Annotated in this window: 51 protein-coding genes (2 of these 51 cut by a window edge); 24 read left to right on the top strand and 27 right to left on the bottom strand. The window is 65.8% G+C overall.

All coding sequences use genetic code 11. The features are described 5' to 3' along the window. The 3 genes from guaA to folD all read right to left on the bottom strand — a co-directional run. Positions 1–1,305 carry the 5' portion of a glutamine-hydrolyzing GMP synthase gene (gene guaA / locus A7D17_RS20210; protein ID WP_064510737.1) on the bottom strand. 261 nt of this gene lie to the left of the window's left edge, so 1,305 of the gene's 1,566 nt are visible here — the first part of the coding sequence; its start codon is at positions 1,303–1,305; its stop codon lies off the left edge, out of view. 103 nt (positions 1,306–1,408) lie between these two features. Further along, entirely contained in the window at positions 1,409–2,866 is a 1,458-nt protein-coding gene (guaB, locus tag A7D17_RS20205; protein ID WP_064510736.1) for an IMP dehydrogenase, read from the bottom strand. 103 nt (positions 2,867–2,969) lie between these two features. Then, positions 2,970–3,854, bottom strand: a complete 885-nt coding sequence (gene folD / locus A7D17_RS20200) for a bifunctional methylenetetrahydrofolate dehydrogenase/methenyltetrahydrofolate cyclohydrolase FolD (protein ID WP_064510735.1) — start codon at positions 3,852–3,854, stop codon at positions 2,970–2,972. A gap of 49 nt (positions 3,855–3,903) precedes the next feature. On the opposite strand from folD, the gene A7D17_RS20195 reads away from it, so the two are divergent. Then, positions 3,904–4,236 carry a DUF1244 domain-containing protein gene (locus A7D17_RS20195; protein ID WP_064510734.1) on the top strand — a complete coding sequence of 111 codons (333 nt, stop codon included), beginning with the start codon at positions 3,904–3,906 and terminating at the stop codon, positions 4,234–4,236. Positions 4,237–4,333: 97 nt separating this feature from the next. On the opposite strand, the gene A7D17_RS20190 is transcribed toward A7D17_RS20195, so the two are convergent. From A7D17_RS20190 to cmk, 9 genes are all read right to left on the bottom strand, one after another. Then, positions 4,334–6,184 (bottom strand): monovalent cation:proton antiporter-2 (CPA2) family protein, encoded by a 1,851-nt coding sequence (locus A7D17_RS20190; protein WP_064510733.1) that lies wholly within the window; start codon positions 6,182–6,184, stop codon positions 4,334–4,336. A 152-nt stretch (positions 6,185–6,336) separates the two neighbouring features. Then, positions 6,337–7,230, bottom strand: coding sequence for a UTP--glucose-1-phosphate uridylyltransferase GalU (gene galU / locus A7D17_RS20185; protein ID WP_029220055.1), 894 nt, complete (start codon positions 7,228–7,230; stop codon positions 6,337–6,339). Beyond that, positions 7,230–9,137, bottom strand: coding sequence for a polysaccharide biosynthesis protein (locus tag A7D17_RS20180; protein ID WP_064510732.1), 1,908 nt, complete (start codon positions 9,135–9,137; stop codon positions 7,230–7,232). Before A7D17_RS20180 ends, galU begins: the two co-directional genes overlap by 1 nt. Before the next feature lie 13 nt (positions 9,138–9,150). Next, entirely contained in the window at positions 9,151–10,125 is a 975-nt protein-coding gene (locus tag A7D17_RS20175; protein WP_064510767.1) for an MraY family glycosyltransferase, read from the bottom strand. A 257-nt stretch (positions 10,126–10,382) separates the two neighbouring features. Next, a complete protein-coding gene (lapB, locus tag A7D17_RS20170) occupies positions 10,383–11,561 on the bottom strand; it encodes a lipopolysaccharide assembly protein LapB (RefSeq protein WP_064510731.1) in 1,179 nt (392 codons plus the stop codon). Between the two features lie 6 nt (positions 11,562–11,567). Continuing rightward, positions 11,568–11,873, bottom strand: a complete 306-nt coding sequence (locus A7D17_RS20165; protein ID WP_064510730.1) for a lipopolysaccharide assembly protein LapA domain-containing protein — start codon at positions 11,871–11,873, stop codon at positions 11,568–11,570. 67 nt (positions 11,874–11,940) lie between these two features. After that, positions 11,941–12,252, bottom strand: coding sequence for an integration host factor subunit beta (locus A7D17_RS20160; RefSeq protein ID WP_002805779.1), 312 nt, complete (start codon positions 12,250–12,252; stop codon positions 11,941–11,943). Positions 12,253–12,340: 88 nt separating this feature from the next. Continuing rightward, positions 12,341–14,026, bottom strand: a complete 1,686-nt coding sequence (gene rpsA, locus A7D17_RS20155; protein ID WP_029220061.1) for a 30S ribosomal protein S1 — start codon at positions 14,024–14,026, stop codon at positions 12,341–12,343. A gap of 182 nt (positions 14,027–14,208) precedes the next feature. Beyond that, on the bottom strand, positions 14,209–14,892 hold the full coding sequence (cmk, locus tag A7D17_RS20150) for a (d)CMP kinase (RefSeq protein ID WP_064510729.1): 684 nt from the start codon (positions 14,890–14,892) through the stop codon (positions 14,209–14,211). A 174-nt stretch (positions 14,893–15,066) separates the two neighbouring features. On the opposite strand from cmk, the gene ykgO reads away from it, so the two are divergent. The 6 genes from ykgO to A7D17_RS20120 all read left to right on the top strand — a co-directional run bounded on the left by ykgO (position 15,067) and on the right by A7D17_RS20120 (position 19,776). Beyond that, on the top strand, positions 15,067–15,192 hold the full coding sequence (gene ykgO / locus A7D17_RS20145; protein WP_005913193.1) for a type B 50S ribosomal protein L36: 126 nt from the start codon (positions 15,067–15,069) through the stop codon (positions 15,190–15,192). A gap of 219 nt (positions 15,193–15,411) precedes the next feature. Then, positions 15,412–15,753: a hypothetical protein gene (locus tag A7D17_RS20140; RefSeq protein ID WP_064510728.1), complete on the top strand. Its 342-nt coding sequence runs from the start codon at positions 15,412–15,414 to the stop codon at positions 15,751–15,753. A 235-nt stretch (positions 15,754–15,988) separates the two neighbouring features. Beyond that, entirely contained in the window at positions 15,989–17,023 is a 1,035-nt protein-coding gene (locus A7D17_RS20135; RefSeq protein WP_064510727.1) for an agmatine deiminase family protein, read from the top strand. A 111-nt stretch (positions 17,024–17,134) separates the two neighbouring features. Beyond that, positions 17,135–18,019 carry a carbon-nitrogen hydrolase gene (locus A7D17_RS20130; RefSeq protein WP_064510726.1) on the top strand — a complete coding sequence of 295 codons (885 nt, stop codon included), beginning with the start codon at positions 17,135–17,137 and terminating at the stop codon, positions 18,017–18,019. Positions 18,020–18,023: 4 nt separating this feature from the next. Further along, positions 18,024–18,551: a GNAT family N-acetyltransferase gene (locus A7D17_RS20125; protein ID WP_064510725.1), complete on the top strand. Its 528-nt coding sequence runs from the start codon at positions 18,024–18,026 to the stop codon at positions 18,549–18,551. Then, positions 18,544–19,776 (top strand): TraB/GumN family protein, encoded by a 1,233-nt coding sequence (locus A7D17_RS20120; RefSeq protein WP_064510724.1) that lies wholly within the window; start codon positions 18,544–18,546, stop codon positions 19,774–19,776. The genes A7D17_RS20125 and A7D17_RS20120 overlap by 8 nt, the downstream gene beginning before the upstream one ends. 139 nt (positions 19,777–19,915) lie before the next feature. Here the strand turns inward: A7D17_RS20120 and A7D17_RS20115 are convergent, their stop codons facing one another. The 10 genes from A7D17_RS20115 to A7D17_RS20070 form a co-directional block, all read right to left on the bottom strand. Next, positions 19,916–20,824, bottom strand: coding sequence for an endonuclease/exonuclease/phosphatase family protein (locus A7D17_RS20115; RefSeq protein WP_425479649.1), 909 nt, complete (start codon positions 20,822–20,824; stop codon positions 19,916–19,918). A gap of 62 nt (positions 20,825–20,886) precedes the next feature. Next, on the bottom strand, positions 20,887–24,024 hold the full coding sequence (locus A7D17_RS20110; protein ID WP_064510722.1) for a discoidin domain-containing protein: 3,138 nt from the start codon (positions 24,022–24,024) through the stop codon (positions 20,887–20,889). Positions 24,025–24,050: 26 nt separating this feature from the next. Continuing rightward, on the bottom strand, positions 24,051–24,887 hold the full coding sequence (locus tag A7D17_RS20105) for a carbohydrate ABC transporter permease (protein ID WP_064510721.1): 837 nt from the start codon (positions 24,885–24,887) through the stop codon (positions 24,051–24,053). Further along, on the bottom strand, positions 24,884–25,768 hold the full coding sequence (locus A7D17_RS20100) for an ABC transporter permease subunit (RefSeq protein WP_082862185.1): 885 nt from the start codon (positions 25,766–25,768) through the stop codon (positions 24,884–24,886). Before A7D17_RS20100 ends, A7D17_RS20105 begins: the two co-directional genes overlap by 4 nt. Next, positions 25,765–27,129, bottom strand: a complete 1,365-nt coding sequence (locus tag A7D17_RS20095) for a sugar ABC transporter substrate-binding protein (RefSeq protein ID WP_064510719.1) — start codon at positions 27,127–27,129, stop codon at positions 25,765–25,767. Before A7D17_RS20095 ends, A7D17_RS20100 begins: the two co-directional genes overlap by 4 nt. A gap of 3 nt (positions 27,130–27,132) precedes the next feature. Continuing rightward, positions 27,133–28,770, bottom strand: coding sequence for a glucoamylase family protein (locus A7D17_RS20090; RefSeq protein ID WP_064510718.1), 1,638 nt, complete (start codon positions 28,768–28,770; stop codon positions 27,133–27,135). 103 nt (positions 28,771–28,873) lie between these two features. After that, complete coding sequence (locus tag A7D17_RS20085) at positions 28,874–31,852, bottom strand: TonB-dependent receptor (protein ID WP_064510717.1); 2,979 nt, start codon at positions 31,850–31,852, stop codon at positions 28,874–28,876. A 104-nt stretch (positions 31,853–31,956) separates the two neighbouring features. Then, positions 31,957–32,979, bottom strand: coding sequence for a LacI family DNA-binding transcriptional regulator (locus A7D17_RS20080; protein WP_064510716.1), 1,023 nt, complete (start codon positions 32,977–32,979; stop codon positions 31,957–31,959). Positions 32,980–33,542: 563 nt separating this feature from the next. Further along, positions 33,543–33,812, bottom strand: coding sequence for a BolA family protein (locus tag A7D17_RS20075; RefSeq protein WP_064510715.1), 270 nt, complete (start codon positions 33,810–33,812; stop codon positions 33,543–33,545). Continuing rightward, positions 33,809–34,108 (bottom strand): YciI family protein, encoded by a 300-nt coding sequence (locus tag A7D17_RS20070; RefSeq protein ID WP_064510766.1) that lies wholly within the window; start codon positions 34,106–34,108, stop codon positions 33,809–33,811. Before A7D17_RS20070 ends, A7D17_RS20075 begins: the two co-directional genes overlap by 4 nt. A 369-nt stretch (positions 34,109–34,477) precedes the next feature. Between A7D17_RS20070 and A7D17_RS20065 the strand changes: the two genes are divergently transcribed. The 3 genes from A7D17_RS20065 to A7D17_RS20055 are packed head-to-tail and all read left to right on the top strand — an operon-like array spanning position 34,478 to position 38,172. Beyond that, a complete protein-coding gene (locus A7D17_RS20065) occupies positions 34,478–35,383 on the top strand; it encodes a segregation and condensation protein A (RefSeq protein ID WP_064510714.1) in 906 nt (301 codons plus the stop codon). After that, entirely contained in the window at positions 35,361–36,533 is a 1,173-nt protein-coding gene (gene scpB, locus A7D17_RS20060; protein WP_239692259.1) for an SMC-Scp complex subunit ScpB, read from the top strand. Before A7D17_RS20065 ends, scpB begins: the two co-directional genes overlap by 23 nt. Continuing rightward, positions 36,526–38,172, top strand: coding sequence for a pseudouridine synthase (locus A7D17_RS20055; protein ID WP_064510712.1), 1,647 nt, complete (start codon positions 36,526–36,528; stop codon positions 38,170–38,172). The genes scpB and A7D17_RS20055 overlap by 8 nt, the downstream gene beginning before the upstream one ends. Positions 38,173–38,389: 217 nt before the next feature. Here the strand turns inward: A7D17_RS20055 and A7D17_RS20050 are convergent, their stop codons facing one another. Further along, positions 38,390–38,827: a hypothetical protein gene (locus A7D17_RS20050; RefSeq protein ID WP_064510711.1), complete on the bottom strand. Its 438-nt coding sequence runs from the start codon at positions 38,825–38,827 to the stop codon at positions 38,390–38,392. A gap of 165 nt (positions 38,828–38,992) precedes the next feature. On the opposite strand from A7D17_RS20050, the gene A7D17_RS20045 reads away from it, so the two are divergent. Further along, the gene (locus tag A7D17_RS20045; RefSeq protein WP_095522635.1) at positions 38,993–39,760 is read left to right on the top strand and encodes a glutaminyl-peptide cyclotransferase; all 768 of its coding nucleotides are present in this window, start codon (positions 38,993–38,995) and stop codon (positions 39,758–39,760) included. 189 nt (positions 39,761–39,949) lie between these two features. Here the strand turns inward: A7D17_RS20045 and A7D17_RS20040 are convergent, their stop codons facing one another. Both A7D17_RS20040 and A7D17_RS20035 read right to left on the bottom strand, forming a co-directional pair. Continuing rightward, on the bottom strand, positions 39,950–40,750 hold the full coding sequence (locus A7D17_RS20040) for an amidohydrolase (protein ID WP_064510710.1): 801 nt from the start codon (positions 40,748–40,750) through the stop codon (positions 39,950–39,952). 206 nt (positions 40,751–40,956) lie between these two features. Then, on the bottom strand, positions 40,957–42,105 hold the full coding sequence (locus tag A7D17_RS20035; RefSeq protein ID WP_064510709.1) for a pyridoxal phosphate-dependent aminotransferase: 1,149 nt from the start codon (positions 42,103–42,105) through the stop codon (positions 40,957–40,959). 245 nt (positions 42,106–42,350) lie between these two features. Here A7D17_RS20035 and ccmA point away from each other — a divergent pair, with 245 nt between their 5' ends. From ccmA to A7D17_RS19980, 11 genes are all read left to right on the top strand, one after another. Next, the gene (ccmA, locus tag A7D17_RS20030) at positions 42,351–42,995 is read left to right on the top strand and encodes a heme ABC exporter ATP-binding protein CcmA (RefSeq protein ID WP_064510708.1); all 645 of its coding nucleotides are present in this window, start codon (positions 42,351–42,353) and stop codon (positions 42,993–42,995) included. Then, a complete protein-coding gene (gene ccmB / locus A7D17_RS20025; protein ID WP_029220084.1) occupies positions 42,992–43,684 on the top strand; it encodes a heme exporter protein CcmB in 693 nt (230 codons plus the stop codon). Before ccmA ends, ccmB begins: the two co-directional genes overlap by 4 nt. 112 nt (positions 43,685–43,796) lie before the next feature. Continuing rightward, entirely contained in the window at positions 43,797–44,549 is a 753-nt protein-coding gene (locus tag A7D17_RS20020) for a heme ABC transporter permease (protein WP_064510707.1), read from the top strand. After that, positions 44,546–44,716 (top strand): heme exporter protein CcmD, encoded by a 171-nt coding sequence (locus A7D17_RS20015; RefSeq protein WP_064510706.1) that lies wholly within the window; start codon positions 44,546–44,548, stop codon positions 44,714–44,716. The genes A7D17_RS20020 and A7D17_RS20015 overlap by 4 nt, the downstream gene beginning before the upstream one ends. Further along, a complete protein-coding gene (ccmE, locus tag A7D17_RS20010) occupies positions 44,713–45,171 on the top strand; it encodes a cytochrome c maturation protein CcmE (RefSeq protein WP_064510705.1) in 459 nt (152 codons plus the stop codon). The genes A7D17_RS20015 and ccmE overlap by 4 nt, the downstream gene beginning before the upstream one ends. A 318-nt stretch (positions 45,172–45,489) precedes the next feature. After that, positions 45,490–47,427 carry a heme lyase CcmF/NrfE family subunit gene (locus A7D17_RS20005; protein WP_064510704.1) on the top strand — a complete coding sequence of 646 codons (1,938 nt, stop codon included), beginning with the start codon at positions 45,490–45,492 and terminating at the stop codon, positions 47,425–47,427. Continuing rightward, positions 47,420–48,022, top strand: a complete 603-nt coding sequence (locus A7D17_RS20000; protein ID WP_064510703.1) for a DsbE family thiol:disulfide interchange protein — start codon at positions 47,420–47,422, stop codon at positions 48,020–48,022. The genes A7D17_RS20005 and A7D17_RS20000 overlap by 8 nt, the downstream gene beginning before the upstream one ends. Then, positions 48,019–48,453, top strand: a complete 435-nt coding sequence (locus tag A7D17_RS19995) for a cytochrome c-type biogenesis protein (RefSeq protein WP_064510702.1) — start codon at positions 48,019–48,021, stop codon at positions 48,451–48,453. The genes A7D17_RS20000 and A7D17_RS19995 overlap by 4 nt, the downstream gene beginning before the upstream one ends. After that, positions 48,453–49,463, top strand: a complete 1,011-nt coding sequence (locus tag A7D17_RS19990; protein WP_064510701.1) for a tetratricopeptide repeat protein — start codon at positions 48,453–48,455, stop codon at positions 49,461–49,463. The genes A7D17_RS19995 and A7D17_RS19990 overlap by 1 nt, the downstream gene beginning before the upstream one ends. A 121-nt stretch (positions 49,464–49,584) precedes the next feature. After that, complete coding sequence (metX, locus tag A7D17_RS19985; protein WP_064510700.1) at positions 49,585–50,787, top strand: homoserine O-acetyltransferase MetX; 1,203 nt, start codon at positions 49,585–49,587, stop codon at positions 50,785–50,787. 101 nt (positions 50,788–50,888) lie between these two features. Continuing rightward, entirely contained in the window at positions 50,889–51,188 is a 300-nt protein-coding gene (locus A7D17_RS19980; protein ID WP_064510699.1) for a DUF1294 domain-containing protein, read from the top strand. A 187-nt stretch (positions 51,189–51,375) separates the two neighbouring features. On the opposite strand, the gene cydC is transcribed toward A7D17_RS19980, so the two are convergent. Next, complete coding sequence (cydC, locus tag A7D17_RS19975) at positions 51,376–53,052, bottom strand: thiol reductant ABC exporter subunit CydC (protein ID WP_064510698.1); 1,677 nt, start codon at positions 53,050–53,052, stop codon at positions 51,376–51,378. Next, a complete protein-coding gene (gene cydD / locus A7D17_RS19970) occupies positions 53,049–54,773 on the bottom strand; it encodes a thiol reductant ABC exporter subunit CydD (protein ID WP_239692258.1) in 1,725 nt (574 codons plus the stop codon). The genes cydC and cydD overlap by 4 nt, the downstream gene beginning before the upstream one ends. A gap of 177 nt (positions 54,774–54,950) precedes the next feature. Here cydD and A7D17_RS19965 point away from each other — a divergent pair, with 177 nt between their 5' ends. Next, positions 54,951–56,549 carry a cytochrome ubiquinol oxidase subunit I gene (locus tag A7D17_RS19965; RefSeq protein WP_064510697.1) on the top strand — a complete coding sequence of 533 codons (1,599 nt, stop codon included), beginning with the start codon at positions 54,951–54,953 and terminating at the stop codon, positions 56,547–56,549. A gap of 16 nt (positions 56,550–56,565) precedes the next feature. Continuing rightward, on the top strand, positions 56,566–57,373 hold the 5' portion of the coding sequence (cydB, locus tag A7D17_RS19960; RefSeq protein WP_064510696.1) for a cytochrome d ubiquinol oxidase subunit II. It continues 344 nt past the right edge of the window; the window shows 808 of its 1,152 coding nt (coding positions 1–808); the start codon lies at positions 56,566–56,568; its stop codon lies beyond the right edge, outside the window.

Raw genomic sequence — 57,373 nt, 5'->3', positions numbered from 1 at the left:
ATCGGCCTTGCGCAGTTCGTCGATGAAGATCGCATCGGCCTTGGCCAGCAGTTCGGCGTACTCACGCTTCACTTCGCCCAGGATGCGCACGCCCAGGCCCGGGCCCGGGAATGGATGGCGATAGACCATGGTGCGCGGCAGGCCCAGCTCCACACCGAGGCGGCGCACTTCGTCCTTGAACAGTTCGCGCAGCGGTTCGACCAGGCCCAGCTTCATGTGTTCCGGCAGGCCGCCCACGTTGTGGTGGCTCTTGATCACGTGTGCCTTGCCGGTCTTGCTGCCCGCCGACTCGATCACGTCCGGATAGATCGTGCCCTGCGCCAGCCACTTGGCATTGGCCAGTTTGTTGGACTCTTCGTCGAAGATATCCACGAACAGGTTACCGATGATCTTGCGCTTGGCTTCCGGGTCGCTCACGCCTTCGAGCTTGGCGAAATAGCGGTCGGCCGCGTTGACGCGAATCACCTTGACGCCCATGTGCTCGGCAAACATCGCCATCACCTGGTCGCCTTCCTGCCAGCGCAGCAGGCCGGTATCGACGAACACGCAGGTCAGCTTGTCGCCGATCGCCTTGTGCAGCAACGCGGCAACCACCGACGAATCCACACCGCCGGACAAACCAAGGATCACTTCGTCATCGCCCACCTGCGCGCGCACGCGCGCGATCTGGTCGTCGATGATGTTGGCCGCCGTCCACAGCGTCTGGCAGCCGCAGACATCGACCACGAAGCGACGCAGCAAGGTCTGGCCCTGCAGCGTGTGGGTGACCTCGGGGTGGAACTGCACGCCGTACCAGCGCTTGTCCTCGTTGGACATCGCCGCCACCGGAATGCGGTCGGTCACGGCAGTAATCGTGAAGCCGGGCGGCACCTGCGACACGTGATCGCCGTGGCTCATCCACACGTTCAAGCGCGATGCGCCGGCATGGTCGGTCAGGCCGGAGAACAGCGCATCGGCCGCGACGACATCCACCTCCGCATGGCCGAATTCGCGTTGATCGGCCGCTTCGGTGGCGCCGCCCAGCTGCGCAGCCAGGGTCTGCATGCCATAGCAGATACCGAACACCGGCAAACCGCTGTCGAACACTTCCTGCGGCGCCACCGGCGCGCCCGGCACCGTGGTCGATTCCGGCCCACCAGACAGAATGATGCCCTTGGCACCGAAGCCGGCAATCTCGGACGGATCGTGATCCCAGGCCCAGATCTCGCAGTACACGCCGATTTCGCGAATGCGCCGCGCGATCAACTGCGTGTACTGCGCGCCGAAATCGAGGATGAGGATCTTGTCGTTATGGATGCTGGTCATTGAGAGCCGGGAATCGAGAATCGGGAGTGGGGAATGGCAACAGCTATCGGACGAGGAAGCGGCGGGCTCTTACGATTCCCGATTCACGACTCCCCATTCCCGATCATCCAGCGCGATAGTTCGGCGGCTCTTTGGTGATCTGCACGTCGTGCACGTGGCTCTCGCGCTGGCCGGCGCCGGTGATGGTGACGAACTTCGGCTTGGTACGCATCTCTTCGATCGTGGCGCAGCCCACATAGCCCATGGTTGCGCGCAGGCCGCCGATGAGCTGATGGATGATGCCGCCGACCGAGCCGCGATACGGCACACGGCCTTCGATGCCTTCCGGCACCAGCTTGTCGGCGTCGCTGGAATCCTGGAAATAGCGATCCTTCGACCCCTTCTCCATCGCGCCCAGACTACCCATGCCGCGGTAGCTCTTGTAGCTGCGGCCCTGGAACAGTTCGACTTCGCCGGGCGCCTCTTCGGTGCCGGCCAACAGGCCGCCGACCATCACCGTCGACGCGCCAGCCACCAGCGCCTTGCCGATATCGCCGGAGTAGCGGATGCCGCCGTCGGCGATCAACGGAATGCGGTCCTGCAATGCTTCGGCCACCATGTCCACCGCGGTGATCTGCGGCACGCCCACACCTGCAACCACGCGCGTGGTGCAGATCGACCCCGGGCCCACGCCGACCTTGACCGCATCGGCGCCGGCATCCATCAACGCCAATGCGGCATCGCCGGTGACGATGTTGCCGCCGATCACCTGCAGCTGCGGATAGGTCTTCTTGACCCAGGCCACACGGTCGATCACACCCTGCGAATGGCCGTGCGCCGTATCGACGATGACCACGTCCACGCCGGCAGCCGCGAGCAGCTCGATGCGCTGTTCGGTATCGCCACCGACACCGACCGCCGCACCAACCAGCAAACGCGTGGACGCATCCTTGGCAGCATTCGGGTTGTCGGTCTTCTTCTGGATGTCCTTGACCGTGATCAGGCCGCGCAGCTCGAAGCTGTCGTTGACCACCAGGATCTTTTCAATGCGGTTGCGATGCAGCAGCTCGAGCACTTCCTCATCGCTGGCGCCTTCGCGCACGGTGATCAGGCGATCCTTCTTGGTCATGATGTGGCGGACCGGATCGTCGAGCTTCTTTTCGAAGCGCATGTCGCGGCTGGTGACGATGCCGACCAGTTCGCTGCCGTCCACTACCGGCACGCCGGAAATGTTGCGCGCGCGCGTCAGTGCGATCACTTCGCCGATGGTGGTGTCCGGGCTCACCGTAAACGGCTCGGTGATCACGCCCGACTCGAACTTCTTGACCTTGGCCACTTCGGCCGCCTGCTGCGCCGGGGTCAGGTTCTTGTGGATGATGCCGATGCCGCCCAGCTGTGCCATGGCCACGGCCAGGCGGTGTTCGGTCACCGTGTCCATCGCGGCCGACAGGATCGGCAACTTCAGACGCAGATCGCGGGTCAGCCGGGTTTCCAGGCTGACATCCTTGGGCAGGACGATCGAATGAGCGGGGACGAGCGAAACGTCGTCGTAGGTGAGAGCTTCAGCCTGGATGCGGAGCATCGGCGGACCCGAGTTTGGGGAAGCGCGACATTTTACCCTCAAACCGGGCGCGAGGACACAGCCTTCACGCCTCACCGCCGCAATGCTGCGTTACACCGACCGCTCAACCGGCGGCGTCAGCCGCTTCCAGGGTGTTCTGCATCAGCGTGGCCACCGTCATCGGCCCCACCCCGCCCGGCACCGGGGTGATCCAGGCCGCGCGCCTCGCTGCCGCATCGAAGCCGACATCGCCAACCAGGCGTCCGTCTTCCAGGCGGTTGATGCCGACATCGATCACCACCGCACCCGGCTTGACCCACTCGCCGGGAATCAGTCCGGGGCGGCCCACGGCCACCACCAGAATGTCGGCATTGCGCACGCTGGCCTCCAGCACATCGGCCGGGGTGAACTTGTGGCAGCTGGTGACCGTGCAACCGGCGATCAGCAGTTCCAGGCCCATTGGCCGACCCACGTGGTTGCTCACGCCAACGATGGTGGCATTGCGCCCGCGCACCGGCTGGTCGGTGTGACCCAGCAGGGTCACGATGCCGCGCGGCGTGCACGGGCGCAGGCCGAATTCGCGCAATGCCAGATGCCCCACATTTTGCGGATGGAAGCCATCCACATCCTTGCGCGGATCGATCCGCTGGATCAGCCGATTGGCATCGGGAATGCCCGGTAGCGGCAGCTGGATCAGGATGCCGTGGATCTTGGGATCAGCGTTGAGCTCGTCGATCAATGCCGCCAGCTCTGCTTCGCTGGTGCCCTGCGGCAGGTCGTAATCGAACGCTTCGATACCGACCTTTTCGGCCGCGCGGCGCTTGTTGCGCACATACACCGACGACGCGGGGTCGCCACCCACCAGCACCACCGCCAGCCCGGGCCGGCTCTTGCCTGCCGCAATCCGCGCATCTACCCGCAACTTCAATCCGTCGAGCAACTCCTCGGCAATACGCCGTCCATCGAGAAGGCGGGCCGAAGCGGAGGCAGCTGGCGCGGAAGCGGTCATGGGGCGTCAGGTGTAGAGTCGAAGGCCGTCTATTGTCCCCGATTCCGCCATGACCGACACCACTTCCATCACGACGTCCGACAGCGATGCGGCCACCACCGCCATCGAAGCGGCCGCATTCCGCCGGCTGCTGCAGCATCTCAATCAGGAGCGCACCGATGTGCAGAACATCGATCTGATGATCCTCGCCGGCTTCTGCCGCAACTGCCTGGGCGACTGGTACCGCGAAGCGGCCGAAGCGCAGGGGCAGCCGATGAGCAAGGAACAGGCGCGCGAGGCGGTCTATGGCATGCCGTTCGCACAGTGGAAGCAGCAGCATCAGAAAGACGCCACTCCCGAACAACTCGAAGCATTCGCTGCGGCTCAGCGCAAACACGGCTGATCGCTGGCTCTGTCCGCTGGCATCGCGCCATGGCCGGGATGCCAGCGATGACGATCCTGATTGGGGGCGGTCGAGAGGACCCGAGCCTTCGCGTCGTTCAGTCCCGCACGCTCGGCTCTTGACCAGCCACGGCCGCCGCTTCGCGGTTGAGCGAGCGGCTCTCCCGGCGCGGCGGCGTAAACGGCGTGGGCCTGGGCACCGTCGGCGTGATATTGCCGTACATCAGTCCTGCCCCGGCACGCACGTTGCCTGCCGCGATCTCCAGGTCCAGGCGCTCGGCGTCGCGACGACGGATCTCGCGCGCGATCCTGTCGGCCTCATCCTCATCCACACCCAGTTCGACCAGCGCGGCCTGACCGAAGAGCACCGCGGACTCGAAAGTCTCGCGAATCTGGTAATCCACGCCGGCGGCAATCAGCTGCAGCGAATGCTCGCGGTCGAACGAACGCACCAGCAGGCGCGCATGCGGAAACTCGCGCGTGGCCAGTTCGACGATGCGGTTGGCTGCCTCGCGATTATCGATGCAGACCGCAATCGCCCGCGCGCCATGCGCGCCGGAGGCATGCAGCACATCCAGCCGGGTGCCATCGCCGTAGTAGATCTTGAAGCCGAATTCCTCCGCGCTCTGGATCATCTCGATGTCGTTGTCGATGATGGTCACATCCACGTCGCGCGCGAGCAGCGATTGGCTGGCCACCTGTCCGAAGCGGCCGAAGCCGATGATCAATACGCTGCCGGTCTGGCCGCTGGCCGCGTCCACCCCATCCAGCGACACCTCGGCCGGTGGTGTCAGGCGCCGCTGCAGCAGCACGAACAGCGGCGTCAGCGCCATCGACAGCACCACGATCGCGGTAAGGCTGGCATTGACCTGCGCGTCGATCACGCCGGAGGCGGCGGCCGCGGCGAACAGCACAAAGGCGAACTCGCCGCCCTGCGCCATCAACACGCCGCGGTCCAGCGCCTGGCGGTGATCGCTGCGCATCAATCGCGCCACCGCATAGATGCACACGGCCTTGCCGAGCATCAGCGCCAGCACGCCGGTGACGATCAGCCGCCAATCGGCAACGACCACACGCAGGTCCAGGCTCATGCCCACGCCAAGGAAGAACAGCCCCAGCAGGATGCCGCGGAACGGCTCGATATCCGCCTCGATCTGGTGGCGGAAGGTGGATTCGGACAGCAGTACGCCAGCCAGGAACGCCCCCATCGCCATCGACAACCCGCCCACCTGCATCAGCAGTGCCGCGCCCAGCACCACCAGCAATGCGGCCGCGGTCATCACCTCGCGCGCCTTGGATGCGGCCAGGATCCGGAACAAGGGATTGAGCAGCCAGCGGCCGGCCACCAGCAGGCCCACAATGCAGGCCAACCCGATGCCGATGTCATGCCAGCGCTGCGACGCCACCTGCGGGTCGCCGCTGGCCCCCATCCAGGCCACGATCGCCAGCAACGGGACGATCAGCAGATCCTCGAACAGCAGGATCGCCACGATCTTCTGTCCCGGCTGCAAGGCGACATCGCCGCGCTCGGCAAGCAACTGCATCACCACGGCGGTGGAGGTCAGCACGAACCCGGACGCGGCAACGAAGGCCACTGCGGGCGCGAACCCCAGCCCGATAACGCCAATGCCGGTCAGTACCAGCGCACAGAAGCAGATCTGCAAGGTGCCAAGCCCGAAGATTTCCTTGCGCAGGCTCCATAGATGCGAGGGCCGCATCTCCAGCCCGATGACGAACAGGAACATCACCACGCCCAGCTCGGCCACGTGCAGGATCGCCTGCGGGTCGTCGAACAGGCCCAGCCCGAAGGGGCCAATCGCAAGGCCCGCCGCCAGGTAGCCGAGCACCGAGCCCAGGCCCAGCCGTCGGAACAGCGGGATGGCGACCACCGCCGCGCCCAGCAGGGCCACCACGTTGATCAGGTCACTGGAGTGCGCAGTCTGGCTCATGCCCGGATTCTAACGACACCACTGCACTGCCGCCCTGCATCTGCTTGCTTGATTGCGGCAGATCTGTGTATCGGGCCACCCTGCCCGATCGATGCCCAAAACGACGAACGACGCCAGAAGGCGTCGTTCGCGATACCACGATGCCGGAGCGATCAGCCGCGCGCGTCGGCCTTGGCCAGTGCTTCGCGAATGATTTCCTTGGCCGGGCCGCCATGCTTTTCGTGCTCAAGCGCGAAGTGCACGGTCGCCTCGATCAGGCCGATATGTGCGCCGCAATCGAAGCGTCGGCCTTCGAAACGGAAGGCATCGACCTGCTCCTTCTTCAGCAGCTCGGCAATTGCGTCGGTCAGCTGGATTTCGCCACCTGCACCCGCGCCAGTGGACTCCAGCAATTCGAAGATCTTCGGGCTGAGCACGTACCGGCCAACCACCGCCAGATTGCTCGGCGCCACTTCCGGCTTGGGCTTTTCGACGATGGCGTTGATGCGACCCTTGCGGCCGTCGAAGGCATCGGTGGAGACGATGCCATAGCTGGCCGTCTTGTCGTGCGGCACATCTTCCACGGCGATGACGCTGCCACCGGATGCTTCCGCCACGTCGGCCATCTGGGTCAACGCGGCATCGCCACGGTTCCACATCAGGTCGTCGGGCAGCAGCACGGCGAACGGCTCATCACCGACCACCGCCTTGGCACACAACACGGCGTGCCCCAGGCCCAGCGCTTCGGCCTGCGTCACGAAAATGGCGCGCACGCCTTCCGGCAACGCATGACGGACCAGTTCCAGCTGCTCCAGCTTGCCGGCACGCTCGAGCTTCTGCTCCAGCTCGTAAGCCTTGTCGAAGTAGTCGGCAATGGAGTGCTTGTAGCGGTTGGTGACGAAGATCAGCGTATCGCAGCCAGCCTGGATGGCCTCGTCGACAGCGTATTGGATCAATGGTTTGTCGATGATTGGCAGCATTTCCTTCGGCACCGTCTTGGTGGCCGGAAGAAAGCGGGTCCCAAGACCTGCGACGGGGAATACGGCCTTGCGAATGCGCTGACTCATTACAGTCTTCTGACCTCACGTGCGGGGAATGGAACGACCGTATCAGATCGCGCGTCGACTTTCCGTCGAGCAGCCGCGAAATCTGGCATCAGGCTGCCCAGCACAGTCTCCATCGCCTTGATGTCATAACGATTAACCGCTTCGCGCAGGCGGGTCACCAACTGCAGCACCTGCTCGTGCGAGAACTCGCGCACGCCGGCTTCCAGGATCTTGGGATGCGCAGTAGGCCGGTAGTCCTCGTCGGAATAGAACAGGGTCTCATGCAACTTCTCGCCTGGTCGCAGGCCGGTATAGAGGATGGCCACATCCTTGCCCGGCTGCTTGCCGGCCAGGCGAATCATCTGCTCGGCCAGCAGCCGGATCGGCACCGGCTCGCCCATGTCCAGCGTGTAGATCGCCCCATGCGAGGCGGAAGCCGCAGCCTGGATCACCAGCTGGCAGGCCTCGGGAATGGTCATGAAGTAACGCGTCACATCCGGGTGCGTCACCGTGACCGGGCCACCCTGGCGGATCTGTTCGCGGAACAGCGGCACCACGCTGCCGGCCGAGTCCAGCACGTTGCCAAAGCGCACCGTGATGAAGCGCGTCGGTGCATCGCGTGCGTCAAGACTCTGGCAGATCATCTCCGCGTAGCGCTTGCTGGCGCCCAGCACATTGACGGGCTCGACGGCCTTATCGGTGGAAATGAAAACGAAGGTTTCGATACGCGCCCGCTGGCAGGCACGCGCCACGTTCTCGGTGGCCAGCACATTGTTGCGCACCGCCTCACGTAGCTGCTCTTCCAGCAGCGGCACCTGCTTGTAGGCAGCGGCATGGAAGACCGCGTCCGGGGTCGCCGTGTTGAGCGCATGCGCCACCACGGCCGGATCGCCGCAATCGCCGAGTATGCGCACCACCTCGATGTCCGGAAACAACCGGCGCAGATCCGAGTCGATGGTGAGCAATGCCAGCTCGTCGATCTCCAGCAGCACGATCCGGCGCGCACCATGTCGGGCGCACTGGCGGCAGACTTCCGAACCGATCGAACCACCGGCACCGGTCACCATCACGGTCTTGTTGGTCAGCCAGTCGCGGATCAGCCGCCAGTCGGGGGTGACGGGCTTGCGATTGAGCAGGTCCTCGATGGCGACCTCTTTCAGTTCGCCGGGCAGCGAGCGCCCTTCCAGCACATTGATCAGCTTGGGCACCATCCGGAACGGCAGGCCCGTGCTTTCGCAGATCGCCACCACGCGCTGCATGCCGGAAGCATCCAACGACGGTATGGCAATCACCAGCAGCTTGGCGGCGGTTTCCTTGGCGATCGACGCGGCCTGATCAAGGTTTCCCAGCACGTTGAGGCCCTGGATCTTTGCGCCATGCAGGTTATTGGCATCGTCCAGGAAGCCGACCGGCACAAACGCACCGGTGCGGCGTAGATCGCGAACCAGACCCTCGGCAGCACGACCGGCACCCAGGATCAACACCCGCTGGGCGGCATCCCCGGAGTGCGCGATCTGGTAGTCCTTCCAGGCGCGGTACAACAGCCGCGGCGTGCCAAGCAGTGCCGACAGGGCAAATGGATAGACCACCAGCACCGATAACGGCACCCCATCCAGCCGGTCGTACGACAGGGCCAGCACGATCGCGACCAGGCCGAGGAAACTCGATTTGAAGATGTTCCACAGGTCAGGCACGGAAGCGAACCGCCACAGTCCCCGGTACAGCCCCATCTTCCAGAACACCAGGCCCTGTGCCACGAGGACCACAGCGGTGCGCCAATCCCAGAGCGGCAACTCAGGCGCGTCGCGCAACATCGAGTAGCGGCCGGCATGCAGCAGCTGCCAGCACACCCAGACCATTAGCAGGTCGTGCACCACAACGGCCGCCTGCGGCAGCGCCTTGGTCAAACGGTCACGCCAGGAAATCATAAAAATCCATTACTCAGAAATTGCGCAGTCCGGCGCGCAGAAAGTACCAGCTGGCAGCAACGCCCAGGCCCCAGACAATTGCCCCGGCAACCTGCAGCCAAGCCCCATCATGACGAATTAACACATACAAGCAGACGGCAGCGACACTGAAAGCGAAGTAAACAGCAGTTACCGGAACGTGGCTCCCGACCCGGCGCGCCAGACGTTGGTACACGTGCAGGGAGTGCGGCTCCCACCAGCGTTGCCCGGCGAGCATGCGAGACAGCAGCGTGAAGCCGGCGTCTACAAGAAACGCAGTCAGTGGTATCCAGCCTATCCACCAGCTAGCCAGCCCTTCCGCCACGCTTAGTGCGAGCAAGGCGGCCAGCACATAGCCCAATGCCCCGCTGCCCCCATCGCCAAGGAAGATGCGAGCGCGTGGAAAGTTGAAGGGAAGAAACCCCAGGCATGCCGCGGACACTGCCAGCCCGGCAAGCGACCACGCAGCGGGAACCACTGCAGCGAACGCCAATGCCGCCAACGCAGCCTGGCTGGCCGCCAACCCGTTGATGCCGTCCATGAAGTTCCAGACATTGATCAGCACCACGCAGGCGGCTGCGCTGAGAATGCCGTCCAGGACATTGCCGGTGTACAGGACGACCAGCCATCCAAGCGATGCCGATGCAGCCAGGTGGATTGCAAAGCGCAACCTGGCCGACAACGGCCGATGATCGTCCCACCAACCAACCCCAGCGACCAGGATCAGACCGGCCGCAAACCAGCCCACCGGCAGGCGCGACGCCGGCCAGAGCATGCCGGCTACCACGCATCCCGAAAGGATTGACGCAACGATGGCCATGCCACCGCCACGTGGAGTGGCAACCGAATGACTTCGTCGCTCACCCGGGTGGTCGAGTAGACGGCGGTGCAGCGCATAACGTCGCAGCAGCCATGTTCCCAGCGCTGCAATCGTCAGATGCAATGCGCACCACAGCCAGATAGAGGGCATCACCATGCCCCGCGCTCCGAACCACTGCCGCCATCTAGAAGAATAGTCGCAGCGGATAGGAGCACAGAAGGCAATAGCATGCCGGCTTGCGTGGCGATGCCGGCACTGCCTGGAGCGCGCCACTCGATGCCGGAATGCATAAGCAGTGCCGCGCTCGGACCCATTGGAATTGCAACTGACTGGCACCGCTGCAGACCGCGGCGGTGGCTCAAGTCGATGTCAACAAGATGCAACTGTCCCGAAAGCTGCGACACGTCCTAGACCACCGCGTAGTTCAACAGCGGCTTGACGGTGCCCCATTCCTTGCAGCTCGGACATTGCCAATGATGCGTCTTGGCACCGAAACCGCAGCGCGTACAGCGATAGCTGGGGTTGCGCACCAGCAGCTGGTCGGTGATGTGCTTGAGATCCTGCAGGGTTCCGACCGGATCGCTGCCTTCGGCCAGGGTTAGGTCGATCAGCGCCGACTCGCCGCGCACCGATGGACGATCCTTGAGCTGGCGACCGAGATAGGCCAAGGCAGGCGCCACTCCGTCCTGCGCTTCCATCAACTGGGTCAGCGCCAGCACCGGCGCGATGCCGCGATAGTGCTCGGTCATCTCGGACAGGAAATTGCGCGCGCCGGCAATGTCGCCGACCCGGCGATACGCCGCCATCAACGCGGGAATGATCTCCGGCAGATATTCCGGGTCGTGCCGCGCCGCGCGCTCGAATGCCCGCACCGCCGCCTCATCATGACCGCGCTCGGCTTCGATTCGCCCCTCCAGAATGCCGGCCCGCACGGAGGTGCCGTCGGCCTGATAGGCGCGTGCGATCGCCTGCAGGGCCTCATCGGCCTTGCCCAACCCGCGGTAACGGTCTGCGAGTTCGCATTCAAACTGGGAAATCAGCTTGCCCATCGGCTCGCCGGTAACTTCCTCGTAACGGGTGGCGTTGTCGATCGCCTTTTCCCAGTCGCGTTCGGCCTGGTAGATACCGATCAGATGGCGCAGCGCCTGCGGCGCGCGTTGATCGAGCTGCGCCAGTTCGGTGAACACCGTTTCAGCCCGGTCCAGCAGACCGGACTTCATGTAGTCCTCGCCCAAGGCGAGCAAGGCCTGTACGCGTTGCTGGTCGGTCAGGTCACCGCGCTGCACCAGTCCCTGATGCAGCCGGATGGCACGATCGACCTCGCCGCGGCGACGGAACAGATGACCCAACGCAACCTGCGTCTCGAAGGTTTCCTTGTCCAGCTCGGCGATGTGCAGAAACAGCTCGATCGCCTTGTCTGGCTGCTCGTTGAGTAGATAGTTCAGGCCGCGGAAATAGGTGCTCGACAGACGACTGACCTGGGTATCGCCGTGGCGCTGGCCACCGCGCCGACCGACGATCCAGCCACTCAGCGCTGCCAGCGGCAGGAACAGGAAAAACCAGAACCACTCGGTCAGGAAGTCCATACGTACTTAGAGTCCATCGAGGGGGCGCGGCTCGACGGCGGCAGGCGCAACAGGCCTGGCGTCGGCACGACTGACCACGACAGCCTTGTTGGCCTGGCGCAGCTTGGAATAGAGGGGAATGACCACGCTGACCAGCACCATGCCGGCACCAATCAACACACCGACCAGCAGCGCGACGATGATCGCGACCCCGGAGGTCGTATGCACACTGGAAAACAGGAAATCGAGAGTGACGTCCTGGGAATTGACCGCACCGATGATCAGGCCGACCAACAGGAATGCCAGCATCACCAGCAAGCGAAACACCTTCATCGCGAGACTCCGTCGGGAAGGGGCCTAGCTTAACCGAGCCGACATAAACACAGCGGTAGAGCTGCCGTCAGTCTGCCGCATCGGCCAGATCGACCGGCACCACGGAGCTGACGCGCTCGCGCAATTCCTTGCCTGGCTTGAAGTGCGGAACATGCTTGCCCGGCAACGCGACCGATTCGCCGGTCTTGGGATTGCGCCCCAGACGTGGCGGGCGGTAATGCAGCGAGAAGCTGCCGAACCCGCGGATTTCGATCCGATCACCATCGGACAGCGCCTGCCCCATCATCTCCAGCAGCGACTTGACTGCCAGATCCACATCGTCCGACTTCAGATGCGCTTGGCGTCGCGCCAGGATTTCAATCAATTCGGACTTGGTCATGGGAAGACTTGCTTTTTTCGACTGACACATCGGAATCGGCCCGGGCAAGCCCGGGCCGATCCATCACGCTCGGTAGAGCGCTACGCGCTTACTCGGACTTGTTGTTGTTCAACTGCGCACGCAGCAGCGCGCCCAGCTGAGTCATGCCGCCCGACGCAGCGGAGGACTGGTATTCCTCCAGCGTTTCGCGCATTTCGGCATCGTCCTTGGCCTTGATCGACAGCTGCAGGGTGCGGCCCTTGCGGTCCATGCCCACGAACTTGGCCTCGATCTTGTCGCCAACCTTCAGGTGCTGGGTCGCATCGTCGACGCGCTCGTTGGCGATATCGCGTGCAGCGACATAGCCTTCGATGCCGTCGGCCAGGTCGATCGTGGCGCCCTTGGCATCCACTTCACGCACCACGCCTTCGACCTTCGAACCCTTCGGGTTGGACGCCATGTACTGACCGAACGGGTCCTGCTCCAGCTGCTTGACGCCCAGGCTGATGCGCTCACGCTCCGGGTCCACTGCCAGCACGACGGCTTCCAGCGTGTCGCCCTTCTTGTAGTTGCGCACGACATCTTCGCCGGTGGTGTTCCAGCTGATGTCGGACAGGTGCACCAGACCATCGATGCCGCCGTCCAGACCGATGAAGATGCCGAAGTCGGTGATCGACTTGATCTGACCGGACACCTTGTCGTTCTTCTTGTGGGTCGCAGCGAAGGTTTCCCACGGATTGGCGGCAACCTGCTTCATGCCCAGCGAGATGCGGCGACGCTCCTCGTCGACATCCAGCACCATCACTTCGACTTCGTCGCCAACCTGCACAACCTTGGACGGGTTGACGTTCTTGTTGGTCCAATCCATCTCGGAAACGTGCACCAGACCTTCGACGCCCGGCTCGATCTCGACGAATGCGCCGTAATCGGTGACGTTGGAGACCTTGCCGAACACGCGGCTGTTGGCCGGGTAACGACGGGCGATGTTGTCCCACGGATCTTCGCCCAGCTGCTTCAGGCCGAGGCTGACGCGGTTACGCTCGCGATCGAACTTCAGCACGCGCACGTCCAGCTCGTCGCCGACGTTGACGACTTCGGACGGATGGCGCACGCGCTTCCAGGCCATGTCGGTGATGTGCAGCAGGCCGTCGATACCGCCCAGGTCCACGAATGCGCCGTAATCGGTCAGGTTCTTGACGACACCCTTCAGGATCGCGCCTTCCTGCAGCTTGTCCATCAGCTGCTCGCGCTCTTCCGAGTGCTCGCTCTCGACCACGGCACGACGCGACACCACCACGTTGTTGCGCTTGCGATCCAGCTTGATCAGCTTGAACTCAAGCTCCTTGCCTTCCAGGTAGGCCGGGTCGCGCACCGGGCGCACATCCACCAGCGAACCAGGCAGGAACGCGCGGACATCCTTGATGTCCACGGTGAAACCACCCTTGACCTTGCCGCTGATGCGGCCGGTGATGGTTTCGTTCTTTTCCAACGCTTCTTCCAGCTCGTCCCACACCATCGCGCGCTTGGCTTTCTCGCGCGACAACACGGTCTCGCCGAAGCCGTTTTCGATGGAGTCCAGCGCAACCTTGACCTGGTCGCCCACGCCCACATCGATCTCGCCAGCGTCGTTACGGAACTGCTCGATCGGCACGATGCCTTCGGACTTCAGGCCAGCGTTGATCACCACCACGTCACCGCGCACTTCCACGACGGTACCGGTGACGATCGAGCCCGGCTTCAGCTTCGCCAGATTGGCTTGACTGGCTTCGAACAGTTCAGCAAAAGATTCTGTCATTTGGATTTACTCAGTTGAACACACGGGCGCCGGTCGTCGGATTGCGACAGAGACGGACTGCCCAGCCTGTTGGTCGACCCCAACAACGGGTCGGATTGGAAGTAATAGAACCGCCACGCGGGATGCGCAACGGAGCTTTGACACGCCTTACGGTCGGCGGGACAGGCCCGCTTGCGGAACGCTTACGACGGCGTGCGGGAGGACAACACCCCGACCACACGCTGGACGACATCTTCGATCCCGATCCCGCTGGTATCGATCAGCACGGCGTCTTCGGCCGGCCGCAATGGCGCCACCACCCGCTGCGCATCCCTGGCATCTCGGGCCATGATCTCGCGCAGCAGGTCGTCAAAGATAACCGAAACACCCTTTTCCATCAACTGTTTATGGCGACGGCCCGCACGTTCTTCGGCACTGGCGGTCAGGAACACCTTGAAGGCGGCATCGGGGAAGATCACCGTGCCCATGTCGCGACCATCGGCGACCAGCCCGGGCGCCCGCCTGAATGCGCGCTGGCGCTCCTTCAGGGCACTCCGGACCTCCGGAATGGCGGCAATGGCCGAAGCCAGTGCGCCGGTGGTTTCCAGGCGCAATTCGCTGGTGGCGTCCACCCCGTTGACCAGCACCCGCAGCCCCGCCTCGCCAGCGTCATCGAACTCCACGCGCGTATCGAAGGTACAGCGCACCAGCGCAGCCGGGTCGGACACGTCCAGATCGGCCCAGCTCGCCGCCACACCCACCGCGCGGTACAGGGCGCCCGAATCGAGGTAATGCCAGCCCAGGCGGGCGGCCACGATCCGGCTGACCGTGCCCTTGCCGGCACCGGACGGGCCATCGATGGTGAGAACGGGTGACAAGTCGGTCATTCAGGTTTCCGGAAGGGCATCAGGCGGTAGTGTAACGCCGCTCGCCGCCATTGCGCTGCAACCACTTGAAAGCACGACAAAAAGCCGGTTAGAATTGCCGGCTTAATTGCGAGTGCACCCTCGAACCGTGGGCACTCTTCCCATCGAACCCAACCGTTTACACCGAGGTGTGCCATGAAAGTCCTGTCCTCCCTGAAGTCTGCGAAGACCCGTCACCGCGACTGCAAGGTGGTCCGCCGCCGCGGCAAGGTCTTCGTGATCTGCAAGTCGAACCCGCGTTTCAAGGCGCGTCAGCGCTAAGCCTTTGCGGCGCGTGCAAGACCCGAGAAAGCCGCCCTCCGGGCGGTTTTTTCTTGGTCGGCGTGCGACTGCCGGCCCGCCGGCCAGACCGCTGGCGCCCAGGCCGCCCGCCGCAGCGCCGGACTGCAACACCAGGCGCAGCGCGACCGGCATCAACGCCTGTCGCGGTTTTTTGCTGTAATCACCACCTGAAATCTTGTCCACTGGGGAGTAGATGACATGCGCAACCGTTTGTTTGTGATGCCGCCGATCATGCTGACGATCGCACTGATGGGGATCAGTGCCGTCGCGTCGGCCGACACGCTGCTGGTCGATCGGGCACAGCAGAAACCCGCCGCCGCCCTGCCCTTGCGTGGCGACAGCATGAGCCAGGTGGAAAGCCGTTACGGCGCGCCGCAGGAAAAGCTCGACCCGCGTGGCGGCCAGAAGCGCCAGTGGCCGACGATCCATCGCTGGGTGTACCCGGCGTTCACCGTGTACTTCGAAAAGAGCAAGGTGATCGACGTGGTGGCCAACCAGGCCGACGCCAACGAGATCGGGCCGAAGCCGCCGATCAAGTAATCGCAGCCACGCCCGGCCGACAGGACAGGCAGGCATCTGCATGCCGCACCGCTGGCTCAGCGGTCTGGCATGTCGGCCTGCCGCATCCGTCAGCAGCCGGACATGTGGCGCTGCGAATCTGCACCAAGGCCTGACGCGTGACTGTGCGTCAGGATCGCAAGAGCCTGCACCCGGGTGCAGGGTATCGATGAACGTCCGGGCGATTGCCCGGACACCAAGATGAGTATTGCCAGGCATGACCGACCGTGTTCGCTTCCCCGCCGAATGGGAACCCCAATCCGCCGTGTTGATCGCGTGGCCGCACGCCGGCACCGACTGGGCCGAGCGCCTGGCCGATGTGGAAGAGACCTATATCGCGTTGGTGACGGCGATCGCCCGCTTCGAGCCGGTGATCATCTGCGTGGCAGACGACGATCTGCAGATCTATGCCGAGGCGCGGCTGCGCTCGGCGCGACTGGATATGACGCGCGTGCGTTTCGTGGTGGCCGCCTATAACGACACCTGGCTGCGCGATTCGGGTCCGATCACGCTGCGCCAGGGTGCCGGCTTCCGGCTGATGGATTTCCGCTTCACCGGCTGGGGCGGCAAGTTCGAGGCCAGCCTGGACGACCAATTGGTGAGCTCGCTGGATGCGGCACAGGTTTTCGTGCCCGCTCCGGTGCAGACGGTGGATTTTGCGCTGGAAGGCGGTGCGATCGAGACCGACGGCGCCGGCACCCTGCTCACCACCTGGACCTGCCTGCACGAGCGTCACCCGCAGCGCACGCGTGAGTCGCTAAGCAGCGATCTTGCTGCATGGCTGTCGCAGGATCGCGTGCTGTGGCTGGACCACGGCTACCTCGAGGGCGACGACACCGACGCGCATATCGACACGCTGGCGCGCTTTGCCGGTCCGGATGCGATCGTCTACCAGGGCTGCGATGTGCCGGGCGATTCGCACTACGCCGAACTGCAGGCGATGGGCAACGAGCTGGCCGCGCTGCGCACCACCGACGGGCAGCCGTACCGCCTGTTCGTCCTGCCGTGGGCCGAGCCGATCCTGGATCAGGGACGTCGCCTGGCCGCGTCGTATGCCAACTTCCTGATCGTCAACGGCGCGGTGCTGATGCCGGCGTATGGCGACAAGGCCGATGCGACCGCGCAGGCAGTGCTGGCCGAAGCGTTTCCGCAGCACGAAATCGTGCCGGTGCCGTGCCGTGCGCTGATCTGGCAGAACGGCAGCCTGCATTGCCTGACCATGCAGTTGCCGGCCGGCCTGCTGGCCGCCTAGACCTTGCATTCGTCGCGGCGATCCATGCGCCGCGTCGTTCCTGTTCCGGCCGGCAGGCCGGTGTTCCGCCATGACGCGCTACCGTAGTGCGTCACCCAGTTGGATGTAGCCATGACCCGTCATCTCCTTTCCGTCGCGCTGATCCAGGAGCGCAACCACGGCGACGCCGAGGCCAACCTGGCCGTCATCGCATCGCGCGTGGCCGAAGCCGCCGCGCAGGGCGCCAAGCTGGTGCTGTTGCAGGAACTGCACAACGGTGCGTATTTCTGCCAGCACGAGTCGGTGGAGGAATTCGATCTGGCCGAGCCGATTCCCGGCCCGAGCACAGAGCGTCTCAGCGCGTTGGCCAGGCAACACGGCGTGGTGCTGGTGGCCTCGCTGTTCGAGCGTCGCGCTGCCGGTCTGTATCACAACACGGCGGTGGTGTTCGAAACCGACGGCCGCCTGCTCGGCAAGTACCGCAAGATGCACATCCCCGACGACCCGGGCTTCTACGAGAAGTTCTACTTTACCCCGGGCGATCTGGGCTTTACGCCGATCGACACCTCGGTGGGCCGCCTGGGCGTGCTGGTGTGCTGGGACCAGTGGTATCCGGAGGCGGCGCGGTTGATGGCGCTGGCCGGTGCGGAACTGCTGCTCTACCCCACCGCAATCGGCTGGGACCCGGACGACCAGCAACCCGAGCAGGAGCGTCAGCGCGACGCGTGGATCCTGAGCCATCGTGGTCATGCGGTCGCCAATGGCGTGCCGGTGCTGTCGTGCAACCGCGTCGGCCATGAGCCCTCGCCGCTGGGCGCATCGGGCATCCAGTTCTGGGGCAACAGCCATGTGCTGGGACCGCAAGGCGAGTTCATCGCCGAAGCCGGCCAGGAGCCGACCGTGCTGATCTGCGATGTCGACCTGCAGCGCAGCGAACACGTCCGCCGCATCTGGCCGTTCCTGCGCGATCGGCGGATCGATGCGTATGGCGACCTGCTCAAGCGCTACATCGACTGACCGTATGCCCGTCGAGTTGCGTGCAGTCCGCGCGGCGGACATCCCAGCGATCACCGCGATCTATGCGGAGCAGATCGCCGGGTGCAATACCTACGAATACAGCGCTCCATCCAGCGAGCAGATGCGCTCACGCGTGGACGCCGTGGTGGATGCAGGCTACCCCTATTTGGTCGCAGAACGCGATGGTGCGGTGGTCGGCTACGCGTATGCAGGCAGTTACCGCGCGCGTGCAGGCTACCGCTGGACCGTGGAGAACTCGATCTACGTGGCCGAAGGCCAGCAGGGCCACGGCATCGGCAGCGCCTTGCTCGGCGAACTGATCGCACTGTGCGAACAACGCGGCTACCGGCAGATGATTGCGGTGATCGGCGATGCCGACAACCAGGCCTCGCGCCGGCTGCATGAACGTTTTGGATTCCGCACGGTCGGAGTATTCAGCGGGATCGGCCGCAAGCATGGTCGCTGGCTGGACAGTGTGCAGATGCAACGCGCACTCGGCTCCGGCGACACCACCCCTCTTTCTGATGAATGACCCCATGACTGAGCAGCTCCCCCACGTTCTGGACGATGCGCTGTCCGGCCAGCCGCATCGCATCGTCGAGCGCGATGGTGTGCGCTACACCCTGCTGGGTACCGCGCACGTGTCGCTGGCCAGCGTGGCCGCGGTGCAACGGGCGATCGGCAGTGGCCGTTACGACGCGGTGGCCGTGGAGCTGGATACGCAGCGGCTGCAGGCGCTCAGCGACCCGGATGCGCTGGCTCGCCTGGACCTGGTGCAGGTGATCCGCAAGGGGCGCGTGGCGCTGTTTGCCGCCAATCTTGCGCTGGCGGCCTATCAGCGCCGGCTGGCCAAACAGTTGGGCATCGAGCCGGGCGCGGAATTGAAGGAGGCCGTCAACCTGGCGCGTGCGCAGGGGCTGCCGGTCTACCTGATCGACCGCGAAGTCGGGCTGACCTTCAAGCGCGCGTCCGGACGGTTGGGATTCTTCGGCAAGATGAAGCTTGCCGGCGGTTTGCTCGGCGGCCTGTTCGCCGCCGATGAAGTGGGCGAAGAGGAAATCGAAAAGCTCAAGCAAGGCGACATGCTGGAGGCGAGCTTCGGCGATTTCGCCAGCGAGAGCCCGGAGCTGTACGAGACCGTGATTGCCGAGCGCGATCGCTACATGGCCACGCGCCTGCGCGAAGAAGCCGGTAGCGGGCAGCACGAAGTGCTGGCGGTCGTCGGCGCCGGACATCTGGCCGGGCTGGCGCGGCATCTGGAACAGGATACCGATGCGCCCGGCCCGCTACGCGAGTCGCTGGAATACGTGCAACAGCGCAAGCGCGTTCCCTGGATCACGCTGGGCATCCTGGCGGTGATCATTACCGGGATCGGCATCGGCTTCTGGCGCGGGGGCCTGAGCATGGGCGCCGACCTGCTGCTGCAATGGGCGATGTATACCGGCGGCATGGCGGCACTGGGCTGCCTGCTGGCCGGCAGCCACCCGCTGAGCATCCTGACCGCGGCGGTGGTGGCACCGTTCAAACCGTTCCGGCTGAGCGTGCCGACCGGGGCATTTGCCGCACTGGTCGAGGTCCATATGCGCAAACCGGCCTATGGCGATTTCCTGTCGCTGCGCGACGATGCACAGACGCTGCGCGGCTGGTACCGCAATCGCGTGTCGCGCGTGGTGCTGACTTTTCTGCTGACCAATGTCGGCAGCATGGCCGGGGTATGGCTGGCCGGCGTGCAGATCTTCAATCGCCTGCATGGGTGAGGATGGTGGCGCTGCAGTGCACTGCAATCCGTCGCCTGCCGTAGGAGCGCACCCTGACGCGATGGGGCATCCCCGGTAACGCCCCACCCCAGTGCGCCCGGGCGCTCCTACGGCTACGGCCTCTATCGCTTGCGCGCTGCTACGGCGCGGACTGCGCCGATGGTGCCAGCTGCAGGCGTACCCACACGCCATAGTGATCCGATGCCCAGCGACCTTCGGCATACGGGGTGTCGAACAGGATGCGTGCTTCGCGGGCAAGCAGCCGGTTCTGCTGGAAAAACACATGATCGATGCGTGCCGGCGTGTCGAAGACATGCAGGTTCAAGGTGCTTACCCCGGCAGCGCTGCTGCGATGCACGCTGCCATAGCTGTCGCCATAGCCCTTGCGTAGCGCCTCCAGATCCAGTGCATCGGCGGCAGTATTGAAATCGCCCGCGATTACCACCGGCGCCTGTGCACTGGTGGAGCCAATGAACTCCAGCAGATCGGCCACCTGGCGCGTTCGCGTCGCGGTGCCGCGTGCATCGGCGCGTTCGTTGAGATGGGTGACGTAGACATTGACCGGCTGGCCGTCGACATCGACCTGCAGGTGCGCGGCGACGCGGTAGTCCTCCAGCGGTTGCAGCAGGCGCTGATGGCTGGCCAGTACCTTGCGTCGGCTCAGCAGCGCATTGCCGTAGCGCTTGGGTGCACCGATGGGATCGACCGAGGCGAAGATCACCTCGTAGTCCAGCTTGCGCGCTAGCCAAGTGGCCTGGTTTTCCACGCTGCCGCGCCGCTCGATGACCTCCTGCAACGCGATCACGTCCGGCGCCAGCTGCCTGAGTTCCTTGGAGATATGCGCGCGACGGCCCGGCCAGTCCTCACGATCGTGGTGCAAGTTGAGCGTGACCAGAGTCATCTCGCGCGACGGCGCGGCGGAGGGAGTCGCCGTCCCTGATCTCGGACCCACAGCGGCCTCGCCGCGTTGCTTCGCTTGATCAGTCCTGAGCTGCGATTGTGCGGGCGCTGCCTGGGCAGCCGCAGCGCACGCCATCAACAGAGCCACCACGGCCAACATCACGCCACGGTGGCGCCACTGCCCTGCCCGTCCCGGACAAGGCACGAGCATCATTGCGTGGCCTTTTCGGCCCGCCGCACCGCGCTGGGCACATCGATCTGCACCGTGGCCGGCAGTTGCTGGATGCGCAACTCGCCATTGAGCCAGTCCACGGTTTCGCCATTGACGCTGGCCTTGCCGGGTTCGCCCTGGTACGGCCAGGCGAACACCACGCCACCCGGAGGCATCAGCAGGCCAGGCTGCAGCTGCAACACCAGCTGTTTTTCGCTGCGCTGCAAGGTGTAGTTGAGGCGTCCGTATGGCGTGCGCAATTCGGCGATGCCGATACCCTTGCCTTCGAACCAGCGCGTCGGGGTACCGGCGGCGATCACCACGCTCTGATCCGATTCGCGGGTGTAGGCGAACATGTCCAGCACCGAGCGCACGAAGTCCGACGCCACCCAGGCATGCGGCAGGTCGCCGACGAAAAACGGTTTACGCGGCGTGCGCGAGACCACTTCAGCCCACTGGTTCCACGGCTGCGGTGCGCGATCCTTGAAGAAGAACGCGGTGGCGTCCCAGGCACGCTCGCGCCAGCCAAGGCGCACGAACGCGGCGACGTTGCGCCACTCATAGGGGGTGTAGTCCTTCCATTCGCGCTTGCTGTCGCGACGATCGGAAAATTCCTTCCAGTAGCGCTCGAAGGTGTTGCTCAACAAGTCCTGCGGCAGCCGCTGCTGTTCGCCGCCCGGGGTCAGCGCGATGGTGGTGGAGGTGGCATCGAAATCGCCAAGCTCGGCCGAGCCGGGCAGGAAATCCAGGCTGTGCTGGCGTACTGCCGCACCCAGCGAGGCGATCAGGTCGCCGCTGAACTCATCGCGCGCAGCGCCGAAGCGGGCTACTTCGTCCGGCTTGTCGAGCGCGCCGGCCAGCATTGCCGCGTCCTTGTAGCCGCGTAGCGCCCAGAAGTTGTCCCAGTACGAATGCACCGGCTTGGCCGAATAGCCTTCATGACTGATCGACACCGGCATCATTCCGTAGAAGGCCGGGTTGCGCATGAAGTTCTCTTCGGTGCGTTCGCTGGCGCGCAGCTTTTCCATGTAGTCGACCGCGCCGGTGACGTGCGGCCACATCTTCTCCAGGAACGCCCTGTCGCCGGTGTAGCGGTAGTACTCGGCGATGTTGTAGATCAGCTCGCCATGGCTGTCGTTTTCCGGCACCGGGTCGCTGCCGCGGTCGTCCACGCAGCACGGCACCATGCCATCGGCGAATTGGTACGGCGCGAACCAGTCGACGTAGTCGCGCACCACGTCTTCGCGGCCGAGCCGCAACAGCCCTTCGGAGATCATTGCACCGTCGCGTATCCAGCTACGCGAGTACGAGCGCGTGCCCGGCTGCAGACGCGGGCCGATGCGCGAGATCAGCATGTGCGCCAGCGCCGTACGCAAGGTATCGACCACCGGCTTGCCTTCGGCCGGCACGCTGATGCGCACGCGATCGAGCTTGCCGCGCCACTGCTGCGCAACCTGTTGTTGCGCGGCCTCCGCATCGAAGCCGGCAGGCAGCTGCGCGGTGCCGGTCTGCGGGATCACCAACGCCACCTCGCGCCGTTGGCCCGGTTCCAGCTTCCAGCGATACAGCAGTACACCCGAGGCCAGGCCGGTTTCGTCCTTGACCTGGGTCACGGTGGGCGGCGTGGCCGCAGTGAGATGGCTGACATCCATGCCGCTGTCGAAGGCACTGGCGAACCCGGCATCCGGGCGCTGCGCCGCGAAAACGCGCGGCTTGCCGTTGACGCTGACCTGGGCGCCATCCACGGTGAGCTGTTCGATCCGGCTGACGCCGCCCAGGGTGTTGAGGAACTGGGACGGCGGATTGACCTGGAACGGACGCACCGCCAGGGCCAGGGTGAACTCGCGCGCGTCCTTGCCGGTGTTGTGCAGCTGGTAGCGCGCGACCAGTTGCGCCTGATCGGGTGTGCCCTGCACGAATGCAGTAACGCGCAGGTTCATCAGGTCGTGGTGCCAGTCGACGCTGGGAATCGGCAGGTAGTCGTCCTGCAGGCTTTGCTCGCTGCTGACGTCGGACCAGTGCAGCAGCTTGCCGCCGGTGACCAAGAACGGCTCGATGCTGAAGCCGCCCTTGCCCACTTCCACCGCGCCGTCCTCGCCGATCAGGCCCTGCTCGGTGCCGCCATCAAGACCCAGGATGGTCCAGTACGGCTGCTCGCCGGAGAAACCGCGCGGATAGCTGCCGCGCGGCATCTGCGCGGCCAATGACTTGATGAAGTCGTTCGGGGTCGCGGCAAACGCCAGCGGCTGCAGCTGCACTTCCTTGATGCCGTAGCGCCAGTTGGGGCCGTCCTTGAGATCGAAGCGCAGGTAACGCGCCTCGGTGTCCGGCAGCGCCAGCCAATCGGTGCCGCCGGCACCGGCCGTAACGGTACGCAGGTCGCGCCAGCCGCGCCCGTCGCTGGACGCGCGCACCACGTATTGCGAGGCCTGCAGGCCGGGGACCCACTGCACCACCGCACCGCCGAATTCGCGCACCTTGCCCAGGTTGAGGGTGACGGTCTGTTGCTTGACCGCGCCGCTGAGCCAGAAGGTCTCCGGCTTGCCGTCGGCCAGGCGCTGTTCCAATGCGGGCGCGGTATCGGTGATCGCCTCGGCCTTCAGCGGCGAGGTGTCCTCCGGCGGCAGCGGCGTCAGCGCCAGGCGGTCGAAGCACACCGTGCCCTGGCCACCGACCTTGTTGTAGATGGTGAACTCGACATCCGCACTGCTGCGCAATTGCTTGTCCGCACCTGGGCCCCAGGCCTTCTCGATGGTGCGCTTGCGGTAGTTGAACGTGGTCCAGTTCTTCGGGAAGTTGAAACCCGGCCGGTTGACCCACCACACGTTGTCGCCGCTGGCATCGATCAGCTTGAGCTGCAGGTCGTTGGACGGCGACTCGCCGCGTACCGCGAACGAGATCCGGTAATTGTCCGGATAGGTGATCGGCAAATTGCGACGGATGCCGACATAGCCGGACACGCCATTGAAGTTGTAGTCCAGGCACAGCGCATGTCCGCCCGAGGGCGTAGCCACCGGCCGCAGCGAACCGCTCACCTGATTGGACACCACCAGGCGCCAGGCGCCGATGTCGTTGAAGCCGTCGAGCACACGCTCCTGCGCCTGCGCCGCGCCCGCAGACGTGACGAAAGCGGCCATGGCACACAGTCGCAGGAACACTGGTTTCACCCCTTCACACTCCCCAGCAGAAGACCTTGGATGTAGTAACGCTGCAGCGCCAGGAACAATAGCAGCACCGGAATCACCGTCACCACCGCGCCGGCCATCATCAGTTCCACGTCCATGATGTGTTCGCGCGACAGCGCCGCCAGCGCCACCGGCAAGGTGTATTGCTCCTGGTCGGTCAGCACGATCAGCGGCCACATGAAGTCGTTCCACGAGCCCATGAAGGTGAAGATGGTCAAGGTGACCAGCACCGGCTTGAGCATGGGCAACACGATCTGGAAGAAAATCCGCATCTCGCTGGCGCCGTCGATGCGGGCGGCTTCGATCAATTCATCCGGAATGCTGCGCGCGTACTGGCGCACCAGGAAGATGCCGAACACCGTGGCCAGCGCCGGCACCACCACCCCGCCGATGTTGTTGACCAGATGCAGCTGCTTCATCAACAGGAACAGCGGCAGCATCGCCACCTGCGCCGGGATCACCAACGCGGCCATCAGGATCTTGAAGATGCGCTCGCGGCCGACGAACTGCAGCTTGGCGAAGGCATAGCCGGCCATGGTGTTGATCAGCAACGAGCCCAGCGTGATCAGCCCGGACACCAACAGGCTGTTGGCGAAGTTGCGCGCCATGCCGGTGCGCGCGAACAGCTCGTGGTAGTTGGCCAGGGTGAACGCCGACGGCAGCATCGGCGGCGGAAACCGGCTGGCCTCGCCGGTGGGCATGAACGACACCGACAGCATCCACAGCAGCGGCGCCAGGCTGATCAGGGCCAGCACCAGCAAGCCGCCGTTGATCAGCACGCCGTTCCAGCGCGATTCGCCAACATCACGACTCATATCAGATCCTTCTTGCGGCCAAAGCGCAGCATCACGGTGGTCACCGCCAGGATGATCAGGAACAACAGGAACGCGACCGCCGACGCGCGGCCGAGGTTCCACCATTTGAAGCCTTCCTCGAACATGAAATACAGCACGCTGACGGTGCTTTGCAGCGGGTCGCCGCGGGTCATCACGTAGGGTTCGGCAAACAGCTGGAAGTAGCCGGAAATGGTGATCACCCCGACCACCATCAGCACCGGGCCGAGCATCGGCAAGGTGATGTGCAGGAACTGCTTCCAGCGCGACGCGCCATCGATGCGCGCGGCTTCGTACAGGTCCTGCGGGATCGCCTGCAAGCCGGCCAGGAAGATCACCATGTTGTAGCCGAAGTTCTTCCACACCGCGAACAGCATGATGGTGGGCATCGCCCAGCGCGGGTCGCCCAGCCAGTCGATTGGCTGGATGCCCAGATGGCTCAGCCCGAAGTTGACCAGGCCATATTTGATATGGAACAGGTAGCGCCAGATCACTGCCACCGCCACCAGGGTGGTCACCACCGGCGCAAACAACGCAGTGCGGAACAGCGCCTTGAACCGCGAGGCTTTCGCATTAAGCAGCAGTGCCGCACCGAGCGACACGCCGATCGACATCGGCACGCCCAGCAGCACGAAGTAAGTGGTGTTCCACAACGACTTCCAGAACAGCGGCGTCTGCAGCAGCTCGATGTAATTGCCCAGGCCGACGAAGCGCAGATGGCTGCTGTCGGCCAGCGCGTACAGGTCAAAGTCGGTAACGCTGAGCACCAGCGCGGCGAACACCGGCACGCCAAAGAACATGCCCAGCACCATGATCGACGGCGCGGCGAATACCCAGCCGGCGACGGAATTGCGCTTCATCATGGTGCCGCTCCCTTGCCGCTGGCTGCAGCCGTTGCTGCGTCCGGCGCGGGCACGTTGGCAGGCGTGCCCGACGGGCCTGCCGGGCCGACACGCCCGCCTTCCTGTTCAAAAATCCAGCGGCGCTTGGCCAGGATGTCGTCCACGCGTTTATCCAGTTCCTGCACGGCCGCCTCGTGCGATTGACCGCCGCGCACCACGCGCTCGGTCACCAGGCGCATTTCCTGCACGATGCGCTCCCACTCCAGCACCTTCGGCGTGGCCTTGACCCGCTCGAGCTGGTCGCCGAAGGCATGCGCCAGTTCGTCGTTGGCCAGCGACGGCAGCTTCCAGGTACTGCGCCGCGGCGGCAGGTCGCCGATGATGGCGTGGAAGCGTGCCTGCACCGTGGGCTGGGACAGGTACTCGATCAGCTTCCAGCTGGCGTCCTTGTGCTGCGAGGACTTGAAGATGACCAGGCTGGAGCCGCCAGCGATGCCCGCGCCCAACCCATTAGGGCCGGGTAATGCCGCGGTGCCCCACTTGCCTTCCATGCCCGGCGGCTGGCGCAGCTTGAACTCGCGCACGTTCCAGGGCCCGGACAGGTAGAAGGCGTAATAGCCGTTGAAGAATTCGTACCAGACGTTGGACACCTGGGTCTCGGACACCTTCGGCGCCCAGCCCTTCTGGTACATGCCGTCGTAGAACGCCAGCGCCTTGCGGAAGCCTTCGCCGCGGAAGTTGCCGTAATTGTCGTGGTCGCGCAGCAGGCGGTCGTCTTGCTGCAGCGCGAACGAGAGCTGCTGCTCGAACTCGTTGAGCGGCATCAGGATGGCGTAACGGTCAGGGCCGACCTTGCGCTTGATCGCCGCCATCACCTGTTCCATCTCGGCCCAGGTCTTGGGCATTTCGCTGTAGCCGGCCTCGCGCAACAGATCCTTGCGGTAGAACAGCAGCCGCGTGTCCACATACCACGGCACCCCGTACAGCGTGCCATCGACCACATTGGTGTCCCACACGCCGGGAAAATAATCGGCCGGGTCGACGATTTTCGAGCGCGCCACGTACGGCTGCATCGGCTCCAGCGTGTCCAGCAAGGCGAATTCCGGCAGCCAGGTGTTGCCGAGCTGGCACACGTCCGGCAAGCCATCGGCGGCGAAGGCGGTGAGCAGTTTTTCGTGCGCCGCGGTCATCGGGATGTTCTGCACATCGACCCGGATATCCGGGTTCTGCTTCTCGAAGTCGGCCACCAGCTCGGCCACCACTTCGGCCTCCTTGCCCATCGCCCAGAAGCGCACGGTGGTCTTGGCAGGGTCGGAGCGGTCACATCCCGCCGCACCTGCACACAGGGCGGCGGCCAACATCAACAGTTTCAAAAGGCGCACGGATTACTCGGGTTTGGGGCGTTGCGTGGAGTTTTGGCGTTGCGAGGGGTCTTGCTGGGCCTGGGCAGCGGCGGCACGCGACTCGGCCATGCCCAGCGCGCGTGCGGCGGCTTTTTGCTCGTCCTTTTGCGGCAACGGCTGCGGCTCGCCTTCGGGGGTCAGCCAGCCACCGGTAAAGCCGGCGCGTTCCAGGCCGGCGCGGATATACGGATTCTTCTTCATCACGTTCCAGACGAATTCGGTCTGGTAGTTGGCGATCATGGTCAGGATCGGGCCCTGGTCGATGCCGATGTAGTCGCCCGCCACCCAGCCGCGATTCGGCACCATGCGCCCGGTCTTGAGCGGGATGTCGTAATTGAAGCTGGGGTTGAACGAATCCAGGAAGCCATAGCTGGAATACAGATAGTCGCCATAGCGCTTGTGCATTTCTTCGGTGGCGGGGATCACCACTTCCGGGGCGAACACGATCGAAGAGATCGCTGCGGTCGGGGCGATGGTGCCGTCGTCGAAGTTCTCGCGCAGGCCGGCGCCGCGCGAGGAGTAGTGGCGGAACTGGCGCTGCTCGCCACGGTATTCCTGGCTGGTGTTCTGCGGACCGTCGCCGGCGGTCAGGCCCCAGACGTTCTCGCCATAGTCCTTCCACTTCATCGGGTTGTCGATGGCGTAGTCGCGCTGCGCCAGGGTGGCGCGGCGGCTGTTGAGGAAGTAGTCGATGCCGCGTTCGCGCATGTATTGGTCCTGGATATCGCGGAAGTCGATCCAGACATGGCTGTATTGGTGGCCGAACAGCGGGCCGAAGGACAGGTATTCCTGGCCCTGGTACACGCCCCAATCGTTGTTGTAGGTACGCGTCCAGCTGGTCCACGCCTCCGGGTCCACGCCATGGGTGGGCGAGCCCAGCGCGAGGATGTACAGCATCATCGCCTCGTTGTAGCCCATCCAGTCGTGGTCGATGAAGCCGCTCTCGGGGAACCAGCCCATCGAGATCAGCGGCGCACGTTGTTGCAGCCAGCGCCAGTCCACGCGCTTGTACAGCGCGTCGGCGATCTGGCGGATTTCTTTCTCGCGCGGGTCCTCGCCGTCGTAGTACGACTGGGTGAACAACACGCCCATCATCAGCAGCGCGGTATCCACGCTCGACAGCTCGACCCAGCTGTCGTAGCGATTGCCTTGCTGCATGTCCAGAAAGTGGTAGTAGAAGCCCTTGTAGCCGGCCCTACCGGTCCGCTGCGGCCCCATCGGCGCATCGCGGAAGAATTTCAGTGTGGTCAGGGTGCGGTCGATCGCCTGATTACGGCTGATCCAGCCGTTTTCGATGCCGATCGGATACGCGGTTAGTGCAAAACCGACCGAGGCGATGCTGGCGAACGGGCGCGACGGAAACCGGTCTGGCGACAGTCCGTTGACCTCGTTGGTGGTGTCCCAGAAGAACTGGAAGGTACGGCGTTCGATATCCGAAAACAGTGGCGGTAGCGGCGGCTTGACCGGCTTGGGCGGCAACTGCGCCTCGATCAGGATCACTTTCACTGGCGCCTTCCTTTCGGCCACCTTGGGTTCCTCGGCCTGTTTGCAGGACGCCAGTACCAGCGCACCCAGCAAGAGTGGAATCGTCAACCAACGCGACGTGTTGCCCCTGTCCATCCGCCCCCCACTTGTGTAATCGATTACATCTCGCACGCAAACCTACCCTATCCAGGCGCCGAGTTCGACCGCCCTGGCCTTGCAGCCAGGGCGGTCGAGCACCTCACCAGTTCAGGCCAAAGGCCAGACGGAAGGTACGCATCGGCGATGCCAGCACACCGGTCGGCGTGCCGTAAGCCGTGTTCAAGTCCTGCAATGTTCCGGTATCGCCGTTGAAGGCGGCGTAATTGACCCAGTTGAACACGTTGAGGATATCCGCACGCACATTGAATGTGACACCTGCGCCGGTATCCCATTCTTTATTGGCGGCAATGCTGAATTCCTTGTAGCCCAGCGTGCCATCCGGCTTGAACTGGATGATGTCGCACTGGTCGTTGCCGGCAAGGCAGTTCTGGCCGTAGCGCGCGGTCTGGCTGGCCAGCGACAGCTTGCCGGACAGCTTGACCTGGTACGGCAGCTCGTAGATGCCGGTGACCACCAGGCGATTCTTCGGGATGCCGCCGGCTTCACGCCAGCCGTAGTCCTGGATGCGTTCGCGGTCCAGCGCGTAATGCTCGCCGAACTGGCGGTTCTCCTTGGCATCGGAATAGGTGTAGGCCACCGTCAGGCCCCAACCGGATTCTTCGTCGAAGGGCTTTTCGACCTGCAGCGCGAGCTGGTTGTTGCGGGTTTCCACGCCGTTGGTGCCCAGCACGATGGCGCTGTAACCATCCGGCCCATCAACCGGCACGCCCGAGGTGGTGCCCGGCTGGAAGAACGAGCCGTCCGGCAGGCGGTTGCCCCGCACGAAGGCGAAGCCGTCGTGGCTTTCGATCCGGCTCAGGGTCACGTCGGTGAACCAGTCCTGGCCCCACAGCGGCACCATGTTGCGCATGCCGATGCTGAATTGGTCCGAATACGGGGTCTTGAGGTTGTTGTCGATCAGGTAGACCTCGCGCCCACCACCGCCGGTGCTGTTGGCGGTCAGCGTGTTCAGCCCTTCCTGGCTGTTATAGGCCGGATTCCATGCCGTGCACGGGTCGCCCAGGCAGGCGGGGTTGTTGGCGCTGGTGAAGTAGTAACTATAAGAATTGAAGGAGTTGTTGAGCTGCTCCAGGGCCAGGTAATCGAAGATGTTGCGGTCGTAGGCACGGCCGGCGCCGCCGTAGATCACGTGGGCCTGGTCGCCGAACAGGTCGTAGGACGCACCCAGGCGCGGCTGCCAGGCATTCTTGAACGCCTTGCGGTTGTTGCCGGTGCTGATGAAGTCGTTGATGTTGTAGTTGGCGTTGCGCAGGTTCGGCCAGTTCTGCAACGCACCGGCCACATCGGACGGGGTGACGAAGTCCAGGAAGGCCGGGGTTTCTTCGTAGTCGTAGCGCACGCCCAGATTGAGGGTCCAGTGCTCGTTGACCTCCCAGTCGTCCTGCAGGTAGATGCCGTACTGCTTGTTCTTGGACACCACCGAGCCGCCACCTTCCACCAGTGGCGCACCGAAGCGCACGCGGTACGGCGTCTGCACGTCGGTGAGGATGTTGTAGTAGTACTGCGGGTTGGCCGGATTGAACTGGGTCGAATCCAGATCGATGCTCTTGAACTTCACGCCCATCTTGACGGTGTGTGCGCCGTGCCATTCCAGGCTGTTCAAGGTCAGGTCGTCCTGGAAGGTCCAACCCCTCTGGCCCTTGCGCTGGAAGCTGCTGCCGGCACCGGCGGCCAGGATATCGGTCTCGTTGCCGCGCACCGGCGTGTAGCTGAGGATGTAGCCGTTGCCGTTGTTGATCGGCGCCTGGTTCCAGAACGCGCTTTCGTAGCTGAGGTTGGCCTCGTTGAGGAAGTTGGCACCGCTGTACTGCCAGCGCAGGTTGGCGCGCTTTTCTTCCTGCCCGTTGATGCTGCCGTGCTCATAGGTCGAGGTCTGGCCGACATCGTTGAGCTCGTCTTCCTTGCGGTACTTGCCGGTCAACTCGAACAGGTTGTTGTCGCCGATGGTCCAGTCGATCTTGCCGAAATACAGGTCTTCCTTGAACGGCGTGCTGGAGGTCACCACCAACGGCTGCAGCTGCGCCGGCAGCTGGTCGACGCGATCGGAATAGATCGAGCCGGGAATCACCACGTTCGGCGTGGTGTATTCCTTGGCCTCATAGGCAATGAAGAAGTGCGCCTTGTCCTTGAGGATGGGGCCGCTGAAGGTGGCGCCGTACTGGGTCTCCTCGAAGTCGTCGCGTACGCCGGCCTTCTTCTCCAGCGGGCTCTCTTCGCGCCAGCCGTCGTTGCTGGTGTCCCAGAAGAAGCTGCCGTGGAAATCGTTGGTGCCGGACTTGGACGAGGCCACGATGGCTGCGCCGCTGACCTGGTCGAACTCGGCCTTGTAGTTGGAGGTGATGACCTTGTATTCGCCGATTGCCGACTGCGGGAACGGATTGCCGCGGCTGGAATCCTGGCCGCTGACGCCGCCGGTCAGCACGTAGTTCTTCTGGCTGACGCCGTCGATGTAGACGTTGGTGCCTTCGGCCGAGGTGGCGCCGGTGCGCACCTTGGTGGTGCCGTTGGCCTCGCGGGTGAACTGCACGTTCGGCACGGTGTCGGCCAGTTCCAGGAAGTTGCGCGTGGCACGCGGCAGGTTCTGGATCTGCACGTTGGAAATATACGTGGCGTTTTCGGAGGTACGGGTTTCCACCAGCACCGGCGGTGCCTTGACCTGCACCGCATCCAGCGTGGTGGCGTTACCAGCGTCGGCCGTGGCCGGCTCGCCGCCGACGCCCAGATTCAGGGTTGCCGTCTGGCCGACCTGCACGGTGACGTTCTGCGTGCTGGTCTGGCCGTTGGCGGTGACATCGATCCGGTACGAGCCCGGTGGCAGGCCGCCGAGCGAATAGCCGCCGTTGCTCACCTGCACGGTACGGGTCAGGCCGGTGGCCAGATTGGTCGCGGTGACCTGCGCCTGTGCGGCCGGTGCCGCGTCGACCGTGACCTGGCCGCGGATGGTGGCGCCGGTGCCTTGCGCAAACGCAGGCGCGGCGCCCAGCAGCAGGCAGCTGGCCAGGGCGCAGCTGAGCAGCTTGCGCGCCGGACGCGCGGAATGGGGGTGGTGGTGGTGCATGGTCCCTCCAGGGATCGGTACAGATTGTTGTTGTGGCGTTGCAGTGGTGCAGGAACGACCGCTGCGGGGGAGCAGCGGGAGCGGACAGAACGTCCGCGAAAAGGTCAGGTGGCCGGCACGCCGGCGCCGCAGGACGCGCGGATCACCAATTCGGGCGTGAGCAGCTGGCGCATGCCGTCGTCGGCGCCCGGCGTTTCCACCAGCCGCATCAGCCGGGTCATCGCCTGCTCGCCAAGCCGCGCAATGCTGACCCGCATGGTGGTCAGCGGCGGATGGACGAAACGGGCCAGCGGGATGTCGTCGAAACCGGCCAGCGCGACATCGCCGGGCACCGCGACGCCGGCCTGGGCAAATGCATACAGGCAGCCGAGCGCGGCCATGTCGTTGGCCGCGAAGACCGCATCGGGCAATGTGCCTGCAGCCAGCATCGCCAGCCCGGCGCGGTGGCCGGACGCTTCGTCGAAGTCGCCGGCATATTCGATTCCCTGCGCCTGACCGCCGAATCCGGCAATCGCATCGCGGAAGCCGCGCAGGCGCTCACGCGCATCGAAATTAAGCGCCGGCCCGCCAATGAAGGCGATCCGCCGGTGACCTGCGCGCAGCAGATGCTCGGTCATGGCCATGGCGCCGGCATGGTCGTCGATGCTCAGCACCGGATAGCCCGCACCGGGCAGGTGCGCATTGATCAGCACCGTCGGCAGCGACTGCGGCAGGTTGTCGGTCAGGAAGCCCGGCTGCTCGGCGTACGGCGATAGCACCAGCAGGCCATCCACGCGCCCTCGCATCGAGCGCAGTGCCCTGCCCTGGGCTTCCGGGTCGCCGTGATAGCTGGACACCAGCAGATGCTGCCCGGCAGCGCGGGCCGCACCATCGATGCCGCGGATCAGCTCGGAAAAGAATTCGCCATACAGATCGGGCAGCACCACGCCCAGCGTCTGCGACCGCCGGCTGCTCAGGCTACGGGCGGCCGCATGCGGGCTGTAGCGCAGGCGCTCGGCCACCGCCATGACCTGCTGACGCACAGCCCCGGCGACATTGTCATGCCCGTTGAGCGCGCGCGACACGGTGGCAACAGAGACCTGTGCTTCGCGAGCGACATCTTTGATGGTGACCGCACCCTTGGCCATGCGTGTCGCCCTCCGCGACCGACTTCCCAAAACTGGCGCGGACTGTAAGCGTTTTCATAAGCGGGCGTAAACCCCTGTCTTCACACGCGTGAAAACGCTTACAGATCAAGCATCTGCAGGTGATGAATACGTGAAGTAATGTGCTGCGACGCAACAAAAACGCACCCACGTGTCCACAGACGAAGCACAACGCGGATCACGGTTGGCAGTTCGCTGCGCGGCGTGACGGGTGGTGGGCATGCCCTTCGGCTGGGCGTGTCGAGATGCTGGAAGCGCGCGAGTGGAGTTCGTGATACCGACGCGCCAGCGCCCCGACCGCAGGCTGAATTTCCAGGAGGCCCTGCCTCGCAAGCAGTTCGCAGGAAGCATGCATGATGGGCCCGCGCCGGCAACGCAGCCGCGCTCAGGGGCACTCCGGCTACGTAACAGTGGCTTTACCAGTGCGCCACGCCTGTGGGGACATTGCTGCGTCCGTAGGAGCGCACACGGGCGCAACGGGGCGCTATGTGTGACGCTCCATTGTGTCCGGGTGCACTCCCATCGTGCGCGACTTGGCCCTCCGGCTAGCCGGTTTCACCTGGCGCAAGCGCCTCGATCGACAAGGCATGGATGTCGGTGTGCATCATCTCGCCGACGGCCGCGTACACCGCCCGATGGCGCGCCAGCGGCGGCTTGCCGGCAAACACGGCACTGACGACCCGCACATTGAAATGCCCGCGCCCGTCGCGTGCGCCGGCGTGGCCGGCGTGTCGGTGGCTGTCGTCCACGACCTCCAGTTCTGTGGGCGCCAGCGCCGCCTGCAGCGCCACGCGGATCCGCTCGACCCGGCTCATGGCAGCACCCGCCGGAACGGCCGGACCTCGGTACGCACATACACGCCCGCTTCCACATACGGATCGGCATCGGCCCAGGCGCGCGCATCTTCGAGTGCGTCGAATTCGGCAATCACCACACTGCCGCTGAAGCCGGCCGGACCCGGATCCTCTGCATCGATGGCCGGGCAAGGCCCCGCCACCAGCAGCCGCCCGGCCGCAGCCAACGCCTGCAGGCGTGCCAGATGCGCCGGTCGCGCCTGCTGCCGCGCCGCCAGTGCGTCGGCGCCGTCATACCCTTCGATTACGTACCACACACGCCACCTCACCCAGAACTTGAAGATCACCGCAGGGGATTCTAGCCGGCCCGGCGCTGGACACCGCCCCCGCGCACGCATTACCCTTGGCACCACTGAACACGCAACCGGACGCAGCGGCCCGTCGGCCCAGGCTCAACGCCCTTCTCGACGACCGATTCGCTGCCCACCGCCGGCCCGCGTAGACGACCTCCTCGCTGTTCCGTCGCCGCATGCCACGCGGCGCCTGCTTGTATGTCGATTGGCGTATGTGAATTTGTGGGATCGTGCCGGCACAGGCGCGACATTGATCGCAATAACTTCAAGGCAAAGCCCCTGCAGGCGCGGCTCAGACCGCGGCCGGCGACCGCAAGACCCGATGTCCACCTGATGAATTCCGAACTCGCGCACGTCGCGACTCCGCCAGCCACGAGCGCGCCGCCACAGCAGCAGGAAATGCCGCTGGCGGTGGTGCATGGGCAACCGGTACTGCAGATTCCGCAGGATCTGTATATTCCGCCGGATGCGCTGGAAGTCATCCTGGATGCCTTCGAAGGTCCGCTGGACCTGCTGCTGTACCTGATCCGCCGGCAGAACCTGGACATCCTGGACATCCCCGTCGCCGAAATCACCCGGCAGTACGTGGACTACATCAATGTGATGCAGGAACTGCGCTTCGAACTGGCGGCCGAATACCTGGTGATGGCCGCGATTCTGGCCGAGATCAAGTCGCGCATGCTGTTGCCGCGCCCGCCCAGCCAGGATGGCGAAGAAGAAGACCCGCGCGCAGAGCTGGTGCGCCGCCTGCAGGAATACGAGCGCTTCAAGCAGGCTGCCGAAGACCTGGACACCCTGCCCCGCATGGGCCGCGACAGCGCGCCGGTGCAGGCGCATCTGCCCGAGCGCGCCGCGGTCAAGCTGCCGCCGCCGGTAGACTTGAAAGAAATGCTGATGGCGCTGTACGACGTGCTCAAACGCGCCGAGCTGTTCACCGGGCACGCGATCAAGCGCGAGGCGCTGAGCGTGCGCCAGCGCATGGGCGATGTGCTCAGCCGACTGGACGACGGCAAGTTCTACCGTTTCGAATCGCTGTTCACGGCCGAAGAAGGCAAGCTCGGCGTGCTGGTCACCTTCCTGGCGCTGCTCGAATTGGCCAAGGAGCAGTTGCTGGACATCGTGCAGGAAGCGCCGCTGGCGCCGATCTACGTGAAGTCGCTGGCGTTGGGAAATACCAATGCGCCGCTGCAATTCTCCAGCGAATTCGATGACAGCGATGCTGCCAACGAACCTATCTGAAGCCGATCACCGAATGGATCAAGCGCTGATCACCCGCATCATCGAAGCCGCCCTGTTGGCCAGCAGCCAGCCACTGACGCTGGCGCAACTGCAGGGGCTGTTTCCCGAAGAAGAACCCGCACCGCCCGGCAGCGTCGAGCGCGCGCTGGAAGTGCTGCGCGAGGCCAGCGTCGAGCGCGGTGTGGAACTGGTCGAAGTGGCCTCCGGCTTCCGCTTCCAGGTCAAGGCCGAGGTGCATGGCTGGGTGGCACGGCTATGGACCGAGCGCCGCACCAAGTACACCCGCGCCACGCTGGAAACCCTGGCGCTGATCGCCTACCGCCAACCGATCACGCGCGGCGAAATCGAGCAGGTGCGCGGCGTGGCGGTCAGCAGCAACATCATCCAGGCGCTGGAAGAGCGCGAATGGATCCGCGTGGTCGGCCACCGCGACGTGCCCGGCAAGCCGGCGCTGTTCGGCACCACCAAGGGCTTTCTCGATTACTTCGGGCTCAAGCGGCTGGACGAGCTGCCGCCTTTGTCCGAGTTGAAGGACATTGCCGAGCTCGAACCGCAGCTGCCGCTGGACCGCGATGGCCAACTGGATGGCGCAGTCCCGGCATCGGCATCGATGCAGGCCGAGCAGGACGGGGTGGATGCTGACGCAGCCCACGCGGGTGATACGGATGCAGATGCCGATGTGGGCGACACACCTTCAACGGCAGATGCCGGCGCCCCCCCGGCTGAGTCCAGCGACAACGGCACCGCTTCGGCCGATGAAGAGAACGCCGCCCCCGCCGATAACGGCAGCAAGGCAGACGACGACATCGAGGATGCTGCTGCGCAGCCCGGCAGCGCAGCGCATGAGGCGTCGGAGATCGGGCAGGAGCAGCACCGTCACGACGCCGGCAGCCGCGACAACCGCGATGCCGACGAGCAGCAACCAGGCACACCGCAGCACCCCGAGCCCGCCTCGGTGCAGGACCAGAATACGTTGGACCCAGACGCCGCCCGCGAGGGCGACCCCGACACCGCGCCGGGCACGCGCGCGGATGCAGTGAACGAAGACGAAGACAACGCCGTCGCGACGACGACCGTGGCTGTTGACGAAGCCGATTCCGACCCAGAGGCCGACCCAGAGCGCGTCGGCCGGAGCCAGACACATGAGTGACACCCCCCGCAAGCTGTCGTTGAACAAGCTTTCCCTCAAGCGCGACAGCGCGCCCGAAGCGCCGAAGCTGGAAGAGCGCCTGCACAAGGTGCTGGCCCAGGCCGGCCTGGGCTCGCGCCGCGCGCTGGAGCAGCGCATCGCCGACGGCCTGATCAAGGTCAATGGCGCCGTCGCGCAGACCGGCATGTCGGTGCGCAGCGGCGACAAGATCGAGCTGGACGGACGCAGCTTCGTGGCCAGCGCGCTGACCGAACCTTCGCGCGTGCTGATCTACAACAAGCCCGAAGGCGAAGTGACCACGCGCGAAGATCCCGAAGGCCGCCCGACCGTATTCGAGTCGCTGCCGGCCTTGAAGGGCTCGCGCTGGATCGCCATCGGCCGCCTGGACATCAACACCACCGGCCTGCTGCTGCTCACCACCGACGGTGAGCTGGCCAACGCGATGATGCACCCCTCCTACGAGGTCGAACGCGAATACGTGGTGCGCGTGCGCGCCCCGGAAGGCGAAGAAAAGGTCTCCGACGCCATCATCGAGCGCCTGTCGCGCGGTGTGCTGCTGGAAGACGGCGGCGCCAAGTTCGACGAGATCGAACGCATCGGCGGCACCGATTCGCACGACTGGTTCCGTGTGGTGGTCAAGGAAGGCCGCAACCGCGAAGTGCGTCGCCTGTGGGAATCGCAGGGCTGCCAGGTCAGTCGCCTCAAGCGCAGCCGCTACGGCAAGCTCTCGCTGCCGCGCGAACTGCTGCGCGGGCAGTCGGTGGAAGTGGCGCAGGACAAGGTCGACGCCCTGCGCGCCGAACTCAAACTGGAAGAAGGCGCGCCCTCGGCACTGACCCTGCAGCCGGTGATCGGCCAGCGCCGCGCCGCCAAGTCCACCGTGCACGTCTCGCGCGATGGCCGCAGCAACGCCTACGTCAACGGGCAGACCTCCGGCGCCGATGAAGGCCGCGAGCTGCGTCGCTTCGACAACCTGCGCGAAGACCGCGGCGGCCGCGGTGGCCGCGGCAAGCCCGGCGGTTTCAAGGGCGGCCTGACCGTCAGCGGCGAAGCCGCTGCCAAGCAGTCGCAGCAGCGCCCGTTCAAGCAGCGTGGCCCGGCCAAGGGCGACCGCTCGTTGCCGGACGGCAACCCGGCCGCGTTCCGCAGCTGGTATGTGCCCGATGGCGTCAGCACCGGCCCGAGCGGCCACCGCAATGCCGGCCCCGGTGGCAACAGCACCGGCCAGGCACGCCCGTATGCCAAGAAGGGTCCGGGCGGTGCACGTCCGGGTGCCGGCGGCGGCCAGGGTCAGGGACGCGGCGGCGCCGGTGGTCAGGGCCAGGCGCAAGGCCAGGGGCAGCGCAAGCATCCCTACGGTCATCCGGGTAACGCGCCGATCTTCCCGTCCGACCACGCCAACCCGGGCTTCAGCCCGTATGGCGCAGCGCGTCCTGCCGGTCGCCCCAGCGGCGGCCGTCCGGGTCCGGGCGGCAATCGCGGCCCGGCCTCGGCTAACCGCGGCCCCGGTGGCCCCGGCGGCCCGGGTGGTGGCGCGCGTGGCCCCGGTGGTCCTGGCGGCGCTCCGCGTGGCCCGGGCGGCCGTCCGCCGGGCGGTGGCAACCGTCGCCCGCCCGGTGGCGGCAATCGCGGTCGCTAAGGCCTGGAGGCGGACACCTGCAATAAAAAACGGCCCTGCAAAGGGCCGTTTTCATATGCGCCTGCCGGCGGCGTGACAGCAGGTTGAGTGCCACAACCAAGGCTGCAGCGAGCTTGCCTGCATGTTCGGCTCCAGGAGCGTGGCATCGGGCAATCGGCAGGTGGCGCGTCAACGCAACACGCGCGCCCGGAGGCGCGCGCGGTCCTGATGGAACGGCTTACTTGCGGCGCTCGATCACGAAATTGCCGACGTTGACGCCCAGGTCCACGCCCTCTCCGGTACCGGCCAGGGCCAGCGAGATGTCGCCCTTGGTGACCACCTGGGCGGTGCTGGACTTCACCACGCCCGCATGCGCCTCAGCCGCTGCGTAAGTGCCGAACAGATCGTTCAGGCTGTACGCGCCGGAGAAGGAGCCGCGGCCACCGGTGATCTTCGATTTGCCCACCGTCAGGCCGCCGCCCTTGCTGGAGATCTTGACCGGAATCACCGCGCCGTTGTCGCACTTGATGGTGCCAGTGCCGCTAGCGGTCTTGTAGAACACCGACCAGCCGGACAGGTTGAACGACAGCTGGCAGTCGATATTGCCGGCGGCCTGCGCCTGCGGAGCCAGCGTTGCCGCGCCGAGCAGCGCGAGAAGAGACAGTGACTTGATCATGTATGCGGTGCCGGTGGTGGAAGTGGCGCGAGACTAGCAGCGCCGATGTGGCAGCCGCGACAACGCCCACCACCCTGCGCGACTGCTGTTCAGCCCAGCATTAGCTGGCGGTGCGCGGCGTCGGGGCTGCTGCAAATCGTGCCCACGGCATGGGATCATGCCGGCATGTCACGCCCTGCCCTCCTGCTGTTTGCCGCCGCCCTGGTGTCGCCGCCTGCGCATTGCGCCGAAGCCATTCCAACCCAGGCCTATACCGTGGTACGCAGTTATCCGCACGACACAAGCGCGTTCACCGAAGGCCTGTTCTATCGCGATGGCTATCTCTACGAAAGCACCGGCGAGCTGGGCCAGTCGCGGGTGCGCAAGGTCGAGCTGGATACCGGCCGGGTGTTGCAGCAGGCGCAGACGCCGCTTCCCTACTACGGCGAAGGCATCGTGGCCTGGGAAGACCGGCTGATCCAGCTGACCTGGCGCAACCAGCGCGGCTTCATCTACGACCTGACCACGCTGGCGCCACGCGCGCAGTTCAGCTATCCCGGCGAGGGCTGGGCCCTGACCAGCGATGCGCACACCATCTACATGAGCGACGGCAGCGCGCGCATCCGCAAGCTCGATCCGCAGAGCCTGAAGCAGACCGGCAGCATCACCGTCACCGCACGCGGCCGGCCACTGGACAACCTCAACGAGCTGGAATGGGTCAAGGGCCAGCTGCTGGCCAATGTCTGGCTGACCACCCGCATCGCGCGCATCGACCCGGCCAGCGGCAAGGTCATCGCCTGGATCGACCTCAAGGCGCTGGTACCGGAGGCGGACACCCTGACCGACCCGGCCAATGACGTACTCAACGGCATCGCCTACGACGCAGAGCACGACCGCCTGTTCGTCACCGGCAAGCGGTGGCCGAAGATCTATGAGATCAAGGTGGGTGAGTAGCCGGGATTGGGGATTCGGGATTGGGGATTGGTAACAACGGGCACGCTGGCACCTGAGCCGTAGTGGCTTTTACCCATCGCGAATCACGAATCCCTGTTCTCGACCAGTGGCCGGGATTCGGGATTCGGGATTGGCAGCAGCGGGCATGCTGGTACCTGCCCGGCAGTGGCTTTTACGAATCCCGAATCCCTAATCCCGAATCACAAACTTGTCCGCATCCAGCATTGCCGGGAAACGGGCGCGGTGGTCGGCCAGGGCGGCGGCGCTGATGGTGGTGGTGACCACCTGTTCGCGCTCGCGGATTTCCACCTGCGGCTGGCCGAGGAAATCGATCACCGCGCTGTCGCCGGCGTAGTGCAACTGATTGCCGTCCACGCCGATGCGGTTGACGGCGGCGACGTAGCACAGGTTTTCGATCGCGCGCGCGCGCAACAGCGTCTTCCAGGCGTAGGCGCGTGCCGATGGCCAGTTGGCCACGAACAGCTGCAGGTCGAAATCCAGCTGGCCCGGGCGCTCCACATCGAAGCGGTTGCGACAGAACACCGGAAAACGCAGGTCGTAGCAAACCTGCGGATTGATCCGCCAGCCTTTCCAGTCGACGCAGAGGCGATCGCGCCCGGCCGCATAACGCAGATGCTCGTTGCCGAAGCGGAACAGGTGGCGCTTGTCGTAATACTGCAGCGCACCGTCAGGCGTGGCCCACAGCAGTCGGTTGAACACGCCGCCCTCGGTGCGCAACTGCACGCTACCGGTCACCGCCGCCCCCAGCCGCGCGGCCTGCGCGCGCACCCAGTCCACGGTCGGCCCGTCCATGCCTCCGGCCTTGTCGATGGCATCGTTGGAAAACCCGCTGGTGAAGGTCTCCGGCAGGATCACCAGATCGGTCTGCCCGGCCAGCGGCCCCAGCAACGCGCCGTAGTAATCGCGATTGCCAGCCGGGTCATGCCAGCGGGTGTCGCCTTGGATCAGGGAGATGCGAAGGTCGTGCATTGGAGGCTCGGGAATGGGGAATCGGGAATCGGGAATGGGTAGAGCGGGTGTGGTGGCGTCTGTGCGCTAGGTGGGTGACGAAGTCGGAGGGCAGGAAGAACACCAGCGACGCGCTCACGATTCCCTGTCCCGGGCCGGCAGAAATCGAGAAGGAGTCCAGTAATGCTCTTACGATTCCCCAATCCCGATTCCCCATTCCCCGCACTTCAGAGCTGCTGCAACCGTGCGATCGCCGCATCCAGCGTTGCATCGTTCTTGGCGAAGCACAGCCGCGCCAGGCGCTGACCAGCCGGGGCATTCTCGTAGAACGGCGACAACGGAATCGCAGCCACGCCCTTCTCGATCGTCAGCCACTTCACGAATTCGGTATCGGGCAGATCGCTGATCTCCGAGTAATCCACCAGCTGGAAATAGCCGCCGGGCACCGGCAGCGGCTTCAGGCGGGTGGTCAGCAGCTGCTCGCGGAAGCGGTCGCGCTTGGCCTGGTAGAACGCGCCCAGCTGCTCGTCGTGCTCGGGCTCGTCACGGATCATCGCGGCGAAGGCGTGCTGGGCCGGGCCGAAGCTGGTGAACGTGTTGTACTGGTGCACCTTGCGGAATTCGGCGGTGAGCGCCGGCGGCGCGATCGCATAGCCGATCTTCCAGCCGGTGCAGTGGTAGGTCTTGCCGAAGCTGGAGATCACAAACGCGCGTTCGCGCAATTGCGGCCAGCGCAGTACCGACTCGTGGCGGCGGCCGTCGAACACGATGTGTTCGTAGACCTCGTCGGAGAGCAGGAAGATGTCGGTGCCGCGCAGCAACTCGCTCAAGCGCTGCATATCCTCGGTCGACAGCATCGCGCCGGACGGGTTATGCGGCGAGTTGATCATCAGCAGGCGCGTCTTCGGCGTGATCGCTGCGCGCAGCGCGTCCCAGTCCACGGCGAAGGTCTGCGGGTGCAGCGCCACGTGCACCGCGCGCGCGCCGGCCAGATCGATCGCCGGCTCGTAGCAGTCGTAGGCCGGGTCCAGCACGATCACCTCTTCGCCTGCGCGCACCACCGCGTGGATGGCATTGAAGATGGCCTCGGTAGCGCCGCTGGTGACGGTGATCTCGGTATCGGCATCGACCTGCGCGCCGTAGCACCGCTGCGCCTTGCCGGCGATGGCCTGGCGCAGTACCGCCACGCCGGTCATCGGCGGGTACTGGTTATGGCCGGCGGCCATGGCCCTGGTCAGTTCGTCGACCAGCCGCTGCGGCACCGCGAAGTCGGGAAAGCCCTGGCCCAGGTTGACCGCGCCGTGCTCGGCCGCCAGCTGCGACATGACGGTGAAAATGGTGGTGCCCACCTTGGGCAGCTTGGTCGTGAGGGGCATCGCGCCAGTCCGGTCAGCAATCGGGGACCGCGAGTGTACGCAAAGCGGCCCGGCCGGTGCGCCAGGCACCCTGCAAAACGGCGTTCCCGGACACATCACGCCGCGCGCATGCGCCCCCGGCAGCGGCCATCGTCGTTACAATGCGCGCCCTGCTTCACAGCGTGTCGCGCCGGTTGCCTGTTGGCGATGGCCCGACACCCGCTCGCCCACCCCATGCCGTCCTGCGACGGGAGCCCGCTGCGCCGATGATCGAACCGCTGCACACTGCGCCCCCGCTCCTGGCGGCGCGCGCGCTGGCCTTCAGCCGCAACGAAGAGCCGGTGTTCGGCCCGCTGGATTTCCATGTGGATGCCGGCGAAGCCTTGCTGGTGCAAGGCGACAACGGTGCCGGCAAGACCACGCTGCTGCGGGTGCTGGCCGGGCTGCTGCAGGTGGAGCGTGGGCAGATCCAGATCGACGGCAAGACCGCGCGGCGCGGCGACCGCAGCCGCTTCATGGCCTACCTGGGCCACCTGCCCGGCCTGAAGGCCGACCTCAGCACGCTGGAGAACCTGCATTTCCTGTGCGGCCTGCATGGCCGCCGGGCCAAGCAGATGCCCGGCAGCGCGCTGGCCATCGTGGGCCTGGCCGGTTACGAGGATGCGCTGGTGCGGCAACTGTCTGCCGGCCAGCGCAAGCGCCTGGGGCTTGCCCGGCTGTGGCTTTCGCCGGCGCCGTTGTGGCTGCTGGACGAGCCCTACGCCAACCTGGACCTGGACGGCATCACCCTGGTCAACCGGATGATTTCCGCGCACCTGCGCGGCGGTGGCGCGGCACTGGTCACCACCCACGGCGCCTACGCGGCACCGCCGGTGCGCACCCGCATGCTCACCCTGGAGGCCGCGGCATGACGCCGTCATCGCAGCCGTCCTTGCTGCAAGCGGCCCGCGCGCTGCTACGTCGCGATCTGCAATTGCTGTGGCGCCGTCGCAGCGACGCACTGCAGCCGGCGCTGTTCGCGCTGCTGATCGTGGTGCTGTTCGCACTGGGCCTGGGCGGGCGCCCCGACCTGCTGGCACAGGCCGCACCGGCGGTGCTGTGGCTGTCGGTACTGCTGGCCGGCCTACTGTCGTTGGACGCACTGTTCCGCAGCGACGTGGAAGACGGCTCGATGGAGCAATGGTTGCTGGCACCGGTACCGCTGGCGTGGTTGATCGCCGTGCGCGTGCTGCTGCATTGGGCCACCAGCGCGCTGCCGTTGATTGCGGTGACGCCATTGCTGGGCGAATTGCTGCACCTGCCGCATGACCAATTGCCGGTGCTGCTGGCATCGTTGGCATTGGGCACACCGTTATTGAGTCTGCTCGGCGCAGTGGTTGCGGCACTGACGGTGACGATGAAACGCTCTGGTATTCTCGTGGCGTTGCTCGCGTTGCCGCTGTATGTGCCGGTGCTGGTGTTCGGCGCCGGCAGCGTGGCGGCCAGCGGACAAGGGCAGGATGCGGTAGGTGCGTTGTTGTTGCTGGGCGCAGGGTTGGTGATCGGCATCGTGCTGGCACCGCTGGCGGCGGCAGCGGCGATCCGGATCTCGCTCAGCTGATCGACGTTGCAGATGCGCCATTGATGGGACACCGTAGGGTGTACGGTGGTGTCGTACCGGAAACTGCCTCCATGCAAAGAGCCATCGCCATGCCAAGAGCCATCGCCATCGCATGAACGTCGTCGTCCGCTGGTTCCACCAACTCGCCTCGCCTCCGATCTTCGACCGATTTACCGCGCGCTGGGCCCCCTGGTGCTACGCGCTGGCTGCGCTAGTGCTGGGCGCGGGGATCTGGCAGGCGCTGTTCGCTGTACCGGCCGATTACCAGCAGGGCGACAGCTTCCGCATTCTGTATATCCACGTGCCCAGCGCGTGGATGAGCCTGTTCGTGTTCGGGTTGATGGCGGTGTACGCAGCGATCGCGCTGATCTGGCGCATCAAGGTGTGCGAGATCCTGGCGATGGCCTGCGCACCGATCGGCGCGGCGTTCACCGTGATCACCCTGCTCACCGGCAGCATCTGGGGCAAGCCGATGTGGGGCGCCTGGTGGGACTGGGACCCGCGCCTGACAACCGAATTGATCCTGCTGTTCCTGTATCTGGGCGTGATCGGCCTGTACCACGCCATCGACGACCGCCGCCAGGCGGCACGCGCGGCCGGCTTGCTGGCAATCGTGGGCGTGGTGCTGTTGCCGGTGATCCGTTATTCGGTGGTGTGGTGGAATTCGCTGCACCAGGGCCAGAGCATCCGCCTGTTTGGACCATCGACCATCGATGCCAGCATGTTGCTGCCGTTGTGGCTGATGGTGATCGGCACCAAGTTCTGGTTCGCCGGGTCGCTGCTCACCCGCGCGCGCGCCGACAACCTGCGCCGCGAGGCCGGCAAGGCCTGGATCGTGCGCGAGCCGCAGGACACAGCCGCATGAGCTATCTGCCGTATGTCATCGCCGCCTACGCCGTGTTCGTGCTGGTACTGCTGTGGGACCTGATCGCCGGCCGTTGGCAGGTACATCGCGCATTGAAGACTGCCCAGGCGCGCCGCCTGCGCGAGCGCAAGCGCACCCTGCCCAGCGATGCGGAGCTGACCCGATGAACCCGCAACGGCGCCGCCGCCTGTGGCTGGTGCTCGCCTTGGTGCTGGCCGGCGGGCTGGCGACCACGTTGGTGGCGATGGCCTTGCAGCGCAACGTGGCGTATCTGTACACGCCGTCGGAGGTGCTGCGCGGCGATGCCGGCGAACATGCGCGCTTCCGGCTCGGCGGCATGGTGGAAAAAGGCTCGTTCAAACGCACCTCCGGGTCGCTGGAAGCGCAGTTCCGCGTCACCGATGGCGATGCGCAGCTGCCGGTGCGCTACGACCGCATCCTGCCCGACCTGTTCCGCGAAGGTCAGGCCGTGGTCGCGACCGGTCGCATGCAGCAGGGCGTATTCGTGGCCGAAGACGTGCTGGCCAAGCACGATGAAACCTACATGCCCAAGGAAGTGGCCGACAAGATGGGCAGTGCGCATCGCAAGCATCAGGTGGCACCAGGCAAGGTGACGCAGTGAGGGATGGACTGATGGACGGCGCTGCCGGGGTCTGCGACCGGCGATGGGGAGTGCGGAAGAAGCCCGATGCAGTCACCGGAAGCCGCGTGGCAGGCGTGTCTTCCGGTGTTCCCGGCGACACGTCAGACGCTGCTCGCCCCCTCCGCCGGTCGACGCATGCGCTGGCCACGACGGACCGCACGACGGCAAGGGACGGCGTTGCACTTCACCGGGCATGGCGCGCCACCCTGCACCGCAGCCTGCGTGGATCTGCCGACCTGACCCGTCTGCGTACTGTTTCCGCTGGCCCGCTCCACGCCGCCCGTTTCTGGCTCTCCCATGCTTGCTGAGCTGGGTACCTTCCTGTTGGTCCTGGCCTTGCTGGTCGCGCTGGTGCAGGCCGCCTTGCCGCTGGCCGGCGCACAACGCGGGCATGCCAGCTGGATGGCAGTGGCGCGGCCCGCGGCGCTGGTGCAGCTGGGATTGATTGCCAGCGCGTTCGCGCTGCTGACGCATGCGTTCCTGGTGCAGGACTTTTCGGTGCGCTATGTGGCCGAAAACTCCAATAGCCTGCTGCCGGTGATCTACCGCTACTCGGCGGTCTGGGGCGCGCACGAAGGCTCGCTGTTGCTGTGGACGCTGGTGCTGGCGCTGTGGACCGGTGCGGTGGCGCTGTGGTCGCGGCAATTGCCGCCACAGGTCGTGGCGCGCGTGCTCGGGGTGATGGCGCTGATCAGCGTGGGCTTCCTGGCGTTCCTGCTGTTCACCTCCAATCCGTTTGCGCGCCTGCTACCGGTGCCGCCCGAAGGCGCCGACCTCAATCCCCTTCTGCAGGACCCGGGCCTGATCATCCACCCGCCGATGTTGTACTGCGGCTATGTCGGCTTTGCAGTGCCGTTTGCCTTCGCCATCGCCGCGCTGCTGGAAGGACGCATGGACGCGCGCTGGCTGCGCTGGACCCGGCCCTGGACCAACGTGGCCTGGGCCATGCTCACCGTGGGCATCGCGCTGGGCAGTTGGTGGGCGTACTACGAACTGGGCTGGGGCGGCTGGTGGTTCTGGGACCCGGTGGAAAACGCCAGCTTCATGCCATGGCTGGTCGGCACTGCCCTGCTGCATTCGCAGGCAGTGACCGAAAAGCGCGGCAGCTTCGCCAGCTGGACGCTGTTGCTGGCGATCGCCGCTTTCGCGTTGTCGCTGCTGGGTACCTTCCTGGTGCGCTCGGGCGTGCTGACCAGCGTGCATTCGTTCGCCGCCGATCCGTCGCGCGGCGTGTTCATCCTGGTGTTCCTGCTGGCGGTGGTGGGCGGCGCGTTGCTGCTGTACGCGATCCGCGCGCCGCGCCTGGCGCCCGGCGATGACCCGCGCCGCGCGTTTGCCGGCAGCTCGCGCGAGACGCTGCTGCTGCTCAACAACCTGCTGCTGACCTGCGCCTGCGCGATGGTGCTGCTGGGCACCCTGTACCCGCTGCTGGCCGATGCGTTGGGACTGGGCAAGCTGTCGGTGGGCCCGCCCTACTTCGGTACCTTGTTCGTGGTGTTGATGGCGCCGCTGGTAGCATTGCTGCCCTTTGGCCCGCTTACGCGCTGGCAGCGCGAACAGGCCTCGCGGCCGCTGGCCCTGCTGGCGCCGTGGGCTGGCCTGGCGCTGGCCGCAGGCGTGCTGGCCTGGTTCATGGCGCCGCAGGGGCAGCTCAAGGCAGCCATCGGCGTCACCGGCGCGGCATGGGTGCTGTTGGGCACATTGCGCTTCCTGTGGACGCGGCGTGCCGCCAAGGGCCGGCGATTCACTGCCGAGATGCTGGGCATGGCGCTGGCGCACCTGGGAGTGGCGGTCTTCCTGGCCGGCGCGCTGCTGGTGGAATCGCTGAGCTTGCAGCGCGAGGTCGCGTTGGCACCCGGCCAGCAGATCGAGATCGGGAGGTACGCGCTGCACTTCGAGAATCTGGAAGCACTGCGCGGGCCGAATTACCTGTCCGACCGCGCCAACCTGCAGGTGTTCAAGGACGATGTGCCGGTTGGCATGCTGCATGCCGAAAAACGCCGCTACGCCAGCGGCGGACAGACCCTGACCGAGGCGGCGATCCGCCCAGGTCCGTTTGGCGACCTGTATGTCGCCCTTGGCGAACCGCTGGGCAACCAGGCCTGGGCGGTGCGCGTCCACCTCAAACCGTTCGTGCGCTGGATCTGGCTGGGAGCGCTGCTGATGGCGCTTGGCGGCCTGGTCACCGCGGCCGACCGGCGTTTTCGTCGTCCTGCGGAGATCCAAGATGTCTGAGTCACGCTCGCCCCGCCTGCCCACTGCGGTACTCGTGGGCGCCATCGTGCTGCTGCTCGCCCTGGCGACACTATTGGTCTATGCGGTGGTGCGCTCCGGTCAGGACGATCGCGATGCCCTGCCCTCGGCGCTGATCGGCAAGCCGGCGCCGGAGTTCGCGCTGCCGTTGCTGCACGACCCCAGCATCGTGGTGCACGCGCGTGAGCTGCGCGGCGCGCCCTACATCATCAATGTGTGGGGCAGCTGGTGCCCGGCCTGCCGCGAAGAACACCCGGTGCTGAGCAAGTTTGCGCTGACCAAGCGGGTGCGCGTGATCGGCTACAACTGGAAGGACGAGCGCGCCGACGCCTTGCGCTGGCTCGAACAACTGGGCAATCCGTATCTGTTGGTGGTGGCCGATGTCGACGGGCGCACCGCCATCGACTTCGGCATTGCGGCGGCGCCGGAAACCTTTCTGGTCGACGGGCGCGGCGTGGTGCGCTGGAAGTACAGCGGCATGCTCACCCAATCCATCATCGACACCCAGCTGATTCCGGCATTGAGCCGGATTGAACGCTCGCCCACCGCCGCCCCGGACCTGCACGCCAAGCCATGAGCCGCGCCTGGCTGCTGACGCTGCTGCTGCTCCCCTGGCTGGCCGTGGCCCAGCCGGTGGGCGATCACGCGCCGCCGCATTACCGTTCCGCCGCCGAGGAAGCGCGCTTCCACGCGCTGACCGCCGAGCTGCGCTGCGTGCAATGCCAGAACCAGTCGCTGGCCGATTCCAACGCGCAAATCGCGCAGGATCTGCGCCGCGAAGTGCTGGCGCTGATGCAGCAGGGCCGAAGCGATACGCAGATCCGGCAGTTCCTGGTCGCCCGCTATGGCGAGTTCGTGCTGTATCGCCCGCAGGTGGAATCGCGCACCTGGCTGCTGTGGTTCGGTCCGTTGCTGGTGTTGCTGCTGGGCGGCACGGCAGTGGTCATGGTGGTACGCCGCCGCAGCGCCACCGCGCCCGCGCTGCCGCCCGACGAGCAGGAGTGGTGATGGTCGGTTTCGTGATTGCGGTGGTGGTCGTTGCACTGCTGGCCGTTGGTGTGGCGTTGCGGCCACTGTGGCGGCAGACGCGCGGGCTGGCCGCCAGCGTGGCGGCGCTGCTGCTGGCCGCCAGTGCAGCGTTGTACTGGTTGGTGGGCACGCCGGGCGCGATCGAGCTGGCCGCCAACCGCCCTGACACGCCACGCACGCTGGATGAGGCCATCGTGCAGCTGCGCGCAGCCCTGGCGCGCAATCCCGACCAGGCTGAAGGCTGGGTGCTGCTGGGACGTTCGCTGTCCAGCCAGCAGAAATTCGCCGAGGCCCGCGACGCCTTTGCGCGCGCGGTGGCGCTGCGGCCGGACGAACCGGACGTGCTGGTGGCGGCCGCGCAAGCGCGCATGCTTGCCGACGACAGCGGGCGCCCGGATCCGCAGGCGCTGCGCCTGCTCGAGCATGCGCTCAGCGTGCAGCCGGACCACCAGCGCGCACGCTGGTTTCTGGGCGTGGTGCAGCGCCAGGCTGGCCAGCCGGCCAAAGCCAGCGCCACCTGGGAGCCATTGCTGCAGGTGGTCGACGCCAGCACTCGCCCTGGCCTGCTCGAGCAGATCAACACCGCACGCCGGGAAGCCGGGCTGGCAGCGCTGCCGGCAGCCGAGAGCGGCGCCGATGCGGCGGCCGGCAAACGCATCAGCGTGCGCATCGCTCTGGATGCGGAATTCGCCAAACGCACCGCGCTGCCCGGCGACACCAGCGTGTTCGTGATCGCCCGATCAGCCGACACTCCGATGCCGGTGGCAGTGGAAAAACATGCCCTCAGCGAATTGCCGCTGACCGTCACCCTGGACGACGGCGACAGCCCGATGCCCACCCGCGCCCTGTCGTCATTGGACAACGTGCAGGTGCTGGCGCGGCTGTCGCGCAGCGGCAACGCGATGCGCCAGGCCGACGATGTGGAAAGCACGCCGATCACCGTGCAACTGCCGGCCAACGCCCCCGTGGAGCTGGTGATCGGACGCTGATCCTGCGTGCGTCAACCAGTCCACCATGCTGCACCAGGCGGTTTGACTCGCACTACAAGAGCACAGCCAACCGCTCCTCCCGATTCCCGATTCCCGATTCCCGATTCCCGATTCCCAGCCAATGACCGAATTCATCCCCACCGGCAGCCTGTTCCACGCCCTGCCCTCGCCGTTTCCGATGAAGCGCGGCGGCGCCCTGCATCAGGCGCGCATCGCGTATGAAACCTGGGGCACGCTGGCCGCCGATCGCAGCAATGCGCTGCTGATCGTCACCGGGCTGTCGCCCAATGCGCATGCCGCCGCCAACCAGGCCAACCCGGAACCGGGCTGGTGGGAGGCGATGCTGGGGCCGGGCAAGCCGATCGATACCACGCGCTGGTTCGTGGTCTGCGTCAATTCACTGGGCAGCTGCAAGGGTTCGACCGGGCCGGCCTCGATCGATCCGGCCACCGGCGAGCGCTATCGGCTGCGCTTTCCGGATCTGTCGATCGAAGACGTGGCCGATGCCGCCGCCGATGTGGTGCGCGCGCTAGGCATCGAACAACTGGCCTGCCTGATCGGCAACTCGATGGGCGGCATGACCGCGCTGGCGCTGCTGCTGCGCCATCCCGGCATCGCACATAGCCATATCAACATCTCCGGCAGCGCGCAGGCCTTGCCGTTTTCCATCGCCATCCGCTCGCTGCAGCGTGAAGCCATCCGGCTGGACCCCAACTGGAACGGCGGCCATTACGACGACACTAGCTACCCGGAATCGGGCATGCGCATGGCACGCAAACTGGGCGTAATCACCTATCGCTCGGCGCTGGAATGGGATGGCCGCTTCGGCCGCGTGCGGCTGGATTCCGAACAGGCCGACGACGATCCGTTCGGGCTGGAATTCCAGGTGGAGAGCTATCTGGAAGGCCACGCGCGCCGCTTCGTGCGCTTCTTCGATCCCAACTGCTATCTGTACCTGAGCCGCTCGATGGACTGGTTCGATCTGGCCGATTACGCCGAGCCGGCTCCGAGCACACAGGCGCCATTGGCTGGCGCCCGCGACGCCGGCGCGCCTGTTGGCAACGCGTCGGCGAGTCAGGGCTCCAGCGATGGCGAGGTGCTGGCCGGCCTGTCGCGCATCCGCATCGCGCGTGCGCTGTCGATCGGCGCCAACACCGACATCCTGTTCCCGGTGCAGCAACAGGAACAGATCGCCGATGGCCTGCGCGCCGGCGGTACCGATGCCCGCTTCATCGGCCTGGATTCGCCGCAAGGCCACGACGCCTTCCTGGTGGACTTCGCACGCTTCGGCCCGGCGGTCCGCGCCTTTCTGGACGCCTGCTGATTGCCAGGTCCAGAGCCACATCCAGACCCAGATCAGGCCCCTCGCAAACCGCCAGCAGCCTACTGCCGCGCCGGCTGCTGGCCGGCCTGTTCGCGGTCGGCATGCTCGGTCTGGTACTCGCAGAGCGGCTGCCGGCTGTGATTGCGCTCTGGTACGCGGCAACCAGCATTGCCGCGCTGATCGCCTATCGGCTGGACAAGACCGCAGCCACGCGCGGCCAGCGCCGCACCCCCGAAGCCACCCTGCATGCCATCGCATTGCTCGGCGGCTGGCCCGGCGCGCTGCTGGCGCAATCGCTGTTCCGGCACAAGACCGTCAAGACTTCGTTCCAGATCGCGTTCTGGGTCAGCGCGCTCGCCAATGCCGCGGCCCTGGCCTGGGCGGTGTATCTGACGCGCTGAAGCGCGCCATGCCTGCGCTTGTGAGTGGCTGACAACACGCCTGCGCAGCCGCGATGCAGGCGCGGCCGGCACGCGGTGCGGCATGTCCCACGCGTCCAACGGGATCCGAGCGCGCCATCCACGCCCAGCTGACGACTGCGCGCTTTGCTCGATTAGCCGCTGCAAGACGCAGCCATGGCGAGGCTGCTCACTCCAGCGGCTGCAGCGTTCCATCACGCATGCGGTAATGCCGGTGCACCACACCGGCAGGCACGCTGTCGTGGGTGATCATCACCAGGCTGCGCTCGCCGAGCGCGGCGGCCAGATCCAGCAGCAAGGCGTGGGCGGTATCCACATCCAGCCCGTCGGTGGGCTCGTCCAGCAGCAGGATGGGCGCATCGCGCAGCAAGGCGCGCGCCAGCGCCAGACGGCGCGCCTGGCCGGCAGACAGCGTGGCACCGTTCTCGCCAACCCAGGTCTCCAGCCCGTTCTGCGCACTGGCCCAGTCGCGTAGACGCACCTGGGCGAGCACCGCCCACAGCGCGGCGTCGCTGGCGGCGGCGTCGCCGATCAGCAGGTTCTCGCGCACGCTGCCTGCAAACACCGGCGCATGCTGCGGCAACCAGGCAATGCGCTGATGCCAGTGCGCCTGCGCACATCGCTGCAGATCGATGCCCGCGTAGCTGACCTGCCCGGCCTGCGGATCCCACAACCGCAGCAGCAGCGCCGACAAGGTGCTCTTGCCACTGCCGCTGTCGCCGCTGATGGCGATGCGCTCGCCCGCTGCCAGGCGCAGGTCGACTCCGCGCAGCAGCGGACGCACGCTACCGGGCCAGGCGAAGCACACCTGTTGCAGCTGCAGCGTGCCCGTACGCGGCACCTCGGCGGGCTGCACCGGGTCGCTGACCGAGGGCGCCTGATCGACGATGGCCTGCAGCCGCCCGGCCGCCACGCGCGCGCTCTGCAGTGCCTGCAAGGCCAACCCGGCGCCGGCCGACACCTCCAGCAGGGCCATGGTGAGAAACACCAGCGCGGCCGCCAGTTCGGCGGTGATCGATCCCAGTTCGGCGGCGCGCAGTGCCAGCCACACCATGCCGGCCAGCCCGATGCCGCCACAGAGCGCATGCAGCAGGTTGCCGGTGATCAAGCGCCGGCGCTGCAGGCGATCGCCGTCCATCAGCGCCGCAGCGTCCGCATCGACCTGTTGCAGCCAGGCGTCCTGGGCGTGGACGGCAGCCAGATCCGCCGCGCCTTCCAGGCCCTCGAATGCCCGGGTCCGCAATTGCGTGCGCTGCTGCGCGCGCAGCCGTTCGCGCTGCGCGCCGCCGCGTGCCACCTGCCACGGCACCAGCCCGCCGATCGCCACACCCAGCGCCAGCAACACCAGCGCCGCGGGTGGATGGATCAACGCGGCGGCAACCACGCCGGCCACCCAGATGCCCAGCAGTGCCGCCAGCGGCGCCAGCGCACGCACGCTCACGCCATCGACCTCGCCGATGTCCGACATCAGCCGCGCCAGCAGATCGCCGGTGCGCGTGGCCGACAGGCGCCCCGGTGCCAGCGGCAAGGCGCGGCGGAAGAACCACACGCGCAGATCGCGGGCGATGCGCAAGGTGGCATCGTGGCCGATCAGTTTCTCGCCGTAGCGCGACACGATGCGCGCGAACGTCAGTGCGCGGATACCGGCCGAGGGCGAAAAGAAATTGAAGCCGGCGCCCATGCCGACCACGCCGGCCAGGGCGGCGGCGGTCAGGAACGCGCCGGACAAGGCCAGCAGGCCCACCCCCGCCAGCAGGGTGACCAGCACCAGCAGTGCCGACAGCCCCAGCCGCCAGGCATGCCGGGCGAACACATCGCGCAGACGGTCGTGGTGTGCCGCGCTCATGGCGACCCCACCGTGACGCTCGCCCCACGCAGGTCGATCACCGTATCGGCCCAGGCCATCACCGCCGCGCTATGCGTGGCCAGCACCACTGCACGGCCGCGCGCGAACACACCCAGCGTGCGCAGCAGCGCAGCTTCCGTGTCCGGGTCGAGGAAGGCGGTGGGCTCGTCCAGCAGCAACACCTCTGGCTCGCGCAGCAGCAGCCGCGCCAGCGCAACGCGACGCGCTTCACCACCGGAGAGCCCGAACCCGCGCTCGCCGATCACCGTATGCAGGCCCTCCGGCAGGTGCGCGGCAAAGCGCATGACCTGCGCAGCCTCGGCCACGGCATGCAGCCGCGCGTCGCTGGCCTGCGGGTCGGCCAGGCGCAGATTGTCGGCAATGCTGCCGTGGAACAGATACGGCCGTTGCGTGGCATAGCCCACCCGCGCACCGGGGCGCAGCACCACGCTGCCCGCTTGCGGGGTGAGCCAGCCGGCCAGGCCTTCCAGCAGCGTGCTCTTGCCGCTGCCGCTGGCGCCGATCACCGCCACCCGCTGCCCGGGTTCCAGCACCACCGAGAACCGCTCGACCACCACCTGCGGCGCGCCAGGAGGACGCAAGGCCAGTTCGCGCGCCTGCAGCAAGGGCATCTGCGCCTGCGCCGCCTCGGCCGCAGCAGGCAGCGGCAATGCGACGGCGATGGCGATGGCGATGGCGGCGTTGTCCGCAAACCCTTCCAGCAAGCGCTCGGACTCGGCCACCGCGGCCAGCGCATTGGCGCGATCGTGATAATGCGCGGCCAGCCGCCGCAATGGTGCGAAGAATTCCGGCGCCAGCAACAGGCAGAACATGCCGGCGCCCAGCGTAGGCAGGCCGTGCAGATCCAGCATGCCCAGATAGCTCAGGCCGAAGTACAAGGCAATGATCGCCACGCTCACCGAGGCGAAGAACTCCAGCACGGTGGACGACAGGAAGGCGATACGCAGCACTTTCAGCGAGCGCTCGCGCACGCCTTCGGCCGCGGCGGCAATGCCGCTCAGCTCGGCCTGGCCGCGGCCATACACACGCAGCAGTCCCAGGCCCTTGAGGCGGTCGGCGAAATGCCCGCCCATGCGGGCCAGCTCGCGCAATTGCTCGCGGCCGGCCGCCTCGGCGCCCCAGCCCACCAGCATCATGAAGAACGGAATCAGCGGCGCGGTCAGCAGCAGCACCAGGCCCACCACCCAATCGACCGAGAACACCGCGATCAGGATCAGCGGCGGCACCAGCAGCATTTCGGTTCGCGCCAGCTGATAACCGACGAAATAGCCTTCCAGCGCATCGGTGTGCGCCAGGCTCAGTTCGCCCAGCTCGCCACTGCGTTGCCGGCGCAGCCACACCGGCCCGTGCTGCACCAGGCGGCGGGCGATGCGCGCACGCAACTCCCGTTTGGCGACATCGGCCACCTCGCCGGCCAACGACTGCGCCCAGGCCGTCAGCAGGGCACGGCCGAGCACCGCCAACAACAGGCCGGCAGCCACCTCGCGCAACTGCAGCAGTGCCAGATGCTGTACCAGCACCGCCTGCAGCAACCAGGCGATGGCGGCAGCCTGTGCCAGCAGCAAGACGCCCGACAACGCCAACGCCATGCCGGCCAGGCGGCGTGATCGCGTGGCCGCTGCGGCCAGTGCGTCCAGCCATTGGCCGCGCTGACGGCGCTGGGCGGGCGTTTCGCTGGCGCGTGCGCTGGGCTGACTCACATTGCGTTCCGAAGACTGCTCATTGCGGGCGATTGTAAGTCGCCTCCTTCCCCTATCGGGATGGACAGTGTGCCGCACCGTGTGCGGGCCGCATTGATTTGGATCAACGCGCATGGCGCGGCAAGCGCAGATGATCCGCCTAACTCCTTCATCGACACCCAACCAGGCCCGCTCGCCATGATCGATTCGACAGTTGTTGAACTGTCGCGGCTGCAGTTCGCAGTCACCGCGATGTACCACTTCATCTTCCCGCCGCTGACCATGGGGCTGTCGTTCCTGCTCGGCATCATGGAAAGCGTCTACGTCATGACCGGCAAGCCGATCTGGCGGCGCATGACCATGTTCTGGGGCGTGCTGTTCGGCATCAACTTCGCCATGGGTGTCGGCACCGGCATCGTGATGGAGTTCGAGTTCGGCATGAACTGGTCGTATTACAGCCATTACGTGGGCGATATCTTCGGCGCGCCGCTGGCGATCGAAGGGCTGATGGCGTTCTTCCTGGAAGCGACCTTCCTGGGCCTGTTCTTCCTGGGCTGGAATCGCCTGAGCAAGGTGCAACACCTGATCACCACCTGGCTGGTGGCGCTGGGCAGCAATTTCTCTGCGCTGTGGATCCTGATCGCCAACGGCTGGATGCAGAACCCCACCGGCGCGGTGTTCAACCCGGACACCATGCGCATGGAGGTGGTGGATTTCATGGCGGTGCTGTTCAACCCGGTGGCGCAGGCCAAGTTCGTGCACACCGTCAGTGCCGGCTACGTGCTCGGTGCGGTGTTCGTGATGTCGATCAGCGCGTTCTACCTGCTGCGCGGCAAACACCTGGACATGGCCCGCCGCTCGTTCGCGGTGGCCGCGGCATTCGGCCTGCTGTCGTCGTTGTCGGTGGTGGTGCTGGGCGATGAAAGCGGCTACGCGGCCAACGAACACCAGAAGATGAAGCTGGCTGCGATCGAAGCGATGTGGGAGACCGAAGCCGCACCGGCCGACTTCACCGCCTTCGGCATTCCCAACCAGCAGACCCATCGCAACGATTACGCGGTCAAGATTCCCTACCTGATGGGCCTGATCGCCACCCGCTCGCTGGATACGCCGATCCCCGGCATCATGGAACTGGTGGAACGCGCCGAGCACCGCATCCGCGGCGGGCAGATCGCCTACGGCGCGCTGCAGCGCATTCGTGCCGACAAGCACGATGCCGATGCGCGCAAGGTGTTCGATGCGCACTGGCAGGACCTGGGCCACGGCCTGCTGCTCAAGCGTTATCGCGACGACATCGGCAACGCCACGCCCGAGCAGATCGCGCAGGCGGCCATGGACACCGTGCCGCGCGTCCTGCCGCTGTTCTGGACCTTTCGCATCATGGCCGCCATCGGCATCTATCTGATCGCCTTTTTTGCAGTGGCGTTCTGGTTCGCCTGCAAGCACAACTTCCAGGAAAAGCGCTGGTTCCTGAGCTTGGCGCTATGGACCTTGCCGCTGCCGTGGATCGCGATCGAATGCGGCTGGTTCGTGGCCGAGTACGGCCGCCAGCCGTGGGCGGTGGAAGGCGTGCTGCCCACCTTCTATGCAGCGTCGGGGCTGGATCTGTACGAGATCGTGCTGACCCTGGTGGGCTTCACCGCGCTGTACACCACGCTGCTGGTGATCGCGATCAAGTTGTCGTTGAAGACCATCCGCAAGGGGCCGGATGTGGTGTTCCCGTCCAACCCGGTGCACGACGTACGCGCACGCACCGCATCGCTGAGCACTGGCGCTGTCGCCGGCAGCGCCCCGTAATCGCAGGAGAGACATCATGGATTTCGTTTTACTCGACTACGCCACCTTGCGCGTGATCTGGTGGGTGCTGCTGGGCGTGCTGCTGTCCGGCTATGCGGTGATGGGCGGCTTCGACCTCGGCGTTGGCGCACTGTTGCCATTCGTTGCCAGGGACGATGCGCAGCGCCGGCTGGTGATCAATACCGTCGGCCCGGTCTGGGAAGGCAACCAGGTGTGGCTGATCCTGGGCGGCGGCGCGATCTTCGCTGCATTCCCGCCGCTGTATGCGGTGAGTTTTTCCGGCTTCTACCTGGCGATGTTCGTGATCCTGTTCGCGTTGATCCTGCGCCCGGTGGGCTTCAAGTTCCGCGGCAAGCTGGCCGATCAACGGTGGCGCGACAGCTGGGACTGGGCCCTGTTCGTCGGCGGCTTCATTCCCGCGCTGATCATGGGCGTGGCAGTGGGCAACGTGCTGCTGGGCGTGCCATTCCATTTCGACGACAGCATGCGCACGTTCTACACCGGCAATCTGTTCGGGCTGTTGACGCCCTTCGCACTGCTGGCCGGCCTGCTCAGCGTGTCGATGCTGCTGGCCCACGGTGCGGCGATGCTGGTGCTCAAGACCGATGGCCCGGTGGCCGAACGGGCGGCGCGCCTGGGCAGCAGCGCGGCAATGTGTGCAGCGCTGCTGTTCGCCGCGGCCGGCGCCTGGGTGGCACTTGGTTTGCCCGGTTATGCAGTGACATCGGTGCTGGCAACCGATGCGCAGACCAATCCGCTGGCCAAGACCGCCGCACTCACCGCTGCCGGTGGCTGGCTGCACAACTACAGCAGCATGCCGGCGA

The organism is Xanthomonas floridensis (assembly GCF_001642575.1).
GTDB classification, from domain to species: domain Bacteria; phylum Pseudomonadota; class Gammaproteobacteria; order Xanthomonadales; family Xanthomonadaceae; genus Xanthomonas; species Xanthomonas floridensis.
Note: the sequence above shows the minus strand (reverse complement) of the source record. Positions and strands in the feature narration are given on the sequence as shown.

Coding starts and splice junctions, on each gene's coding strand:
- A7D17_RS20000 (WP_064510703.1), top strand. CDS start 47,420: ATGTCTGAGTCACGCTCGCCCCGCCTGCCCACTGCGGTACTCGTGGGC.
- A7D17_RS20100 (WP_082862185.1), bottom strand. CDS start 25,768: ATGATGAAGCGCAATTCCGTCGCCGGCTGGGTATTCGCCGCGCCGTCG.
- A7D17_RS20050 (WP_064510711.1), bottom strand. CDS start 38,827: ATGATCAAGTCACTGTCTCTTCTCGCGCTGCTCGGCGCGGCAACGCTG.
- A7D17_RS20045 (WP_095522635.1), top strand. CDS start 38,993: ATGTCACGCCCTGCCCTCCTGCTGTTTGCCGCCGCCCTGGTGTCGCCG.
- A7D17_RS20125 (WP_064510725.1), top strand. CDS start 18,024: ATGCCCGTCGAGTTGCGTGCAGTCCGCGCGGCGGACATCCCAGCGATC.
- A7D17_RS20090 (WP_064510718.1), bottom strand. CDS start 28,770: ATGGACAGGGGCAACACGTCGCGTTGGTTGACGATTCCACTCTTGCTG.
- A7D17_RS20165 (WP_064510730.1), bottom strand. CDS start 11,873: ATGAAGGTGTTTCGCTTGCTGGTGATGCTGGCATTCCTGTTGGTCGGC.
- A7D17_RS20195 (WP_064510734.1), top strand. CDS start 3,904: ATGACCGACACCACTTCCATCACGACGTCCGACAGCGATGCGGCCACC.
- A7D17_RS19990 (WP_064510701.1), top strand. CDS start 48,453: ATGGTCGGTTTCGTGATTGCGGTGGTGGTCGTTGCACTGCTGGCCGTT.
- scpB (WP_239692259.1), top strand. CDS start 35,361: ATGCTGCCAACGAACCTATCTGAAGCCGATCACCGAATGGATCAAGCG.
- A7D17_RS20110 (WP_064510722.1), bottom strand. CDS start 24,024: ATGGCCGCTTTCGTCACGTCTGCGGGCGCGGCGCAGGCGCAGGAGCGT.
- ccmA (WP_064510708.1), top strand. CDS start 42,351: ATGATCGAACCGCTGCACACTGCGCCCCCGCTCCTGGCGGCGCGCGCG.
- guaB (WP_064510736.1), bottom strand. CDS start 2,866: ATGCTCCGCATCCAGGCTGAAGCTCTCACCTACGACGACGTTTCGCTC.
- cmk (WP_064510729.1), bottom strand. CDS start 14,892: ATGACCGACTTGTCACCCGTTCTCACCATCGATGGCCCGTCCGGTGCC.
- A7D17_RS20015 (WP_064510706.1), top strand. CDS start 44,546: ATGAGCTATCTGCCGTATGTCATCGCCGCCTACGCCGTGTTCGTGCTG.
- A7D17_RS20065 (WP_064510714.1), top strand. CDS start 34,478: ATGAATTCCGAACTCGCGCACGTCGCGACTCCGCCAGCCACGAGCGCG.
- A7D17_RS20055 (WP_064510712.1), top strand. CDS start 36,526: ATGAGTGACACCCCCCGCAAGCTGTCGTTGAACAAGCTTTCCCTCAAG.
- A7D17_RS20105 (WP_064510721.1), bottom strand. CDS start 24,887: ATGAGTCGTGATGTTGGCGAATCGCGCTGGAACGGCGTGCTGATCAAC.
- A7D17_RS20180 (WP_064510732.1), bottom strand. CDS start 9,137: ATGATTTCCTGGCGTGACCGTTTGACCAAGGCGCTGCCGCAGGCGGCC.
- A7D17_RS19980 (WP_064510699.1), top strand. CDS start 50,889: ATGCTCGGTCTGGTACTCGCAGAGCGGCTGCCGGCTGTGATTGCGCTC.
- A7D17_RS20120 (WP_064510724.1), top strand. CDS start 18,544: ATGAATGACCCCATGACTGAGCAGCTCCCCCACGTTCTGGACGATGCG.
- A7D17_RS20085 (WP_064510717.1), bottom strand. CDS start 31,852: ATGCACCACCACCACCCCCATTCCGCGCGTCCGGCGCGCAAGCTGCTC.
- galU (WP_029220055.1), bottom strand. CDS start 7,230: ATGAGTCAGCGCATTCGCAAGGCCGTATTCCCCGTCGCAGGTCTTGGG.
- A7D17_RS20190 (WP_064510733.1), bottom strand. CDS start 6,184: ATGAGCCAGACTGCGCACTCCAGTGACCTGATCAACGTGGTGGCCCTG.
- A7D17_RS20035 (WP_064510709.1), bottom strand. CDS start 42,105: ATGCCCCTCACGACCAAGCTGCCCAAGGTGGGCACCACCATTTTCACC.
- metX (WP_064510700.1), top strand. CDS start 49,585: ATGACCGAATTCATCCCCACCGGCAGCCTGTTCCACGCCCTGCCCTCG.
- ykgO (WP_005913193.1), top strand. CDS start 15,067: ATGAAAGTCCTGTCCTCCCTGAAGTCTGCGAAGACCCGTCACCGCGAC.
- A7D17_RS20160 (WP_002805779.1), bottom strand. CDS start 12,252: ATGACCAAGTCCGAATTGATTGAAATCCTGGCGCGACGCCAAGCGCAT.
- cydC (WP_064510698.1), bottom strand. CDS start 53,052: ATGAGCGCGGCACACCACGACCGTCTGCGCGATGTGTTCGCCCGGCAT.
- A7D17_RS20040 (WP_064510710.1), bottom strand. CDS start 40,750: ATGCACGACCTTCGCATCTCCCTGATCCAAGGCGACACCCGCTGGCAT.
- folD (WP_064510735.1), bottom strand. CDS start 3,854: ATGACCGCTTCCGCGCCAGCTGCCTCCGCTTCGGCCCGCCTTCTCGAT.
- A7D17_RS20005 (WP_064510704.1), top strand. CDS start 45,490: ATGCTTGCTGAGCTGGGTACCTTCCTGTTGGTCCTGGCCTTGCTGGTC.
- lapB (WP_064510731.1), bottom strand. CDS start 11,561: ATGGACTTCCTGACCGAGTGGTTCTGGTTTTTCCTGTTCCTGCCGCTG.
- A7D17_RS20020 (WP_064510707.1), top strand. CDS start 43,797: ATGAACGTCGTCGTCCGCTGGTTCCACCAACTCGCCTCGCCTCCGATC.
- A7D17_RS19995 (WP_064510702.1), top strand. CDS start 48,019: ATGAGCCGCGCCTGGCTGCTGACGCTGCTGCTGCTCCCCTGGCTGGCC.
- A7D17_RS20130 (WP_064510726.1), top strand. CDS start 17,135: ATGACCCGTCATCTCCTTTCCGTCGCGCTGATCCAGGAGCGCAACCAC.
- A7D17_RS20140 (WP_064510728.1), top strand. CDS start 15,412: ATGCGCAACCGTTTGTTTGTGATGCCGCCGATCATGCTGACGATCGCA.
- rpsA (WP_029220061.1), bottom strand. CDS start 14,026: ATGACAGAATCTTTTGCTGAACTGTTCGAAGCCAGTCAAGCCAATCTG.
- A7D17_RS20075 (WP_064510715.1), bottom strand. CDS start 33,812: ATGAGCCGGGTCGAGCGGATCCGCGTGGCGCTGCAGGCGGCGCTGGCG.
- ccmE (WP_064510705.1), top strand. CDS start 44,713: ATGAACCCGCAACGGCGCCGCCGCCTGTGGCTGGTGCTCGCCTTGGTG.
- A7D17_RS20080 (WP_064510716.1), bottom strand. CDS start 32,979: ATGGCCAAGGGTGCGGTCACCATCAAAGATGTCGCTCGCGAAGCACAG.
- A7D17_RS19965 (WP_064510697.1), top strand. CDS start 54,951: ATGATCGATTCGACAGTTGTTGAACTGTCGCGGCTGCAGTTCGCAGTC.
- ccmB (WP_029220084.1), top strand. CDS start 42,992: ATGACGCCGTCATCGCAGCCGTCCTTGCTGCAAGCGGCCCGCGCGCTG.
- A7D17_RS20175 (WP_064510767.1), bottom strand. CDS start 10,125: ATGCCCTCTATCTGGCTGTGGTGCGCATTGCATCTGACGATTGCAGCG.
- A7D17_RS20135 (WP_064510727.1), top strand. CDS start 15,989: ATGACCGACCGTGTTCGCTTCCCCGCCGAATGGGAACCCCAATCCGCC.